The 57,671-nt window shown below is 69.2% G+C and carries 50 protein-coding genes and 3 tRNA genes (2 of these 53 only partly in view); 27 read left to right on the top strand and 26 right to left on the bottom strand.

Annotated elements, in window-relative coordinates:
- From recF to FB390_RS05860, 9 genes are all read left to right on the top strand, one after another.
- Positions 1–809: the 3' portion of a DNA replication/repair protein RecF gene (recF, locus tag FB390_RS05895; protein ID WP_141808040.1), read on the top strand. It extends 373 nt beyond the left edge of the window; the window shows 809 of its 1,182 coding nt (coding positions 374–1,182); its start codon lies off the left edge, out of view; its stop codon occupies positions 807–809.
- A 378-nt stretch (positions 810–1,187) separates the two neighbouring features.
- A complete protein-coding gene (locus FB390_RS05890; RefSeq protein ID WP_141808039.1) occupies positions 1,188–1,751 on the top strand; it encodes a DUF721 family protein in 564 nt (187 codons plus the stop codon).
- A 238-nt stretch (positions 1,752–1,989) separates the two neighbouring features.
- Positions 1,990–2,898, top strand: coding sequence for an alpha/beta fold hydrolase (locus FB390_RS05885; protein ID WP_141808038.1), 909 nt, complete (start codon positions 1,990–1,992; stop codon positions 2,896–2,898).
- A gap of 299 nt (positions 2,899–3,197) precedes the next feature.
- Positions 3,198–5,243, top strand: a complete 2,046-nt coding sequence (gene gyrB, locus FB390_RS05880) for a DNA topoisomerase (ATP-hydrolyzing) subunit B (RefSeq protein ID WP_141808037.1) — start codon at positions 3,198–3,200, stop codon at positions 5,241–5,243.
- A gap of 55 nt (positions 5,244–5,298) precedes the next feature.
- A complete protein-coding gene (gene gyrA / locus FB390_RS05875; RefSeq protein ID WP_141808036.1) occupies positions 5,299–7,812 on the top strand; it encodes a DNA gyrase subunit A in 2,514 nt (837 codons plus the stop codon).
- A 41-nt stretch (positions 7,813–7,853) separates the two neighbouring features.
- Positions 7,854–8,951: a DUF3566 domain-containing protein gene (locus tag FB390_RS05870; RefSeq protein ID WP_141808035.1), complete on the top strand. Its 1,098-nt coding sequence runs from the start codon at positions 7,854–7,856 to the stop codon at positions 8,949–8,951.
- A gap of 314 nt (positions 8,952–9,265) precedes the next feature.
- Positions 9,266–9,339, top strand: a tRNA-Ile gene (locus FB390_RS05865).
- A gap of 29 nt (positions 9,340–9,368) precedes the next feature.
- Positions 9,369–9,476, top strand: a complete 108-nt coding sequence (locus FB390_RS33885; RefSeq protein WP_218018413.1) for a DLW-39 family protein — start codon at positions 9,369–9,371, stop codon at positions 9,474–9,476.
- Positions 9,477–9,500: 24 nt separating this feature from the next.
- Positions 9,501–9,573 (top strand) — tRNA-Ala (locus tag FB390_RS05860).
- 52 nt (positions 9,574–9,625) lie between these two features.
- Here the strand turns inward: FB390_RS05860 and FB390_RS05855 are convergent.
- The 3 genes from FB390_RS05855 to FB390_RS05845 all read right to left on the bottom strand — a co-directional run bounded on the left by FB390_RS05855 (position 9,626) and on the right by FB390_RS05845 (position 12,908).
- The gene (locus tag FB390_RS05855) at positions 9,626–10,813 is read right to left on the bottom strand and encodes a hypothetical protein (RefSeq protein WP_141808034.1); all 1,188 of its coding nucleotides are present in this window, start codon (positions 10,811–10,813) and stop codon (positions 9,626–9,628) included.
- Between the two features lie 45 nt (positions 10,814–10,858).
- On the bottom strand, positions 10,859–12,172 hold the full coding sequence (locus tag FB390_RS05850) for a cryptochrome/photolyase family protein (RefSeq protein ID WP_141808033.1): 1,314 nt from the start codon (positions 12,170–12,172) through the stop codon (positions 10,859–10,861).
- A 136-nt stretch (positions 12,173–12,308) separates the two neighbouring features.
- On the bottom strand, positions 12,309–12,908 hold the full coding sequence (locus FB390_RS05845; RefSeq protein WP_141808032.1) for a lipocalin family protein: 600 nt from the start codon (positions 12,906–12,908) through the stop codon (positions 12,309–12,311).
- Between the two features lie 136 nt (positions 12,909–13,044).
- Here FB390_RS05845 and FB390_RS05840 point away from each other — a divergent pair, with 136 nt between their 5' ends.
- Entirely contained in the window at positions 13,045–13,881 is an 837-nt protein-coding gene (locus FB390_RS05840; protein ID WP_141808031.1) for a MerR family transcriptional regulator, read from the top strand.
- Positions 13,882–13,987: 106 nt separating this feature from the next.
- Here the strand turns inward: FB390_RS05840 and FB390_RS05835 are convergent, their stop codons facing one another.
- From FB390_RS05835 to FB390_RS05825, 3 genes are all read right to left on the bottom strand, one after another.
- The gene (locus FB390_RS05835; RefSeq protein ID WP_141808030.1) at positions 13,988–15,340 is read right to left on the bottom strand and encodes a TIGR01777 family oxidoreductase; all 1,353 of its coding nucleotides are present in this window, start codon (positions 15,338–15,340) and stop codon (positions 13,988–13,990) included.
- A gap of 37 nt (positions 15,341–15,377) precedes the next feature.
- Positions 15,378–16,112, bottom strand: coding sequence for a YoaK family protein (locus tag FB390_RS05830; protein WP_141808029.1), 735 nt, complete (start codon positions 16,110–16,112; stop codon positions 15,378–15,380).
- 106 nt (positions 16,113–16,218) lie between these two features.
- Positions 16,219–16,647, bottom strand: a complete 429-nt coding sequence (locus FB390_RS05825) for a winged helix-turn-helix transcriptional regulator (protein WP_141808028.1) — start codon at positions 16,645–16,647, stop codon at positions 16,219–16,221.
- 79 nt (positions 16,648–16,726) lie between these two features.
- On the opposite strand from FB390_RS05825, the gene FB390_RS05820 reads away from it, so the two are divergent.
- The 4 genes from FB390_RS05820 to FB390_RS05805 all read left to right on the top strand — a co-directional run bounded on the left by FB390_RS05820 (position 16,727) and on the right by FB390_RS05805 (position 21,045).
- Positions 16,727–17,224, top strand: coding sequence for a pyridoxamine 5'-phosphate oxidase family protein (locus FB390_RS05820; protein ID WP_141808027.1), 498 nt, complete (start codon positions 16,727–16,729; stop codon positions 17,222–17,224).
- 147 nt (positions 17,225–17,371) lie between these two features.
- Positions 17,372–18,298 carry an acyl-CoA dehydrogenase family protein gene (locus FB390_RS05815; RefSeq protein ID WP_141808026.1) on the top strand — a complete coding sequence of 309 codons (927 nt, stop codon included), beginning with the start codon at positions 17,372–17,374 and terminating at the stop codon, positions 18,296–18,298.
- Positions 18,299–19,138: 840 nt separating this feature from the next.
- The gene (locus FB390_RS05810) at positions 19,139–20,191 is read left to right on the top strand and encodes an ATP-binding cassette domain-containing protein (protein WP_246123875.1); all 1,053 of its coding nucleotides are present in this window, start codon (positions 19,139–19,141) and stop codon (positions 20,189–20,191) included.
- A 35-nt stretch (positions 20,192–20,226) separates the two neighbouring features.
- Positions 20,227–21,045, top strand: a complete 819-nt coding sequence (locus tag FB390_RS05805; protein ID WP_141811571.1) for an ABC transporter permease — start codon at positions 20,227–20,229, stop codon at positions 21,043–21,045.
- 81 nt (positions 21,046–21,126) lie between these two features.
- Here FB390_RS05805 and FB390_RS05800 read toward each other — a convergent pair whose 3' ends face one another.
- Positions 21,127–21,339: a hypothetical protein gene (locus FB390_RS05800; protein ID WP_141808025.1), complete on the bottom strand. Its 213-nt coding sequence runs from the start codon at positions 21,337–21,339 to the stop codon at positions 21,127–21,129.
- Positions 21,340–21,459: 120 nt separating this feature from the next.
- On the opposite strand from FB390_RS05800, the gene FB390_RS05795 reads away from it, so the two are divergent.
- Together FB390_RS05795 and FB390_RS05790 are read left to right on the top strand one after the other, a co-directional pair.
- Positions 21,460–21,987, top strand: coding sequence for a peptidylprolyl isomerase (locus FB390_RS05795; RefSeq protein WP_141808024.1), 528 nt, complete (start codon positions 21,460–21,462; stop codon positions 21,985–21,987).
- A gap of 4 nt (positions 21,988–21,991) precedes the next feature.
- Complete coding sequence (locus FB390_RS05790) at positions 21,992–22,861, top strand: rhomboid family intramembrane serine protease (protein WP_141808023.1); 870 nt, start codon at positions 21,992–21,994, stop codon at positions 22,859–22,861.
- Positions 22,862–22,940: 79 nt separating this feature from the next.
- On the opposite strand, the gene FB390_RS05785 is transcribed toward FB390_RS05790, so the two are convergent.
- Together FB390_RS05785 and crgA are read right to left on the bottom strand one after the other, a co-directional pair.
- Positions 22,941–23,384, bottom strand: a complete 444-nt coding sequence (locus FB390_RS05785; protein ID WP_246123874.1) for a PH domain-containing protein — start codon at positions 23,382–23,384, stop codon at positions 22,941–22,943.
- A 112-nt stretch (positions 23,385–23,496) separates the two neighbouring features.
- Positions 23,497–23,760: a cell division protein CrgA gene (crgA, locus tag FB390_RS05780; protein WP_141808021.1), complete on the bottom strand. Its 264-nt coding sequence runs from the start codon at positions 23,758–23,760 to the stop codon at positions 23,497–23,499.
- A 197-nt stretch (positions 23,761–23,957) separates the two neighbouring features.
- Between crgA and FB390_RS05775 the strand changes: the two genes are divergently transcribed.
- From FB390_RS05775 to FB390_RS05765, 3 genes are read left to right on the top strand one after another with little or no spacing between them, the layout of a single operon-like run.
- The gene (locus FB390_RS05775) at positions 23,958–24,602 is read left to right on the top strand and encodes an aminodeoxychorismate/anthranilate synthase component II (protein WP_141808020.1); all 645 of its coding nucleotides are present in this window, start codon (positions 23,958–23,960) and stop codon (positions 24,600–24,602) included.
- The gene (locus FB390_RS05770) at positions 24,599–25,285 is read left to right on the top strand and encodes a RibD family protein (protein ID WP_141808019.1); all 687 of its coding nucleotides are present in this window, start codon (positions 24,599–24,601) and stop codon (positions 25,283–25,285) included. The genes FB390_RS05775 and FB390_RS05770 overlap by 4 nt, the downstream gene beginning before the upstream one ends.
- Positions 25,286–25,318: 33 nt before the next feature.
- Complete coding sequence (locus FB390_RS05765) at positions 25,319–25,783, top strand: deaminase (RefSeq protein WP_141808018.1); 465 nt, start codon at positions 25,319–25,321, stop codon at positions 25,781–25,783.
- A 138-nt stretch (positions 25,784–25,921) separates the two neighbouring features.
- Here the strand turns inward: FB390_RS05765 and FB390_RS05760 are convergent, their stop codons facing one another.
- The 8 genes from FB390_RS05760 to FB390_RS05725 form a co-directional block, all read right to left on the bottom strand.
- On the bottom strand, positions 25,922–26,341 hold the full coding sequence (locus tag FB390_RS05760) for a CBS domain-containing protein (RefSeq protein WP_141808017.1): 420 nt from the start codon (positions 26,339–26,341) through the stop codon (positions 25,922–25,924).
- 113 nt (positions 26,342–26,454) lie between these two features.
- Positions 26,455–28,362: a Stk1 family PASTA domain-containing Ser/Thr kinase gene (gene pknB / locus FB390_RS05755; RefSeq protein ID WP_141808016.1), complete on the bottom strand. Its 1,908-nt coding sequence runs from the start codon at positions 28,360–28,362 to the stop codon at positions 26,455–26,457.
- Positions 28,359–29,867 carry a protein kinase domain-containing protein gene (locus tag FB390_RS05750; RefSeq protein ID WP_141808015.1) on the bottom strand — a complete coding sequence of 503 codons (1,509 nt, stop codon included), beginning with the start codon at positions 29,865–29,867 and terminating at the stop codon, positions 28,359–28,361. Before FB390_RS05750 ends, pknB begins: the two co-directional genes overlap by 4 nt.
- A gap of 37 nt (positions 29,868–29,904) precedes the next feature.
- Positions 29,905–31,371, bottom strand: a complete 1,467-nt coding sequence (locus FB390_RS05745) for a peptidoglycan D,D-transpeptidase FtsI family protein (protein WP_141808014.1) — start codon at positions 31,369–31,371, stop codon at positions 29,905–29,907.
- Positions 31,368–32,840 (bottom strand): FtsW/RodA/SpoVE family cell cycle protein, encoded by a 1,473-nt coding sequence (locus FB390_RS05740; protein WP_141808013.1) that lies wholly within the window; start codon positions 32,838–32,840, stop codon positions 31,368–31,370. Before FB390_RS05740 ends, FB390_RS05745 begins: the two co-directional genes overlap by 4 nt.
- Entirely contained in the window at positions 32,840–34,342 is a 1,503-nt protein-coding gene (locus FB390_RS05735) for a PP2C family protein-serine/threonine phosphatase (RefSeq protein WP_141808012.1), read from the bottom strand. Before FB390_RS05735 ends, FB390_RS05740 begins: the two co-directional genes overlap by 1 nt.
- Positions 34,339–34,806, bottom strand: a complete 468-nt coding sequence (locus FB390_RS05730) for an FHA domain-containing protein FhaB/FipA (RefSeq protein ID WP_067786390.1) — start codon at positions 34,804–34,806, stop codon at positions 34,339–34,341. The genes FB390_RS05735 and FB390_RS05730 overlap by 4 nt, the downstream gene beginning before the upstream one ends.
- 204 nt (positions 34,807–35,010) lie before the next feature.
- Positions 35,011–36,423, bottom strand: a complete 1,413-nt coding sequence (locus FB390_RS05725; protein WP_141808011.1) for an FHA domain-containing protein — start codon at positions 36,421–36,423, stop codon at positions 35,011–35,013.
- Between the two features lie 236 nt (positions 36,424–36,659).
- On the opposite strand from FB390_RS05725, the gene FB390_RS05720 reads away from it, so the two are divergent.
- The 3 genes from FB390_RS05720 to FB390_RS05710 all read left to right on the top strand — a co-directional run bounded on the left by FB390_RS05720 (position 36,660) and on the right by FB390_RS05710 (position 39,486).
- Positions 36,660–36,742: transfer RNA gene (locus FB390_RS05720), tRNA-Leu, on the top strand.
- A 499-nt stretch (positions 36,743–37,241) separates the two neighbouring features.
- The gene (locus FB390_RS05715) at positions 37,242–38,009 is read left to right on the top strand and encodes an SDR family NAD(P)-dependent oxidoreductase (protein ID WP_141808010.1); all 768 of its coding nucleotides are present in this window, start codon (positions 37,242–37,244) and stop codon (positions 38,007–38,009) included.
- A gap of 46 nt (positions 38,010–38,055) precedes the next feature.
- Complete coding sequence (locus FB390_RS05710; protein ID WP_141808009.1) at positions 38,056–39,486, top strand: hypothetical protein; 1,431 nt, start codon at positions 38,056–38,058, stop codon at positions 39,484–39,486.
- A 291-nt stretch (positions 39,487–39,777) separates the two neighbouring features.
- Here the strand turns inward: FB390_RS05710 and FB390_RS05705 are convergent, their stop codons facing one another.
- Positions 39,778–40,473: a TetR/AcrR family transcriptional regulator gene (locus FB390_RS05705; RefSeq protein ID WP_246123873.1), complete on the bottom strand. Its 696-nt coding sequence runs from the start codon at positions 40,471–40,473 to the stop codon at positions 39,778–39,780.
- Between the two features lie 40 nt (positions 40,474–40,513).
- Here FB390_RS05705 and FB390_RS05700 point away from each other — a divergent pair, with 40 nt between their 5' ends.
- Positions 40,514–42,694 carry an MMPL family transporter gene (locus FB390_RS05700; protein ID WP_246123872.1) on the top strand — a complete coding sequence of 727 codons (2,181 nt, stop codon included), beginning with the start codon at positions 40,514–40,516 and terminating at the stop codon, positions 42,692–42,694.
- A 755-nt stretch (positions 42,695–43,449) separates the two neighbouring features.
- Here the strand turns inward: FB390_RS05700 and FB390_RS05695 are convergent.
- On the bottom strand, positions 43,450–44,478 hold the full coding sequence (locus tag FB390_RS05695) for a stage II sporulation protein M (protein ID WP_141808007.1): 1,029 nt from the start codon (positions 44,476–44,478) through the stop codon (positions 43,450–43,452).
- 44 nt (positions 44,479–44,522) lie between these two features.
- Here FB390_RS05695 and FB390_RS05690 point away from each other — a divergent pair, with 44 nt between their 5' ends.
- Positions 44,523–45,299 (top strand): RDD family protein, encoded by a 777-nt coding sequence (locus tag FB390_RS05690; protein ID WP_141808006.1) that lies wholly within the window; start codon positions 44,523–44,525, stop codon positions 45,297–45,299.
- 164 nt (positions 45,300–45,463) lie between these two features.
- Here the strand turns inward: FB390_RS05690 and FB390_RS05685 are convergent, their stop codons facing one another.
- The 5 genes from FB390_RS05685 to FB390_RS05665 all read right to left on the bottom strand — a co-directional run bounded on the left by FB390_RS05685 (position 45,464) and on the right by FB390_RS05665 (position 50,306).
- Positions 45,464–46,750 carry a DUF58 domain-containing protein gene (locus FB390_RS05685; protein WP_141808005.1) on the bottom strand — a complete coding sequence of 429 codons (1,287 nt, stop codon included), beginning with the start codon at positions 46,748–46,750 and terminating at the stop codon, positions 45,464–45,466.
- Between the two features lie 2 nt (positions 46,751–46,752).
- Positions 46,753–47,733 carry an AAA family ATPase gene (locus FB390_RS05680; protein ID WP_141808004.1) on the bottom strand — a complete coding sequence of 327 codons (981 nt, stop codon included), beginning with the start codon at positions 47,731–47,733 and terminating at the stop codon, positions 46,753–46,755.
- Positions 47,730–48,755, bottom strand: coding sequence for a DUF4129 domain-containing protein (locus FB390_RS05675; protein WP_141808003.1), 1,026 nt, complete (start codon positions 48,753–48,755; stop codon positions 47,730–47,732). The genes FB390_RS05680 and FB390_RS05675 overlap by 4 nt, the downstream gene beginning before the upstream one ends.
- Positions 48,752–49,567 (bottom strand): hypothetical protein, encoded by an 816-nt coding sequence (locus FB390_RS05670; protein WP_246123871.1) that lies wholly within the window; start codon positions 49,565–49,567, stop codon positions 48,752–48,754. The genes FB390_RS05675 and FB390_RS05670 overlap by 4 nt, the downstream gene beginning before the upstream one ends.
- Positions 49,568–49,760: 193 nt before the next feature.
- On the bottom strand, positions 49,761–50,306 hold the full coding sequence (locus FB390_RS05665; RefSeq protein WP_141808002.1) for a TetR/AcrR family transcriptional regulator: 546 nt from the start codon (positions 50,304–50,306) through the stop codon (positions 49,761–49,763).
- 90 nt (positions 50,307–50,396) lie between these two features.
- Here FB390_RS05665 and FB390_RS05660 point away from each other — a divergent pair, with 90 nt between their 5' ends.
- On the top strand, positions 50,397–51,944 hold the full coding sequence (locus FB390_RS05660; RefSeq protein WP_141808001.1) for an MFS transporter: 1,548 nt from the start codon (positions 50,397–50,399) through the stop codon (positions 51,942–51,944).
- Positions 51,945–52,127: 183 nt separating this feature from the next.
- On the opposite strand, the gene FB390_RS05655 is transcribed toward FB390_RS05660, so the two are convergent.
- Positions 52,128–53,681, bottom strand: a complete 1,554-nt coding sequence (locus FB390_RS05655) for an adenylate/guanylate cyclase domain-containing protein (protein ID WP_141808000.1) — start codon at positions 53,679–53,681, stop codon at positions 52,128–52,130.
- Between the two features lie 136 nt (positions 53,682–53,817).
- Positions 53,818–55,605 carry a DUF4407 domain-containing protein gene (locus FB390_RS05650; protein WP_141807999.1) on the bottom strand — a complete coding sequence of 596 codons (1,788 nt, stop codon included), beginning with the start codon at positions 55,603–55,605 and terminating at the stop codon, positions 53,818–53,820.
- Between the two features lie 246 nt (positions 55,606–55,851).
- Here FB390_RS05650 and FB390_RS05645 point away from each other — a divergent pair, with 246 nt between their 5' ends.
- Positions 55,852–56,175, top strand: coding sequence for a chorismate mutase family protein (locus FB390_RS05645; RefSeq protein ID WP_141807998.1), 324 nt, complete (start codon positions 55,852–55,854; stop codon positions 56,173–56,175).
- Between the two features lie 668 nt (positions 56,176–56,843).
- On the top strand, positions 56,844–57,671 hold the 5' end (the start) of the coding sequence (gltB, locus tag FB390_RS05640; protein WP_141807997.1) for a glutamate synthase large subunit. The gene runs 3,819 nt beyond the window's last position; only the first 828 of its 4,647 coding nucleotides appear in the window; the start codon lies at positions 56,844–56,846; its stop codon lies beyond the right edge, outside the window.

The following is a 57,671-nucleotide window of genomic DNA, read 5'->3' as shown; positions in this document are numbered from 1 at the left end:
TGCGCGGCGACCCGGGGGAGCGCCGCAGATTCCTCGACGAGTTGTGCACAGCCCGGCTCCCCAGGTTTGCGGGTGTGCGCTCGGACTACGACCGGGTGCTACGGCAGCGCTCCGCCCTGTTGAAAACCGCTGGGCGGCAAGCCAGATCGAAGGCCGACCTGGGAACCCTGGACGTGTGGGACGGGCATTTGGCGGCGCACGCCTCGGTGCTGCTCGCCGAGCGGCTGCGCTTGGTGCACGACCTGTATCCCCATCTGGCACAGTCCTATCTGTCGATCGCGCCCGAATCCCGGCCCGCCGCAATCGGTTACCGCAGTTCGTATCTTCCGCCCGACTTCCTCGACCCGGCCCGGGAACCGCAGGCCGACGACGCCGCCGCGCTCGAGGGGATCGTGCTGCGCGAGCTCGCCGCGGCGCGGTCCAAGGAGCTGGATCGCGGCGTCTGCCTGGTCGGCCCGCACCGCGACGACCTCGAGTTGATGCTCGGTGACGCGCCCGCGAAGGGATTCGCCAGCCACGGCGAGTCCTGGTCCTTCGCCCTCGCCCTCCGCCTCGGCGCGTTCGAGCTGCTGCGGACCACTGGAGCGGAGCCGGTGCTGTTGCTCGACGACGTCTTCGCCGAGCTGGACCGTCGCCGCCGCACCGCGCTGGCCGAGGTCGCGGCGGGCGCCGAACAGGTGTTGATCACCGCCGCCGTCCCCGAAGACGTGCCCGCCGAGCTGGCCGCGGTGCCGCTGCGGGTGGAGACCACAGGCGAGGCCACGCACCGCGCTTCCCGCATCGCCGAGCCCGCGCCCGGGTTCGCCTGAATCGCATGGACGAAGGTGTCCACAGGTAGTCCGCCACGTTGTGCACAGGTGGGGAATGCCGACGCGTAAGAGCCGCGAACCGTGTGACAGTTCGTCGGCGGGCTCCCGTACAGTTGCCCTGCACCGGGGCCGGGCCGGAACCGCCGATTCATCCCCAGCACCTGTGGAGAACCTTGCACCCGAGGCGTTTTCCCATGGTGCTGCGGTGATCGTTCGACAGTCACCGCCGTCGTTCCGGAAAACGCCACGAACAGGCGTTCGACGCCGGTCCGGCGATCATGCCGACCGGGCGTTTCAGCGCCGGACCCGGCCGCGCACCGGCTGGGGACAACAGAGCAAGATCTGGGGACAAACCCGAGGGTCGAACGGAGCGGGACGATGACCGACCAGCCCGAACCGGGCGCACAGCAGCCCGGCGGCGAGCCGCAGCTGCGCGGCATCGATCTGGCCCGGCGCGCACTGGAAGAGGCTCGCGCCGCGGCGAAGGCCAGCGGAAAGTCGGTCGGTCAGGGCCGTGCGTCGCCGGTACGGAAGCTGCGCACCGGCGCCCGCAGGCGGACAGGCTGGTCCGGCGCGCGACCGGACGATCGCGATCCCCAGCTGTTGTCCCAGCTCGCCACCCGCATCGCCAAGAGCAGGGGTTGGGACAACAAGGTCGCCGAAGGCACGGTGCTCGGTCGCTGGGCGGGCGTCGTCGGCGAGGACATCGCCTCGCACGCCACCCCGATCGCGCTCAAAGACGGCGTGCTGAGCATCGCCGCCGAGTCCACCGCCTGGGCGACCCAGCTGCGCATGTTGCAGAGCCAGATCCTGGCGAAGATCAACGCGGCGGTCGGTCATGGCGTGGTGACGCAGCTGAAGATTTCCGGCCCGGCCGCCCCGAGCTGGCGCAAGGGGGAGCGGCACATCAAGGGCCGCGGTCCGCGCGACACCTACGGCTGATCGGCGCCGCACCGGATCGGCGTCGGCGGCGAGCAGAGCCTGCTTTGTCTCGATGCCCGGCACCGGTCCTGCGTGCAAGCCTTCAGGCGCCCTGGCAATAGCTGATACCCAGTGTTACGTTTATCCACATATCCACAGGTATCTCCACAGTCCCCAGCCTTGGGACCTGCGGATTCCCTGTGGAGCGCCCGATGCCGCCCCTCCGGCCGGATCGAATATGCACAGGAGAAACGGATCGATGACGATCAGCACCGCGGGCCCGTTCCCCGCCACGGCCACCACCACCGTCCGCCGCGGCGACGTCGAGCTCGCGGTGTTCGAGTGCGGCGATCCCGCGGGCACGCCGATCCTGCTGGTGCACGGCTGGCCCGACACTCACATCCTGTGGAATCGCGTCGCCGCCCGCCTGGCCGATCGCTATCGCGTCATCGCCTTCGACAACCGAGGCGCGGGTGACAGCACGGTGCCCACCCAGGTCTCGGCCTATCGCATCGAGGAACTGGCCGCCGACGTGCGCGCGGTCGCCGATGCCGTGGCTCCGGATCAGCGCGTGCACGTGCTCGGGCACGACTGGGGCTCGGTGATCGGCTGGGAACTCGTCGGCGATCCCGACGCCGACACCAGGATCGCGTCGTTCAGTTCGGTCTCCGGCCCGAACCTCGACTTCCTCGGCGCGTACCTGCGCGGCCCGTTCTCGGCGGCCCGGCTGCGCGGGGCGCTCGCGCAGGGCATCGCCTCGGCGTACACCGTCGCCTTCCAGATTCCAGGCCTGCCCAATCCGGTGCTGCGCGCGCTGTCCAGTCGCTGGCCGCGCTTCCTCGCCTTCTTCGACGGCCTCGATCCCGCGCTGGTGCAGACCGCGCCGACGCTGCGCGCCGACATGATCAACAATCTCAAGCTCTACCGCGCGAATATCCGTGCGCACCTGCGCAATCCGCGCCCGCGCCCGATCGGTGTCCCGGTGCAGCTGATCGTCTCGACCGGCGATCGCGCGGTGCGTCCGGTGGTGCACGCCGAGGCCGAGCAGTGGGTCGGCAACCTGACTCGCACCGAGATCGCGGCTCGGCACTGGTCGCCGATCTCGCACCCCGAGGCGCTCGCCGATCGCACGGCCGAATTCATCGATCGGGTCGCGGTCACCGGGTGATCGTGGCGACCATCCGGCAGGGCGTGCTGAGCACATCTGAGAGTCCCTGAAACGGTCGCGAGGAAGACCGGACTCGTCGCCGGTCGATTTCTCGCAGCCATGAAGCCGTCAGGGGTGTCGTAGGTGCATTGTGGCGCGGGTCTACCAGTAGGATGGTGACGTAACTAGCGGCGAACCCTTCGGTGCGTTCCGCACAGCCCCCGCGTGGGCCCGTGAATCTCGACCTGTCAAGACCGGGCCGCGCTTGCGCTGTGGCGATCGCTGCGCCGGGGTCAGCAAGTAAGGAGAGCTACCGACCAGTGGCTGCCAAGGACTCCAACGATTCGACCAAGGCGACATCGGGCAAGCAGGACTACGGTGCCTCCTCTATCACCGTCCTCGAGGGACTCGAGGCGGTCCGCAAGCGCCCGGGCATGTACATCGGCTCGACCGGTGAGCGCGGCCTGCACCACCTGATCTGGGAAGTCGTCGACAACTCCGTCGACGAGGCGATGGCGGGCTACGCGACGCGCGTCGATGTCACGCTGCTGGCCGACGGCGGCGTCGAAGTGGTCGACGACGGCCGCGGCATCCCGACCGGCATGCACGCGCAGGGCATCCCCACCATCGAGGTGGTCATGACCCAGCTGCACGCGGGCGGCAAGTTCGACTCCGACGCGTACGCGGTGTCCGGTGGCCTGCACGGCGTCGGCATCTCGGTGGTGAACGCGCTGTCGAGCCGGCTCGAGGCCGAGGTCGACCACGACGGTTACCACTGGACCCAGGAGTACAAGGACTCCAAGCCCGGCAAACTGCTGCAGGGCGAGGCGACCAAGCGCACCGGAACCACCATCCGGTTCTGGCCCGATCCGGAGATCTTCGAGACCACGACCTTCAACTTCGAGACGGTCGCACGGCGTCTGCAGGAGATGGCGTTCCTGAACAGGGGCCTGACCATCACCCTCACCGACGAGCGGGTCTCCGGGAGCGAGGTCACCGACGAGGTCGTCAGCGACACCGCCGAGGCGCCCAAGCACCTCGACGAGAACGCTCCCGTCGCCGAGGAGCCGAAGGTCAAGGTCCGCACCTACCACTACCCGGGCGGGCTCGAGGACTTCGTCAAGCACATCAACCGGACCAAGCAGCCGATCCACAACTCGGTCGTCGGCTTCACCGGCAAGGGCACCGGGCACGAGCTCGAGGTCGCCATGCAGTGGAATTCCGGCTATTCGGAATCTGTCCACACCTTCGCCAACACCATCAACACCCACGAGGGCGGCACCCACGAAGAGGGCTTCCGCGCCGCGCTCACCACGGTGGTGAACAAGTACGCGAAGGACAAGAAGCTGCTCAAGGAGAAGGACGGCAACCTCACCGGTGACGACATCCGCGAGGGTCTCGCCGCCATCGTGAGTGTGAAGATCTCCGACCCGCAGTTCGAGGGCCAGACCAAGACAAAGCTTGGCAACACCGAGGTCAAGTCGTTCGTGCAGCGGACGTGCAACGAGCACCTGGCGCACTGGTTCGAGGCCAACCCGGCCGACGCGAAGACCATCGTGCAGAAGGCCGTCTCCTCGGCGCAGGCGCGCGTCGCGGCCCGTAAGGCGCGCGAGCTGGTGCGCCGGAAGTCCGCCACCGACCTGGGCGGTCTGCCAGGCAAGCTGGCCGACTGCCGTTCCAAGGACCCGAGCAAGTCCGAGATCTACATCGTGGAGGGTGACTCCGCCGGTGGCTCGGCCAAGTCCGGCCGTGACTCGATGTACCAGGCGATCCTCCCGCTGCGCGGCAAGATCATCAACGTCGAGAAGGCGCGCATCGACCGGGTCCTCAAGAACAACGAGGTCCAGTCGATCATCACCGCGTTCGGCACCGGCATCCACGACGAGTTCGACATCGCCAAGCTGCGGTACCACAAGATCGTGCTGATGGCCGATGCCGACGTGGACGGCCAGCACATCTCGACCCTGCTGCTGACGCTGCTGTTCCGCTTCATGCGCCCGCTGGTCGAGCACGGCCACGTCTACCTGGCGCAGCCGCCGCTGTACAAGCTCAAGTGGCAGCGCAGCGATCCGGAGTTCGCCTACTCCGACCGGGAGCGCGACGGCCTGCTCGAGGCCGGTCTCGCCGCGGGCAAGAAGATCAACAAGGACGATGGCGTCCAGCGCTACAAGGGTCTCGGCGAGATGAACGCCAAGGAGCTGTGGGAGACCACGATGGACCCCGCGGTGCGGGTGCTTCGTCAAGTGACGCTCGACGACGCGGCCGCGGCCGACGAGCTGTTCTCCGTTCTGATGGGCGAGGACGTCGAGGCGCGTCGCAGCTTCATCACCCGCAATGCCAAGGACGTTCGCTTCCTCGACGTGTAGCCGGCGTGAGAACCCGCTGCCATTCAGCCTTTTCACGCCCCGCTAAGGAGACCGCATGACTGAGACAACGCTGCCCCCGAACGGTGGTGCAGGCGACCGGATCGAGCCGGTCGACATCCAGAACGAAATGCAGAGCAGCTACATCGATTACGCGATGAGCGTGATCGTGGGCCGCGCGCTGCCCGACGTGCGCGACGGCCTGAAGCCGGTGCACCGGCGCGTGCTCTACGCGATGTACGACAACGGGTACCGCCCGGACCGCGGCTACGTGAAGTCCGCGCGCCCGGTCGCGGAGACCATGGGTAACTATCACCCGCACGGTGACGCGTCGATCTACGACACCCTGGTCCGCATGGCGCAGCCGTGGTCGCTGCGCTACCCGCTGGTCGACGGCCAGGGCAACTTCGGTTCCCGCGGCAACGACGGCGCGGCCGCCATGCGATACACCGAGTGCCGCCTGACGCCGCTCGCGATGGAGCTGCTGCGCGAGATCGACCACGAGACGGTCGATTTCACGCCGAACTACGACGGTCGTTCGCAGGAGCCGGTGGTTCTCCCCAGCCGGGTGCCGAACCTGTTGATGAACGGCTCCAACGGCATCGCGGTCGGTATGGCGACCAACATTCCGCCGCACAACCTGAACGAGCTCGCCGAGGCGATCTACTGGGCGCTGGAGAACTACGACGCCGACGAGGAGAGCACCCTCGCCGCGTGCATGGAACGGGTCAAGGGCCCGGACTTCCCGACGCACGGCCTGATCGTCGGCAACCAGGGCATCAACGACGCCTACACCACCGGCCGCGGCTCGATCCGCATGCGCGGTGTGGTGGAGATCGAAGAGGACAACCGCGGTCGCACCACGATCGTCATCACCGAGCTGCCGTATCAGGTCAACACCGACAACTTCATCAACTCGATCGCCGAGCAGGTGAAGGACGGCAAGATCGCGGGTATCTCGGATATCCACGACGAGTCCTCCGACCGTGCGGGCATGCGAATCGTGGTGACGGTCAAGCGCGATGCCGTCGCCAAGGTGGTGCTGAACAACCTCTACAAGCACACCCAGCTGCAGACCAGCTTCGGCGCCAACATGCTGTCCATCGTCGACGGCGTGCCGCGCACGCTGCGCTTGGACCAGATGATCCGGCTCTATGTCGATCATCAGTTGGAAGTCATCGTCCGGCGTACCCGCTACCTGCTGCGCAAGGCCGAGGAGCGGGCTCACATCCTGCGCGGCCTGGTCAAGGCGCTCGACGCGCTCGACGAGGTCATCGCGCTGATCCGGCGGTCGGCCAACACCGACACCGCGCGCACCGGCCTGATGCAGCTACTCGAGATCGACGAGGTCCAGGCCACCGCCATCCTCGACATGCAGCTGCGGCGCCTCTCCGCGCTGGAGCGGCAGAAGATCGTCGACGATCTGGCCAAGATCGAGAGCGAAATCGCCGACTACAAGGACATTCTCGAGAAGCCGGAGCGGCAGCGCGCCATCGTGCGCGACGAGCTGGCCGAGATCGTCGAGAAGTACGGCGACGAGCGGCGCACCCGCATCATCGCCGCCGACGGCGACGTGGCCGACGAGGATCTGATCGCCCGCGAGGACGTGGTCGTCACCATCACCGAGACCGGTTACGCCAAGCGCACCAAGACCGATCTCTACCGCTCGCAGAAGCGCGGCGGCAAGGGCGTGCAGGGCGCTGGTCTCAAGCAGGACGACATCGTCAAGCACTTCTTCGTCACCTCGACGCACGACTGGCTGCTGTTCTTCACGAACAAGGGCCGGGTCTACCGCGCCAAGGCGTACGAGCTGCCCGAGGCCAACCGGACCGCGCGCGGTCAGCACGTGGCCAACCTGCTGGCCTTCCAGCCGGACGAGAAGATCGCCCAGATCATTCAGATCAAATCCTACGAAGACGCCCCGTATCTGGTGCTGGCCACCAAGAATGGTCTGGTGAAGAAGTCGAGGCTCTCGGACTTCGATTCCAACCGCAGCGGCGGCATCGTCGCGGTGAACCTGCGCGACGAGGACGAACTCGTCGGCGCCGTGCTCTGCTCCGCCGACGACGATCTGCTGCTCGTCTCGGCGCAGGGCCAGTCGATCCGCTTCTCGGCCACCGACGAGGCGCTGCGTCCGATGGGTCGCGCCACCTCCGGCGTGCAGGGCATGCGGTTCAACGCCGAGGACGAACTGTTGTCGCTCAACGTCGTTCGGCCCGAGACGTATCTGCTGGTCGCGACCTCGGGCGGGTACGCGAAGCGCACCGCGATCGAGGAGTACACCGCGCAGGGACGCGGCGGTAAAGGTGTATTGACTATCCAGTTCGACGCTCGGCGTGGCACTCTGGTCGGTGCGCTCATCGTCGACGACGAGGATGAGCTCTACGCGATCACCTCCGGCGGTGGAGTCATCCGGACGGCGGCAAAGCAGGTTCGTAAGGCTGGGCGACAGACCAAGGGCGTGCGATTGATGAACCTCGCCGAGGGCGATACGTTGCTTGCTATCGCGCGCAACGCCGACGAACCCGATCAGGTCGACGGTGGCGACGACACCGGTTCCTCTGAGCAGTAACCCTTCCAAGCGGCGGCAACGAACGGATCTAAGGATTCCCATTGACCACTCCGAATCAGCCGAATGACGGACACCAGACGAACGGTGTGACCGAACGGATCGCACCGTCTCCGATTCCGCCGCGGCCGATCCCCCGGCCCGGCCCGGGCGAAACCGGACAGCCGGGCGGGGGCCAGCAGGGTGGCCAGCCGCAGCAGAACGCCGGTCAGCAGGGCGATTTCGGGCCCGGGCAGGGTGCGCCCAAGCAGGGTGCGCCCAAGGGCGCGCCGGAGTCCGGCGGCAAGCAGGAAGGGTTCGATCAGGAGACCGTTCGGATGGGCTCGCCCGGTGAATCCGGCGGTCCCGACGGCGCCAAGCCCGCGCCGGGCGGTGGTCAGTCGCAGTACAAGGACGGTTGGTCGCAGCTGCCGCAGCGCGAGCCGCAGTCGAACCTGTACCGCCCCGGTCAGGCGCCGGTGGCGGGCAGGCCGCCCGCGGACGGTGGCGGCGGGCTCGGCGCCGGCGGCGGCGCGGCGGTCGGCCTGAACGGCGGCGTCACCAACGCGCGCACCACGGCCGACCTCGCGGCCAAGGCGGCGCGCAAGGAAGCGGCGATGGTGAAGTCGGTCGGCATCGACGGACCCACCCGCAGCATCGCGCGGCCGGAACTGATCAAGGACATGCCCGACCTCTCCGAGATCCGGCACCCGCTACCGCACCCCGAGCCCGTCGGCGTGAGCCCGCAGGCGCACGTCTCGCCCGCGGCTCCGGTCGCGGTCGCGGCGGCCGTCGCCTCCGGTGAGCCGCTGCGCGCCACCGTGCAGATCCGCCGCATCGACCCCTGGTCGACGCTGAAGATCTCGCTGGTGATCAGCGTGGCGCTGTTCTTCGTGTGGATGCTCGCCGTCGGCCTGCTCTACATCGTGCTCGAGGGCATGGGTGTGTGGGAGCGGCTGAACAACACCTTCACCGACATGGTGTCCCAGGACAGCGGCTCGGTGGGCCTGATCGACGCGGGCACGGTCTTCGGCTACGCGGGCGTCATCGGCCTGATCAACGTGGTGCTGTTCACCGCGCTCGGCACGGTCGGCACGTTCATCTACAACCAGTGCTGCGACCTGGTCGGCGGTATCCAGGTCACCCTGGCGGACCCGGACTAGTCCATAGGCGGGTGGCGTCCGTCGTCGGCTCCGCGCAGTGCGCGAACTCAGGCGGGCGTTCCGCGAAAGTCCTCGGCAGCGGCCGGTACCTCCCATTCCAGGGCGGTATCGGCCGTCGCCGTTCCCGGGGAAAGAGTCACGCCAGGTCGACGCCGACCGTAGGCGGGAGTACACGCCGGAGCGGCGCCGGCCGAATGTCGTTCGAGGCGGAAGAGCCGCAGACCGCGAGCCCGCTACCAGCCGTTTTGGTCCTTCCAGGTGGTGTCGGGTAATCTTTGTCCTCGGCTCGCCCACTACGGTGCGAGAGCCAACACGGGCCTATAGCTCAGGCGGTTAGAGCGCTTCGCTGATAACGAAGAGGTCGGAGGTTCAAGTCCTCCTAGGCCCACTCCCGAACATGACAGTAGGGTGGGAACCATGAAGATTCTCCTCACGGTCGGCGTCGTGGTCGCGGTTCTCTTCGGAATCACCAAGCTGCGCAAGCGTGACGAAGCGGACCTGTGGCACGAAGTCACCACCCGCTGAAACTCATTCCACCCTCGGGGACTCGGGGCCTTAGCTCAATTGGCAGAGCACTGCCTTTGCAAGGCAGGGGTTAGGGGTTCGATTCCCCTAGGCTCCACTCGTAACCGGCGCGTGCTCGATCTGAGCACGCGCCGATTCTCGTTTCCGGGCTAGAGGTCGACGGCGGCGGCGCGCAGGCGGGTGAGGGTGGTGGCGTCCGGCCAGTTCTTGGCCAGGTAGCGGGGTGGCGACAGGCTGGGGACCGGGACGAGATCGGTGTGGGCCGCGAGGGTGGCGAAGGGGATCGCCAGGGTTTCGATGATCTCGTCGTTCTCGTCGGTCAGGCAGAGGTCGATGTAGTCGGCTTCGGGCAGCAGGGTCTCGATCTCCTCGGCCCATGGGGCGATGGTGAAGAAGCCGTCGTCACCGCTGGCGAAGTTCAGCTGGGAGGGGTAGGCGAAGTCGATGCCGTAGGGCGCGAAGCCGTCTTCGTCGTCCAGCGCCTCGATGAGCTCCTCTTGCTGGGCCTGGTACTCGGTGGTGGCCAGACCGCAGCGCGCCCGGTGAGCGGCGTGCAGCTGCGGATGCGGGCCCGCCAGATCGAACGGGACTACGACGCCCCGCTCGTCGGTGGTGTAGGCCTGCGGCGAGAGGCGGCGCACCGCGTTGATGTACTGGTCCTCCACGGCGTCGAAGAGCTGCTCGAGAAGTTCGGGCTCGTCCAGCGTGAGGATGAGGGCGTCGTCTTCGGGGATGAAGGCGACCGCACGCCTGCCCTCTTCGGCGAGCGAGGCGAGCCAGCCGGGGAGCAAGGGCCAGGAGGTCGCGTAGAAGTCGCCGGTGTCGACGATGCGCGTGTACCCGTCATCCGACAGGGAAATCGAAGGCGGTTTCGCGGCGAGGTTTTCGCGCGCTGCTTCGAACACCTCGAAAATCGTTACGCCCCAACCCGCCACGTGATCGGTAGTGACCAGGACGCGCTTGTCGGGCATATCGATCGCGATCAGCTCATCGACGAAGGGGAAGGCCGGGCGCGAGAGCGGGCGCATGCCCTGCCCGCCGTAGGTGGACGGGCGCAGCACCGGAAACAGTGTGGGCCGCGCGCTTTCCCAGTCCGCGGGAAGTTCCTCGTCGGCGCGCAACGCCGAAAGGAACCGCGTGATGCGCTCCGACCGGTCCTCGGCCGTCAGCCCGTCGGTATCGCGAAAGATGTTGTGCAGATTGATGACCAGGCCGTCGGGCAGTTCGAAGCAGAACTCCTCGGGTCGGTACTTCGCGCCATCGATGCCGAGGTCGTCGAGGCGGCGGCGCACCAGCGCGGCGAACTCGCTCGGCGTTGGCGTACGTGAATTGTCCACTCGGCCAACGTAATCACCCGCACCGACAAGCGCAGCCCGGTGCTCTCACATGCCGGCGCAATCGATGATCGGAGCGGGGTAGTCGACGTCCGCGCGCCACGGCAGATGGATCCGTGCCCCCTCCAGGTGCGCGAGCTCGGGTATCCAACGCCGGACGTAATCGCCTTCCGGGTCGTAGCGCTTGGCTTGGCGCAGTGGGTTGAGCACGCGGTTCGGCCTGGTGTCGGTGCCTGTCCCCGCCACCCACTGCCAGTTCAGCTGGTTGTTGGCGAGGTCGGCGTCGACGAGCCAGTGCAGGAAGTGGGCCGCGCCGATGCGCCAATGCACCCGAAGGGATTTGGTGAGGAAACTGGCCGTGATCAGCCGGGCGCGGTTGGGCATCCAGCCCTCGGCGCGCAGCTGGCGCATGCCCGCGTCGACGATCGGATATCCGGTGCGCCCGTCTCGCCAGGCGTCGACCGCACGCGGATCGTCGCGCCATCGGATGTCCCGCGCGCGGTAGTCGTGCCAGGCCGCCGCAGGCCGGGCGGCGAGGTGCTGGTGGTGGAAGTCCCGCCAGGCCAATTGCCTGACGAAGGCCCGACCACCTTCGGCCGACATGTCCACCCGGTGCACCGCCTCGGCGGCGGACAGACAACCGAAGTGCAGGTAGGGCGAGAAGTGGGAGGTGGCGTCTGCGGCCAGATCGTCGCCGAGCCGCGCGTAGTCGGTCAGCGGACCGGACAGCCAGTCGCGCAACAGCTTCCGGCCTGTCGTCTCGCCGCCCACGGCCAAGCGAGGCGAGGGTTCGCCCGAGCACAGGTCGCCGGGCTTCGGCAGCGGGTCGCCCGATATTCGCGGCAGGGTGAGGGCGCGTGGTTTGCCGAGGGGCTTGCGCCGGTGCGCTTCCGTCCACCGCCGGAAGTAGGGGGTGAAGACCGCGAAGTGATCGCGACCGGTGGACGGCACGAGCAACTCCGGGTCCACCGCGGTGATTGTGGCGGCGTGCTCGTCGACGCGACAGTCTCGGTCCCGCAGCCGTTCTCGCAATCCTCGCGCGCGGGACCGGCTGTACCCGCTCACGTCCTCGGCGAGATGCACGCTGGCGGCGCGGGTTTCGGCGACCACGCGATCGACCTCGTCCACCACGTCACCGCGGCGCAGGACGAGTCGCCCGCCGATCGCACGGAGTTCGTCGTCGAGTTCGGCGAGGGCGGCGGCGAGGAAGCGGGCGCGGTTGGGCGGGCAGCGATCCGGCACCAGGTCGCGGTCGACGACGAACAGCGGCACCACCGTGTCGCCCGCCCGGTTCGCCGCCGCGAGCACCGGATTGTCGTGCACCCGCAGGTTGCGGGTGAACAGCGCTACCGAGGTGGTCATCGGACGGCCTCGTGCGGCTGCGACACGGAGCGATGCGACTGCCGCGGGCCCCACGAGGGTCGCGCCGCGCGGGCACGGGCGGCTCTTCCGTACCGGCGCGAACGCGACCCTCGCGGGGTCCGCACGCTGTCGAACATCACGTCGTGCACAGCGGCTCGATCGCTGACAGCCCGCCGGTCGTCGGCGAGGTGAGGTAGAAGCAAGGGTCTTGGCCCGCCGCGACGATCGCCGCCCGCACGTCCGACCAGGACTGTGGATCCAACGCGGGGTCGCGGGCCAGCACGAAGCCCGCGGTGCGGTCCGGGTTGGTCACGAGCGCCCACGAATAGTCCGGGCCGAGCGCGGTGACGATGTAGTTCGTCGGGCCGTCCAATTGATCCTGGGTGAGTACGCCGGGAAAGCTGACGTGCAGCTGCGCGCCGGTGGCTCGATCGTTCACTCGTGCGGTGCCGCGGACCTCGTTGACCGCGCCGGTCCAAGTGATGCAGCGATTGTGCACGGCGATGTCCCCGCGCGCGTCCAGCGCGTAGTCGGCAGTGGTGTCCCGTGCGCAGGCCACGTTGAAGAACTGCGGGATCGCCGCGAGCTGGCGCCATTGGCCGAGGTAGCGGTCCAGTTCCAAGCTGGGCACCGGGGCGGGCGGTGCGGCCGTGGCCGTTCCGGCGACAACGCCCGCCGCCGCGACGACAGCGGTCGCGAGACGCGCACACCATCGTGCTGTTCGGCGTGAGTCCATGGGGATCTCCTCGGGTCGGCGACTCTGCCATGGTATCAGTTAACGATGCATAAACGATGCGTATTTTTCTACGGGCGCGACCTGTATCCGGGCGTCCATGCGGAACTGGACGACCACGACCGGGCAGAATGAGACGATGCCCGCCGGTTCCGCCTCCGCTCCCGACGCAGCCGGATACACGGTGCGCGCGGTGGCCGAGCGTCTCGGCATCCCGACGGCGACCCTGCGCAGCTGGAATCGCCGCTACGAGATCGGGCCCGCGCAGGATCGGCCCGGCCGCCACCGCCTCTACACCGAGTCCGACATCGCACTGCTGGAACGGATGCTCGAACTGATCCGCGGTGGCGCGAGCCCGGCGGGCGCCGCCGCGGCCGCCCGCGGGCCCGCGCTGGCACGCGGCGATCGGACCACGCTGCTCGCCGCCGCGTTCGCGCTGGAGACCGGCACGGTCACCGCCCTCGTGGAATCGCACGTTCGCGCCTACGGTGTCGTCGACACCTGGGAAGGTCTGTGCCGCCCCGCTTTTGCCGAGATCGTCGCGCGGCAGGGCAGCGGTGAGGGGTGCATCGATGTCGAACACCTGCTCTCATGGTGCGTCGCGGCCGTCATGCAACGAACGAATCCGCCCGCGGGGCCCGCGGGCACCGTGCTGGCCTGCACCAGCGGTGAAACCCATTCGCTGCCGCTCGACGTGCTGCGGGCCGCGCTTGCCGAACACGGTGTCGGCGCGCGGATGCTCGGCCCCGACGTTCCGACCGCGGCGTTGGTGGACGCGCTTGCCAGGCAGGCTGATCCGGCGGCGGTGCTGCTCTGGTCGCAGCGCGAATCCACAGCGCTGACATCGGCCGTTCGCGCGTGCCTCGCGGCGGGGGCTCGAGTCTTCCTCGGCGGTCCCGGCTGGGACGACGTGATCCTTCCGGACGCCGCGGTGCGGGTCGACACTCTGACCGAGGCGGTCGATCGGCTGCGCTGAGACCTCCTGGCGCGCGGCTTCTCTCGACGGCTGTCTCGCAGGTACCGCAGTGCCGGACAGTCCGTCTGTGGCTGCCCGACGAGATGTCCCGGCGGGGGATGCGCGGTCAGTGCCTCGTTCGACCGAGCAGATGACGCAGCGCCTCGTCGAGGCCGGGAGTCCGGAACGCGTGCCCCGCCGCGACCAGCCGGGTCGGCAGCACGCGCTGATCGGCGGCGGCGAGTTCGCGTGCGCCCTGCTTGCCGAGCAGCAGTGCCGGGCCGAAGTCGGGCACCGGGAGGAGAGCGGGGCGGTGCAGAACCCGGGCCAGCACCTCGGTGTATTCGCTGTTGTGGACCGGGAACGGCGCGACGGCGTTGATCGCTCCCGCGAGAGATTCGTCCCACAGCGCGCGGTGGTAGATGTCGACCAGATCGTCGAGGGCGATCCAGGACAGCCATTGGCTGCCGTCGCCGATCCGTCCGCCGAGGCCCGCGGTGAACAGCGGGCGCAGCAGCCGCAGTGTGCCGCCGCGCGGGGACTGCACGATGCCGGTGCGGATACGGACCGTCCGCACACCGGCCTTCTCGGCGGGGCGGGTCGCCGCCTCCCAGTCCGCGACGACCTCGGCCAGAAAGCCGTCGCCCCGGTCTGCCTCCTCGGTGAGCGTCTCGTCGCCGCGGTCGTAGCCGTAGTAGCCGATGGCGGAGGCACTGACGAACGTCGAAAGACCGGATCGCGCGGCGAGTTCGGCGAGCTTGCGCGTCGGTTTCGTCCGGCTGTCGATGATCGCCCGCTTGTGGCTCTCGGTGAACCGTCCGGCGATCGACGCGCCCGCCAAGTGCACCACCGCGTCCACGCCGTCGAACAGCGCGGGGTCGGGATCGACGGGATTCCACCGTCGTTCGCCGGGCGTTCGGGCCGGATGCCGCACCAGGCGCAGCACGCGATGGCCGCCGGTGCTCAGGAAGGCGCACAGCGCGGTGCCGACCAGGCCGGACGCGCCGGTCACCGCGATGGTGGCCGTGCCGAAGCCGTGCTCGGCGGCGCGGTGGTGGGCCAGCAGGTCGTCGGCCAGCTGGCGGTATCGGTAGTCGAACATCGGGCGCAGCACGAATTCGGGAATCGGCGTCCGCACCCGATCGATCACCCGGGTGTGCCGGGCGTCGACCTCCTCGAATTCGTGCACGTGCCGCCAGCGCAGCAGCCGTGCGGCGGGCAGCGAGGCGATCCCCTTCGTGGCGACGGCGTCGACGAAACGTTGCGGCGGCAGGTAACCGGCGGGATCGTGCTGCGCCACCCAGCGCAATCCGCCAGGCAAGCCGAGCACGGCGCGTCCATCGGCCAGCGACTCGGCCTCGGCGAGTGGGGAGACCGGATGCCACGGTGGCGCGAGCCTGGTGAACGCGCCGGGACGCGCGTACCAGGCGAAGACCTCGGATCGGGGCGCGGCGACAACGCTCGAGCACTCGATTGCCATGTCTCGACTGTAGTCGCGCGGGGCTGGGATGAAACGTTTATGCGTCGTTCGACCGGCCGGGTCGCTCGATCGGCAGTGGACCGTGCCTGTCCAGGTGCAGATACGTGTAGCCGGTGACGAGCGTGCACACCACCGTCGCCGTGATGAGCATCGCCCAGCCCGCGACGAGCAAGCTCAGCAGACCACCGAGCAGCGCGCCGAGCCCGAAGGACAGGTACAGCAGAAAGTAGCCGAGCCAGTCGGCGTAATCGCCGCCGCTGACATGGCGTTCGATGCCCTGGCCCAGCTTGACCAGCGTCCCGGTGACGTAGCTGAGCGGCACCGAGACCTCGCCGTCCTTGACGAACGAAGTGTTCAGAGCGCCGACGCCGAACGCGACGAACAGGATGGGAACGAAATCGATCCGGCTGGTGTCGGTGACCGAGTAGAGCGCCAGATCGATGATCGAGGCCAGCGCGAGGCAGACGGTCGTGAGCAGGGTGGGTCCGTGCGGATGACCCGACCAGTAGTGCCTGCGACACCAAGAGGCCACGACCACGCCGGACAGGAACGCGGTCAGCAGCAGTGCGGCGGCGACGGCCAGGTCGGGCTCGTCATGGAACGCGCCGAGTACGGCACGCTCGGTGTTGCCGGTCATGAAGGTGACGAAGTAGCCGGCGGTGTGCATGAAGGCCGCCGCGCCGATCATGCCGGCCAGCGCCGCGAGCACCCAGGAGAGCCGGGCCTCGGCGTCGAAGAGTTCCCTTCTGCGTACCTCGTCCGGCTGTTTCACAGGTCAGACTCCTCAGCGGCGGATGCGACTGCCTCAGTGATACCCGCGCGCCCTGAGAATCAGCTGACCCGAGGCTAGGTGTGTCCGGCGGTTCGCCGCCCTCGGATCACACTGCCGCCGCCGCAGTGGTCGCGTCGTACGCGGTGCGCGCCTCGGCGATCTCGCGCTGATGATCCTCGGTCCAGGTGACCAGCGCCTGGATGGTCTCGTGCAGGCTGCCGCCCAGCGGTGTGAGTTCGTAGTCGACTCGCGGCGGAACGACGGGATGCACCGTGCGCCGCACCAGGCCGTCGCGTTCGAGGTGGCGCAACGTACGGGTGAGCATGCGCTGGCTGACGCCGTCGATCTCCCGGCGCAGTTCGGTGAACCGCATGGTGCGTCCCGCGAGCAGCGCGATGGTCAGCAGCGACCACTTGTCGGCGATGCGGTCGAGGATCTGGCGCACATCGCAGTCCTCGCGGGTGTCCCACTGGCGTGCCGTGTAGTCCTCGGTATCCCCGCAGTAACCGAGTGACTCAGAAGTGCCGTCTTCCATAGCTCTTCATGGTGTCCGATGATGCCCATGGTTACAAGAAGTAACCGACAGTCGCATCGGGAACCGAGAGGGTTTCGGCATGACGCAGAAGGTCGAGCATTTCGACGAGATCGAGGCGGAGTTCAACGCCTACGTGGGGCGCATCGTGTACGCCACGATGGTGACCGTCGACAGCAAGAACCGGCCGCGCACCCGGGTGCTCATCCCGGTTTGGGAGCGGGTCGACGGGGTTCCGCTCGGCTGGCTGGCCACCTACAAGACGCCGGTCAAGGCGGCGCACATCGCGCGGAACCCGCACGTCAACTTCTCCTACTGGTCGCGCGGCAACAACTCCGTCGCGGTGGACGCGACGGCCGAGTGGGTGGACGATCTGGCGACCCGCCAACGGGTCTGGGACCTGTACGCGCAGACCAGCCCGCCGGGCGCGGGCTACCACCTCGGCCAGTTCTGGCGCGCGCCCGACGATCCGACGCTGCACATCATGCGGTTGGAGCCATGGCGCATCCAGGTGATTCGCGGCGCCGATCTGCGCAGCCGGATATGGCAGCCCGCGGCCGAGGTCGCCAAGACCGGTTGAGGGGCCTCCGCTCCGGCTGGGCGCGGGCTCGGTGCGAACTTCGTCTGGCAGCGCCTGTCGCGGACCTTCGCCCGTGGCCGCCCGCCACAGGGATCGGCTAGGCCCGAGTCGGCCGGGCACGAGCTCCGCGCGGGTTAGCGTGCAGGAGTGGAATCTGTGCTCGACTATCTCCTGACCGAACCGCCCGGCGCACCGGTCGACTCCGTGGCGGCCGCCTGGGCCGGGCACCGCGCGGTCGCGGCCCGTTTCGCGTCGTCGGTGGACGCCGCGATCGCGGGCGGTTTCGCGGCCGACCGGCTCGGCTTCGCCTTCCTCTCCGGCTACCAGGAGGCGCTGCGCACCCTGCTGCCCGAGTTGCCCGCCGAGGACGCCGTCGCGGTCTCGGCTACCGAGGCGGGCGGCGCGCACCCCTCGGCCATCCGCACCGCGTTGACCGAGCACGACGGCGCGGCGACGGTCAGCGGCACCAAGACCTTCACCACGCTGGGCAGCCTGGCGCGCAGGCTCCTTGTCGTCGCCAGCGCGGGTGTCGCCGACGACGGCCGCAACATCCTGCGGGCCGCCCTCGTCGAGACCTCCGCGCCGGGCGTCGCGGTGACGGATCTGCCCGCCGCCCCGTTCGCGCCCGAGATCCCGCACGCCACCGTCACTTTCACCGACGCGCCCGCGACCGTGCTGCCCGGCGACGGCTACACCGACTTCCTCAAGCCGTTTCGCACCATCGAGGACGTGCACGTGCTCGCCGCCGCGCTCGGCTGGCTGGTGCGCGTCGCGCGCGAGTCGTCCTGGCCGCGACCGGTGCTTCAGCAGCTGCTCGCGCTGGTGGCCGCGGTGCGCGGGCTGGATCTGGACCGGCCAGGATCGCCCGGCGTACACGTCGCGCTCGGCGGCGTCTTCGAGGAGTTCGGCCGGGTGGTCGACGAGCTCGCGCCGCTCTGGCGGACCGCCGATCCGGTCGCCAGGGACCGCTGGGAGCGGGATCGCCCGCTGTTCGGCACGGCGGGACGGGTGCGGGCGCAGCGGCTGGCAACCGCCTGGCGTGCGGTCGGCTTCGACACCGAGACGACCGACTGAAGGCGAGAACGGACCGCTCGAAAAAGGTCCGGAAATGGGGAGCGGGCCTCGGCGAAGGGGGGGAGTTAGCCGAGGCCCGCGTAAGGTCGGCCCGGGGGGGAGGGGCCGACGTGACTGATCCTACGCGAAGATTTGTGATTGTGTGCGCATGGGGGTCGCCACTTTCGAAGAAATTTGGCGTGGCGGCACGCGGTGCGATTGCTCGGTAACGGTATCCACGGCTCACCCGGGCAAGTCGTGCGGTATGTCCGTGACCTGGTGTTTGTCAAAGATGTTGCGGTACAGCCCATTCCATGACGATTCCGGCGCGGCGGCGCGAAAAGCGGTTCCGGCCGGAAACATTCCGAATGGTCGCAGTGTGGCGCGAATCCCTCTTTCGGTCCGCGAGCGGGCTTGATTCTGCCGGGTTTGTCGCGTGTCGCGGCCGCCTGGGCATGTCGGGCGACGACCGAAATCTGTCGGACCCCGGTGCGAGTATGTGCCGGTGGTCACTGGGGCTGGTACGGACGCCGCGGCGCGCGGCACGGTGCGGCGTGAGTACCGCGTGCCCGGGAAACGGGTAGTCGGCTACGCACGACCCGAGCGGGCCGTGCGCGGGACCATCGAACCGGTCGCATCCCGTTCCGGTACCCCCGAGCACCGCCTGGAGCGGGATGCGGCCTTTCGCTGTCCGGCTCCAGGTGAGATGCCCCCGAACAAAGGGGGTGCGCACAACCGGAGTGAGGACAATACTGACCCCCGTATCGGTCGGTCGTCCGATCCGTTGACAACGCCTCGACGCCGAGATGAGGGGCGTCGAACGCCATTCGACATCGAGAATTCACGAACGTCAGGAGAATCATGCCCGACGCAATAGTCGCCGAGGGTCTGGTCAAACGCTACGGCCAGCTGGTCGCCCTCGATGGACTCGACCTGACGGTGCCGGAGGGCACCGTCACCGCGCTACTCGGCCCCAACGGCGCGGGCAAGACCACCACGGTCCGGGTGCTCACCACCCTGCTCGTTCCCGACGCGGGCCGGGCGACTGTCGCGGGCATCGATGTGCTGCGGAATCCGCAGGCTTTGCGCTCCCGGATCGGTGCGTCGGGCCAGTACGCCGCCGTCGACGAATACCTCACCGGCTTCGAGAACCTCGAGATGGTGGGCAGGCTCTATCACATGGGCGTGCAGCGCAGTAAGGAGCGCGCACGCGAGCTGCTGGAACGCTTCCGGCTCAGCGACGCGGCCGACCGGCCGGTCCGCGGCTACTCCGGCGGCATGCGCCGCAGGCTCGACCTGGCGGGCGCGCTGGTGGCCAACCCGCCGGTGCTGTTCCTGGACGAGCCGACCACCGGCCTGGACCCCCGGGCCAGGCTGGATCTCTGGGACGTCATCGAGGAACTGGTCGCGGGCGGCACCACACTGCTGCTCACCACCCAGTACATGGAAGAGGCCGACCGGCTCGCCGATTCGATCGCCGTGATCGACCATGGCACGGTCATCGCCCGCGGCACAGCCGACGAGCTGAAGACCCTGGTCGGCGGCGATCGCGTCCAGTTCACCGTCGATCACGTCGACAAACTCGCCGTCGCGCAGCAGGCGTTGAAGGGCCTCGCGGACGGGGAGATCCACCTCGAACCCGGCCTGCGCCGGATCACGGTGCCGGTCAGCAACGGATCCCAGGCTCTCGTCGACGCGATCGGCCTGCTCGCGGCGAGCGATGTGCAGGTTCACGACGTCGGTCTGCGTCGCCCATCGCTGGACGACGTGTTCCTGACGCTCACCGGGCACGAGGCCGAGGAGCTCGTCGGCGGCGAGGCCGCGGACAAGCGCGCGGGAAGCGCCGCGACGAACGGTTCCGGCGGCGTGAAGGCCGCCGAACGACTCGAAGCAACGGAAGGAAACTCCCGATGACCGCGACGACGACAGTTGTGGAGGCGCCGCCCCGCATGGGTCTCGGCGAACGGCTCTCCATCGTGGTCAGCGATAGCGTCACCATCGCCAAGCGCAACATCATCAAGATCAGGCGCGTGCCCGACGTGCTGATCTTCTCGACGCTGTCGCCGATCATGTTCGTGCTGCTCTTCGCGTACGTCTTCGGCAGCGCGATCCAGGTGCCCGGCATGGAAGGCGGCTACCGCGAATTCCTGATCGCGGGCATCTTCGCGCAGACCGTGGTGTTCGGTTCCTCGTTCACCGGCGCGGGTCTCGCCGAGGACATGCAGAAGGGCATCATCGACCGCTTCCGCTCGCTGCCGATGGCGCCCTCGGCGGTGCTGGTCGGCCGGACCGTCAGCGACGTGGTGATCAACGTGGTCAGCCTGGCCGTCATGTCGCTGACCGGCCTGCTCGTCGGCTGGCGGATCCGTGGCTCCTTCTTCGACGCGGTGCTCGCCTACATCCTGCTGCTGCTCTTCGCCTACGCGGTGTCCTGGATCATGGCCGTCGTCGGTTTGCTGGTGCGGGCGCCCGAGGTGTTCAACAACGCCAGCTTCATGGTCATGTTCCCGCTGACCTTCCTGGCCAACACCTTCGTGCCGATGAACAATCTGCCCGCCGTGCTGAAGCTGTTCGCCGAGTGGAATCCGGTCTCGGCGCTGACCCAGGCGACCCGCGAGCTGTTCGGCAACACCAGCCCACTGGTGCCGGTCTCGGACGCCTGGTCGATGCAGCATCCGGTGGCGACCACGCTGATCTGGGTGGTCGTGATCCTGGTGGTGTTCGTGCCGCTGGCCCTGCGCCAGTACAAGCGCACCGTCAGCCGCTGAACGAAGCCCGGTAGGCGCTACCGGGCGGAGTCCGTCCACAGCTCCGCGCACGGCAGGAGCGGCGGCGGAGATATGTCCTGCTCAGCGGCCGTTGTCCGCGCCGGCTCCCGCGACGGGGGTCGGCGCGGAGCCGTTTCGGGAGTAGCCGATGCGCGGCGGCTCCGGCGCGGGCTGCGGCGGCTGCGGTCGTTTGCTGCGGACCAGCCAGGCCACGCCACCCGCCAGCGCGGCGAGACCCCCGGCGATCAGCCGGTTACGAGAACGTGCGGATACGCGTAGACGCCCCAAGCTCATTCGACCACTTTGGCACAGCCGGGTGAATAGCGCAGTAAGTGCCGACCGGTCTCGACGCGCCGCGGAGCCCAGCCGGGCGGTGCGCGGGATCGGCGCCGCGCGATCACTAACATGGCGGGCGTGACCTCACCGATTCAGACCGCCGGTGTGACGCTCTACACGAACCACGGCGATATCAAGCTCGCGCTCTTCGGCTATCACGCGCCGAAGACGGTGCGGAACTTCCTCGGGCTGATCGACGGCTCGGCGGCGTACACCACCGAGAACGCGAGCGGGGGCACCTCCGGTCCGTTCTACGACGGCACCGCCTTCCACCGGGTGATCGACGGCTTCATGATCCAGGGCGGCGATCCCGGCGACACCGGTCGCGGCGGTCCCGGCTACGACATCGCCGCCGAATTCCATCCCGAGCTGCGCTTCGACCGCGGCTACCTGCTGGCGATGGCGAACGTCGGCGCCCGCACCAGCGGCTCGCAGTTCTTCATCACGGTGAGCCCGCAGCCGCACCTCAATCGCAAGTACACGATTTTCGGCGAGGTCGTCGACCCGGATTCGCGCAAGGTCGTCGACGCCATCGCGGCGACGCCGACCGACCGCAACGACCGCCCCAAAGAGCCCGTCCGCATCTCCACCATCACGATCGATTGAACAGATGAATCCTCAGCCGCCCGCACCGACGTGCGCCCGCCATCCGAATCGTCCGACCGGCCTGGCGTGCACACGCTGCGGGCGGCCCGCATGCCCGGACTGCCTACGGCCCGCCGCGGTCGGGCAGCACTGCGTCGACTGCGTGCGCGCGGCGGGCACCCAGGTCCGTCCGGTCCGCACGGTCGCGGGCGCGCCGGTCGCCTCCTCGACCACTCCGCTGGTGACATACGGGCTGATCGGGTTGAACGTGCTGTTCTACGCGATCACCGCGGTTCAGGCGAGCAGCCTCGCCGACAACTACCGGTCCAGCCTCTTCCTGCGTTGGGCGTTGATTCCGCAGCTGGTGGCCGACGGTGAGTGGTTCCGGGTGATCGGCTCCGGCTTCCTGCACTGGGGGCCGCTGCACCTGGCGCTGAACATGTTCGCGCTCTACATCGTCGGCATCCAGCTCGAGCCGTTCCTCGGACGGACCCGGATGCTCGCCATCTATATGGTCGCGTTGGTCGGCGGTTCGGCGGGCGGGATGCTGCTCGAGCCGGTGAACACCGTCGGGGCCGGTGCGTCCGGCGCGGTCTACGGGATGTTCGGCGCGGTCGCGGTGCTGTTGATCCGGCTCCGGATGAACGCCACCCAGATTCTGGTGATCATCGCCATCAACGTGCTGCTCAGCCTCTCGCTGCCCGGGGTATCGCTGTGGGTGCACCTCGGTGGACTCGTCGCGGGCACGCTGGCCACGATGGGAGTGCTGTTCCTGCCGCAGTGGGTGCGCGCGAAATCGCCTGAGTCGGCACGCACCATCGGCTGGGCGGCCATCGGCGCGGTCGGCGCGGTCTCGGTCGCGCTCATCGGCGTCGCGGCGGCGATGCTGTCCTGAGCCGGTTTTCGGCTCGCTTCACGTGAAACATTCGCTGCCACAGACGGAAATGCGGAGGTACTGGCCGGAGCGGATGCGCCTAATCCCTGGGCAGGTACGCGAGCCGGTGCGCGACGAGCGCTTCGAAGACATCCTGCGGCGCGGTGCCGAGATCCCAACGGCCGAAGATCAACAGCCGTTCCTGCCCCTCGTGCTCGACGTCGATCTCGAGCATCGGCGACTTGCGCCCCAGGCGGCGGTAGCTCACCACCCGCGCTTTGACGATCTGCTCGGGCCGGTACTCGGCCGGTCCGAGCAGACCGCGCACCACCAGGCGCGGATCGGCGCCGGTCTGGATGGACAGGCGCGGTCGCTGGCGAAAACCGAGGCCGGCCAAGGCGAGCAGGCCCGCCGCGGCCAAGCCGATGAGCAGCCGGCTCGCGGCATCCGCGGCGAAGAACGCGGCGCCGGCGAGGATCACACCACCGACGGCCACCGCGACGAGCGCGGGGGTGGGCGTGGTCCACGAGAGGCGCGGTTCCACAGAGGGGAATTCAGGGTTCAAGCGGCACTCTCCCCAATCGGTCCTCGAGTTGTCCACAGGGTCATCCACAGGTGTGCATGAATGACACGTCTGTAATCCCGAAGGAAGTGGATCAGCGCCACCGCATGGTCATGATCAGGCCGACGACCATGAGCCCGAAGCCGATCAGGAAGTTCCAGGCGTTGAGGTCGTTCATCCAGCTGATCTGCTCGGCCGCCAGGTAGTAGACCAGCAGCCAGAGCAGGCCGGCCAGCATGAAGCCGAGCATGATCGCGACGTACCAGACCGGCGACGGGCCCGCCTTCACCTTCACCGGGATCCGGCTGGCGGGGTTGATCGTGTAGTCGGTCTTCTTACGGACCTTCGACTTGGGCATGACGTCCTCGTATTCGGCGTGCAGGTCGGTACCGGCGGCTGATTCAGTTGACTGTCTGCCGAGCGACTCCGTCCGGCCGTTCCGGCGACAGCGCGGACGGCCCGGGCGAGGCTCGGCGGCCCTCCGGTGTTCCTCCTAGGCTATCCCAACAGGTAATGGATGCGACGGCCTCCCGCGTCGCCACGTAATCTCGAACCATGCGTGTACTGGTCGTCGACAATTACGACAGCTTCGTCTTCAACCTGGTTCAGTATCTCGGCCAGCTGGGAGCCGAGGCCGTCGTCTGGCGCAACGACGATCCGCAACTGGCCGATGTGGACGCCGCGATCGCCGACTACGACGGCATTCTGATCAGTCCCGGCCCCGGCACCCCCGATCGGGCCGGTGCGAGCATCGACCTCGTGCACGCCTGCGCCCGCAGCAGCACGCCGTTGCTCGGCGTCTGCCTCGGTCACCAGGCGATCGGCGAGGCCTTCGGCGCGACCGTCACCCGGGCGCCCGAACTGCTGCACGGCAAGACCAGCTCGGTGTACCACCTCGGTGCGGGCGTGCTGGCCGGTTTGCCCGACCCGTTCACCGCGACCAGGTACCACTCGCTCACCGTGCTCGAGGACACCGTGCCCGAGGACATCGAGGTGCTCGGCCGCACCGAATCCGGGATCGTGATGGCCATGCGCCACCGCACCCTGCCGATCCACGGCGTGCAGTTCCATCCGGAATCGGTGCTCACCCAGGGCGGGCACCGGATGCTGGCGAACTGGCTCGAGGTCTGCGGTGAGCGGCCCGCCGAGGGTCTGGTGGAGATGCTCGAGGCGGAGGTCGCGGCACTGGTGTTGCAGTGACCAGGCCGTACGTACTGCTCTCGGTGGCGGTCAGCCTCGACGGCTACATCGATGACGCCGGTCCCGAGCGACTGCTGCTCTCGGACGCGGCGGATTTCGACCGAGTCGACCGGGTGCGCGCCGAGTCCGACGCGATCCTGGTCGGCGCCGAGACGCTGCGCCGCGACAACCCCCGGCTGCTGGTCGACAGCGCCGAGCGCCGGGCGGCGCGGGTGGCGGCGGGCAAGCCGGAGTTCCCGCTCAAGGTGACCGTCACCGCGCGCGGCGACCTGGACCGAGAGCTGAACTTCTGGCACCACGGCGGGGCGAAGATCGTCTACACGACCGACTCCGGCGCGGCGCGGCTCGCCGATCGGCTGGTCGGCATCGCCGACGTGGTCGCCCTCGGCGCGGAACTCGACTTCGGGGCGCTGCTGGACGATCTCGGCCGCCGCGGTGTCGGACGTCTGATGGTCGAGGGCGGCACCGGGATGCACACAGCGTTCCTGTCCGCCGATCTGGCCGATGAACTGCACCTGGCCGTCGCGCCGATCGTCGTCGGCGATTCCGGCGCGCCGCGGTTCCTCGCCGACGCCCGATTCCCCGGCGGACCGGCCCGTCGCAGGACGCTCGCCGCGGTCGAGCGAGTCGGCGACATGGCCGTGCTGCGCTACCTCCTCCGTCCCGAGGCCGTGGACTCGTGAGCCGGAGCCCGACGCGATCGTGGAGGTGGTTCGATGCCCGCTGACCAGGCAACGGCCGACGAGCGTTTCATGCGCAGGGCCATCGAACTCGCGCGCCAGTGCCCACCGAGCGACACCGCGTTCTCGGTCGGCGCGATCGTCGTGGCCGACGGCGCGGAGATCGCGACGGGATATTCGCGGGAGACCGACGAGAAGGTGCACGCCGAGGAATCCGCGCTGAACAAGCTGGCCGCCGACGATCCGCGGCTGGCGAGGGCGACGATCTACAGCACCCTCGAGCCGTGCTCGCAGCGCGCGACGGCGACCCGGCCACCCTGTACCGATCGCATCCTGCGCGCCGGGATCGGGCGCGTCGTCATCGCCTGGCGCGAGCCGACGACCTTCGTGGTGAACTGCGTCGGGGTGGAGAAGCTACGGCAGCACGGCGTCGAGGTGGTCGAACTGCCGAATCTGGCCGACGAGGCCATGTCGATGAATCGGCACCTGGATCTCTCGTAGCACGCCGCCACCGTGCCGTCGTCGAGGGCGGCCGGATTCTTCGAGCGATGGTCGGAACGGCTTTCCGTCCCGCCGCCCGGGAGTCTGCGGCTCCGGACGACGGGCGTACCTCCGCTTCGGCGGCAGGCGGCTACCGGGTCACGGCCGGCCGTAGACCGCCGTCACGAATTCGCTGAGCTGGTTGTCGTCGAGGTGCCTGGCGAGATCGGCCTCGCTGATCATGCCGATCAGCCGCTTGTTCTCGATCACCGGCATGCGCTTGATGCGATGGCTCTCCATCTCCTCGAGCACTTCCTCGACATCGGCGTCGGCCGAGACCCACCGCGGGGTCGCCTCGCACAGTTCCTCCGCACGGGTGTTGGCCGGTGCACGGCCCTGGGCCACGCACTTCACCACGATGTCGCGGTCGGTGATGATGCCGCACATCCGTTCGTTCTCGTCCGCGATGACGAGGGATCCGACGCCGAGCTCGGCCATCATGCGCGCCGCCTTGCCGACCGTCTCGTCCTTGGATATCCACTGAGCGCCGGGCTTCATGATGTCCCTGGCAGTGGTCATGGGGCTGCCTCCTGTTCCATGCTGATTGCTGGGTTCGGATGGAGCAGCATCATTCTCGCGCCGATCACACCGACCGGTCGCCTCTTTCCGATAACGATCGGACCTGGGCCGGATCAGGGTGGGCCGAGCACTCCGGTGGTGATGGTGATCGTGCTGGTCTTGGAGATCGACGAACCGGCCGACGGCTGCTGGCTGATGATCCGCCCGACGCTGCCCGCGTCGAAGGTGCCGGTGGTGTTCTGGTTGATCTGGCTGGTGCTGCCGGTCCACCCGGCCTGGCGCAGCTTCTCCACCGCCTGCGACGGCGTCAGACCGACCACGGACGGCATGCTGATCTGATCGCCGCTGGACACCTGGACCGTCACCGTCGAGCCCTTGTCGGCGTTGGTGCCGCCCGCCGGGCTGGTCGCGATGACCTCACCCTTCGGCTTGGAGGACTGCACCTCCTCGATGACGATCTTGAAACCGGCACTGTCCACCAGGTTCGGCTGGGCCACGCTGATGTCCTGCCCGACCAGGCTCGGCACCCGGACCTTCTCCGGACCCTTGCCGAGCCAGACCACGATCGCCTGGTCCACGTCGACCCGCGCGCCCGCCGAAGGCTCGGTGCCGATCACCTTGTCCAGATCCTGGGCGCTGGACTCCTTGCGCACCACATTCGGATCCATTCGCAGGCCGACCGAGTTGAGCTCCTGCTCGGCCTGCTGCACGGTCAGTCCGTCCAGCCGCGGCACCTGCACCTGATCGGGCCCGCTGGAGACCTGCACGGTGACCGTGCTGCCCTCATCGATGCGGGAACCGCCGAGCGGCTGGGTCGCGATGACATTGCCGTCGGCCACCTTGCTGTCCGGCTTCTGCTGGATGGCCACCGTGAAGCCGAGCTTCTGCAGCGCGTCCTGCGCCTGCGCGAGCGACTTGTTCGACAGGTCGGGCACAGCGACCTGATCCGGCTTGCTTCCCGGACCGATCAGCACCCAGAACAGCGCGAACACCACGGCGAGCGCGGCGGCCGCGCCGAGCGCGAGGTAGGCGGTGCGGCGCGAGCCACCCGGTTCGGCGGGTTCCTGCTCGGCGGTGTCGTCGTTGCGTTCGACGGTGCGGAAGCTGCGCGGCGCCGGCTCGTTGGCGCCGAAGACGGTGGTGCGATCCTCGTCGGTCATCACCATGGGCGCGCTCGGCTTCTGGCCGCCGAGGACTCGGATCAGGTCCGCGCGCATCTCCGCGGCGGTCTGGTACCGGTTGGCCGGGTTCTTGCTCATCGCCTTGAGCACCACGGAATCCAGCTCGCGCGGCACGCCCGAGTGCACGTGTGAGGGAAGCCTCGGGTCCTCGCGCACGTGCTGATAGGCGACGGCGATCGGGGAGTCACCCGTGAAAGGCGGTTCGCCCGTGAGGATCTCGAAGAGCACGCAGCCCACCGAGTACACGTCCGAGCGAGCGTCGACGGTCTCGCCGCGCGCCTGCTCGGGCGAAAGATATTGCGCGGTACCGATAACGGCCGCGGTCTGGGTCATCGGGTTGGAGCTGTCGGCCAGCGCGCGGGCGATGCCGAAGTCCATCACCTTCACCGCGCCTGCCCGGTTGATCATGATGTTCGCGGGCTTCATGTCGCGATGCACGATCCCGGCCTTGTGGCTGAAATCCAGTGCGGCGCAGACGTCCGCGATGATCTCCATCGCGCGCCGCGGCGGCAGCGGACCCTTGCCGCGCACGATGTCGCGCAGCGTCTCGCCGTCCACGTACTCCATGACGATGTAGGGCAGCGGGCCGCCGTCCACCTCGGCCTCGCCAGTGTCGTAGACCGCGACGATGGCCGGATGGTTCAGCGCGGCCGCGTTCTGCGCCTCACGCTTGAAGCGCAGGTAGAACGTGGGGTCGCGGGCCAGATCGGCGCGCAACACCTTGATCGCCACATCCCGGCTCAGCCGCAGATCGCGCGCCTTGTGAACCTCCGACATACCGCCGAAGCCGATGATCTCGCCCAGCTCGTAGCGGGAAGAGAGATTCTTCGGGGTCGTCATCGTTGTCCTTGTGAAGGAGTAGCGGGCGCGCTGCGAGTGTTACCGGGGCCCGAAGCACCGGGATTCTCCGGAAATGGTAAGTCGAAAGTCGGGAACAGGGTGCGGGTGGTGCTCGGACTCGTAGTCTTGCTCGTCTTCGTCGTGGTCGGCGCGGTGGTGCTCGGCGGCGCCGTCGTCGTGGGTTCCGGAGTCGTCGTCGGCGGCTCGGTGGTGGTCGGCGACGGCTCGTCGGACGTGACCGGCGGCGGGGGCGGCACGTACCTGGTGGTCGTCTGCGGCGCCGTCGTGGTGACCTGCGCGGGCGGCGGGGCCACCGACGAGCTGACCGGCTCGCGCGTGGGGTCCGGGTTGGTGTCGCCGCCGAACAACAGCCAGATCGCCGCGCCGCCGAGCAGCACCGCGCCGGCGCCGAGACCGGCCAGCGCCTTCTGCGTCGTGGTCCACGGTCGCTTGCCGGGCGGCTGATCGGGCGATCCGCCCGTGTTCATCATGGTCGCGGGACCGCTCGCCGCCGCGCCGCCGATGGCAGCGGCCGCGGGCGTGCTGTACCGCACGGTCGGCCCGTCGGCCTGACCCGCGGGCAGGATGACGGTCGGTCCGGGCGGCAGCACCCGGGTCGCGCCCGCGGTGAGCGGCCCGGCGGCGGAACCCGCGCTCAGCGGCGGCGGAGGACGGTGACCCGCGCGCACAGCGGCCACCGCGTCGGCGAACTCGCCGCCGGTGGCGTAGCGCAGGTTCGGGTCCTTGGCCATCGTGATCTCGATGAGCTCGCGGACGTTGGGCGGTAGATCCTCCGGCATCGGCGGCGGGTTCTCGCGCACATGCTTCATCGCGACCGTGATCGCGCCGTCGCCGCTGAACGGCCGCGTCCCGGCCAGCGCCTCGTAACCCACCACGCCGAGCGAGTACACGTCACTGGCGGCGGTCGCGTCCTCGCCGACGGCCTGCTCCGGCGCGATGTACTGCGCGGTGCCCATCACCATGCCGGTCTTGGTCACGGGGCTGGCGTCGACGGCCTTGGCGATGCCGAAGTCGGTGATCTTCACCTGACCGGTCGGCGTCACCAGGATGTTGCCCGGCTTCACGTCCCGGTGCACCACGCCCGCGGCATGGGCGACATCGAGCGCGCGGCCGGTCTGCTCGAGCATGTCGAGGCCCTGTAGCACCGACAGCCTGCCCATGCGGTTGAGCACGGTGTTGAGCGGCTCGCCCTGCACCAGCTCCATGACCAGGTAGGCGGTCTCGCCCGCGCTCGGGTCGTAGGTCTCGCCGTAGTCGTAGATGCCCGCGATCCCGGAGTGGTTCAGCTGCGCGGTGGTCTTGGCCTCCGTGCGGAACCGGTGCCGGAAGGTCGGGTCGGCGGAGAACTCCGCCTTGAGCACCTTCACCGCGACCCGGCGGTCCAGGCGGGTGTCCAGCGCCTCCCAGACCTGACCCATGCCGCCGGTGGCGATCAGACGTTGCAGGCGGTAGCGATCGGCGATCATCGCACCGTTGTTCAGCATCGGGGCCCCCGAACTTCAACTCGCTCGTTCATATCGTTCAGCCCCCCTGCAGACCGGCGTCGAGCACGGCCCTGGCAATGGGTGCGGCCACCGAACCGCCGGTGGCTGCCAGCGCCCGATCCCCGCCGTTCTCCACGATCACCGCGATGGCGATCTTGGGGTTCTGCGCGGGCGCGAAGGCGATGTACCAGGCATGCGGCGGCGTATTGCGTGGGTTGCTGCCGTGCTCGGCGGTTCCGGTCTTGGACGCGATCGTGTATCGGGACTGGCGTGATCCGACGGTGTTCTCCTCGGAGGCGACCATCAAGGTGGTCAGCTGAGACGCTACCTGGGCGCTCACCGCCTGTCCGACCGAGACCGGCTTCGTCTTGGACAACACGCTCAGATCCGGCCCCTGCGTCTGGTCTACCAGGTACGGCTCCATCCGAACCCCGCCGTTGGCGATGGTCGCGGCGATCACCGCGTTGTCCAGGGGGGTGAGCGCCACGTCGCGCTGACCGATGCTGCTCTGGCCGAGCGCGGCGTTGTCGCCGATGGTGCCGACGGTGCTCTCCGCGACCGGGATCGGGATGCCGCGGTGCGGGCCGATGCCGAACGCGGCGGCCTCGTCCTTCAGGTTCGCGGCGCCCACCTTGATGCCGAGCTCGACGAACGCGGTGTTGCAGGACAGCCGGAACGCCTCGGTCAACGACGCCGTCGGACCTGAACCGCAGTTCGAGCCGTTGTAGTTCTCCAGCGTGGTGCTCGTCCCGGGCAGGGTGATGTTGGGCGCGGCGGTGAACTGGTCGTCCGGCGTCGCGACGCCGTTGGCGAGCGCGGCCGCGGTGACCACCACCTTGAACGTCGAGCCGGGCGGATAGGTCTGCGAGACCGCCCGGTTCAGCATCGGCTGGTCCGGATCCCGGGTCAGCGTCTCCCAGGCCCGCGTCGTCGCGGCGCCGTCGTGCCCCGCCAGCAGGTTCGGGTCGTAGCTCGGGGTGGACACCATGGTCAGGATCTTGCCGGTGCTCGGCTCGATGGCCACCACCGAGCCGGTGTACCCCTTGGCGGTGAGCTGCTCGTAGGCGACCTGCTGCATCACCGGGTTCAGGGTGGTCAGCACGTTGCCGCCGCGCGGATCGCGGCCGGAGACCAGGTCGACGAGACGGCGACCGAACAGCTGGCTGTCGGAGCCGTTGAGCACCTGGTCCTCGGAGCGCTCGAGTCCGGCGCTGCCGTACTGGATCGAGTAGAAGCCGGTCGCCGGCGCGTACGCCTGCGGGTCGGTCGGGTAGGTGCGCAGGTACTTGTAGCGATCGTCGGTCTCGATCGAGCTGGCCAGCACCGTGCCGCCCGCCGAGATCTGGCCGCGCTGGCGCGAGTACTCGTCGAGCAGCACGCGCGAGTTGCGCGGATCGCTTCGATAGTCGTCGGCCTTGATGACCTGCACGTAGGTGGCGTTGGCCAGCAGCGCGACGACCATGACCATCACCGCGACCGCGACCCGCCGTAGTGGAGTGTTCATTCCTGCGGCCTCGATTCCGAGCGGCGCAGCAGCTCGGTCGGTGCGTCCGCGATCGGCGCCGGGTCCTTCTTGCGCGCGGGCGCCGGTGCGCGAGCCGCGTCGGAGACCTTGATCAGCAGCGCGAGCAACGCGTAGTTGGCCAAGAGCGAGGAACCGCCGTACGACATGAACGGCGTGGTGAGACCGGTCAGCGGGATCAGCTTGGTGACGCCGCCGACCACGACGAACAGCTGGACGGCGATGGTGAACGAGAGCCCGGCCGCCAGCAGCTTGCCGAAGCTGTCGCGCACGGCGAGCGCGGTGCGCAGACCGCGCACCACGAAGACCAAGAACAGGATCAGCACCGCGGTGAGCCCGATCAGGCCCAGCTCCTCACCGATGGTGGTGACGATGAAGTCGGTGTTGGCGAACGGCACCTGGTTCGGCCGCCCGCTGCCGAGGCCGGTGCCCGCGAGCCCGCCGGTGGCAAGGCCGAACAGCGACTGCGAGATCTGGTAACCGGTGTTGTGGTAATCCGCGAACGGGTCGAGCCAGGTGTTGGTGCGCACCCGCACGTGGCTGAACGCCTGGTAGGCGAACACGAATCCGACGACGAGCAGGCTGCCGCCGATGATCAGCCAGCCCACCCGCTCGGTCGCGATGTAGAGCATCACGAGCACCGTGCTGAAGATCAGCAGTGAGGTGCCGAGGTCCTTCTCGAAGACGAGCACCGCGATGCACACCACCCAGACCACCAGGATCGGGCCGAGGTCGCGGGCGCGCGGGAACTCCATGCCGAGCATGTGCCGTCCGGCGGTGGTGAACAGGTCGCGCTTGGCGACGAGCACCGAGGCGAAGAAGATGATCAGCAGGATCTTGGCGAACTCGCCGGGCTGCACGCTGAAGCCGGGCAGCCTGATCCAGATCTTCGAACCGTTGGTCTCCGAGTACGCGCTCGGCAGCAGCGCCGGAATCATCAGCGCGACCAGCCCGACCAAGCCGAGCGTGTAGCTGTAGCGAGCCAGCGTGCGGTAATCGCGCAGGACGATCAGCAGCGTGACGAAGACCACCATGCCGAGCGCGGTCCACAGGATCTGCTGGTTGGCGTCGGGGGAGGGGATCGGGTCGGAATTGAACTTCGCGTTCTGCGCCGCGCCGAGATCGAGGCGGTGGATCAGCACCAGGCCCAGACCGTTGAGCAGCGCGACGATCGGCAGCAGCAGCGGATCGGCGAACGGCGCGAACCGGCGCACGGCCAGGTGCGCGATGCCGAACAGAGCGAGGAAGGCGAGGCCGTACTTGGCGATGTCCCAGGTGACGGACTGTTCCTGGCTGGCCTCGACGAGGAACAGCGAGACGGTCGTGATCAGCGCGGCGAACGCGAGCAGAAGCAGTTCGGCGTTGCGTCTGGTGGACGGAGGCGGTGCTGGAGCGAACCCGCCCGGGGGACTCGGGAAGGCCCCCGCGGACGGTGGTGCCGGTGCGGACATCAGTCCGTCACCCGGCAGTTCTCCCCCGAGATCTGGGGGTTCGGCGCCGGGGTCGTCGTCGGCGCCTGCTCCACCTTCGTTGGCGGGTTGGCGTCGGTGCCCCTGGTGTCACCCGGGTCGGTGGTCGGTGCGGGGTTCGGCGTGGTGGTCGGCGCGACCGGAACCGGCGCGGGCTCGCCGGGCGGCACGACACCGGGCTGCGGCACGCCGGGCTGCGGCGGCGGGGTCGTTTCCCGTGCCGGGCACGGCGGCAGCAGCTCCTGCTGGGCGAGCAGCCGCATCTGCTCCTCGGCCTTGCCGAGGGAACCGGGCGGCAGGCCCGCGTTGACCTTGTCGCGACCGGTCTGCTCGAGATCGCTGACCCGCAGCTGGCGGCAGCCGGAGGGCAGATCCGATCCGGACTTGACGATGGTCAGGTCTCCACCGCGGTCGACGCAGCCGACCGTGTCCACGTCGTGGATCGAATACCCGAGCACCGAACCCGGCAGCCCGCGCATGATCACGACCTGGCCGTTGTCCGCGCCCACGTAGTAGTTGTTGCGGATCATCTTGTAGCCGACCAGCAGACCGACGGCGACGGCGACCACCAGCGCGACCGCGAGCAGGATCCAACGCAGCCGATGCGATTTGCTCGGCGGCGGCGGTTCCGGTGCGGCGGCCCGGCGTGGCGGTGCGGCGCGCGGCGGACGCATGGCCGCGGCGCGACCGGCGGCGGTGTTCGGCGGCGGGGTGTCCTCGTCCTGACCGGAGGCCGCGCCCGCCACGATCGGGTGGCTCTGGCCGTAGTCCAGATCGATGACGTCGGCCACCACCACGGTGACGTTGTCGGGACCGCCGCTGCGCAGCGCGAGTTCGATCAGGCGGTCGGCGCACTCGTCCGTGCTGCCCTCGCGCATGGTGTTGGCGATGGTCTCGTCGCTCACCACGTCGGAGAGACCGTCCGAGCAGAGCAGATAGCGGTCGCCGGCGCGGGCCTCGCGCATGATCAGCGTCGGCTCGATCTCGTTGCCGGTGAGGGCGCGCATGATCAGCGAACGCTGCGGGTGGGTGTGCGCCTGCTCGGGCGTGATCCGGCCCTCGTCCACCAGCGACTGGACGAAGGTGTCGTCGCGGGTGATCTGCGCGAGCTCGCCGCCGCGCAACAGGTAGGCGCGCGAGTCGCCGATGTGCACCAGCCCGAGCTTCTTGCCCGCGAACAGGATCGCGGTGAGCGTGGTGCCCATGCCGTCGAGCTCGGGCTCCTCCTCGACCTGATCGGCGATGGCGGCGTTGCCCGACCGCGTCGCCGCGTCGAGCTTGCCGAGCAGATCGTCGCCGGGCTCGTCGTCGTCGAGATGCGCCAGCGCGGCGATCATCAACTGCGACGCGACCTCACCCGCCGCGTGCCCGCCCATGCCGTCGGCCAGCGCGAGCAGGCGGGCGCCCGCGTAGACGGAATCTTCGTTGTTGCCTCGGACCAGACCGCGGTCGCTGCGCGCTGCGTAGCGGAGAACGAGTGTCACGATCGGAGCTCGATCACTGTTTTGCCGACACGGACGGGAGTGCCGAGCGGAACCCGCACGGCGGTGGTGACCTTCGCGCGGTCCAGGTAGGTGCCGTTGGTCGAGCCGAGGTCTTCGACGTACCAGTCGTCACCACGCGGGGACAGCCGTGCGTGTCGGGTGGAGGCGTAATCATCGGTGAGCACCAGCGTCGAATCGTCCGCACGCCCGATCAGCACCGGTTGGGTGCCGAGTGAGATGCGGGTGCCGGCGAGTGAACCTTGAGTCACCACAAGATATTTGGCGCCCTTCTGGCCTCGGCTGAAGGAAGGCAGCACCGCGGAACCGCGTGCGGCCCTGGGCTGGATCCGTATGCCGGATGCCGCGTAGATGTCGCTGCGCAAGGTCCGCAGTACCGCCCACACGAACAGCCACAACAGCAGCAGGAACCCCGCACGGGTCAATTGCAGGATCAGTCCCTGCACGGCGTTCCACCTCCTGTTCGGCCGTAGGTATGTCGGTGCCGTAGGTGCGGTTCGACCCACCCCCACGGCCTGCCGGGCTTGCCGGCCCCGGTTTCGGGGCCGCGCGCGTTGGCAGCATCATAGGGCCGTCAGTCGATTCCGATCACGATACGACCGACTAAACCGTGAGAGCCATGTCGTGACCTGCACCGCGAGCTTACGGGATCAGACGATACGGATGAGGATCTCGGAATGCCCGGCGCGGATCACATCACCGTCCGCGAGCTGCCAATCCTGGACCGGAGAGCCGTTGACCAGCGTGCCGTTCGTCGATCCGAGATCGGAAAGCATGGCAGTCTGACCGTCCCAGCGGACCTCGATGTGGCGGCGCGAGACACCGGTGTCGGGCAGCCGGAAGTGCGCGTCCTGACCGCGGCCGATGATGTTGCTGCCCTCGCGCAGCTGGTACGTGCGGCCGCTGCCGTCGTCCAGCTGGAGGGTGGCCGAGTAGCCGGAGCCCGCGGCGGCGCCACCGCTGTACGACGGCGCGGCGTAGCCCGCCTGCTGGCCGCCGTAGCCGGACTGTTGCGAGTAGGCCTGGCCGTAGCCCGCCTGCTCCTCGGAACCGTAGCTCTGGTCGGCGTAACCCGGCTCGCCGTAACCGGGCTCCGCGTAGCCCTGCTGGCCGTAGCCCGGCTGACCGGCGTAGCTCTGCTGGCCGTACCCCTGGTCGGCGTAGCCCTGGTCACCGTAGCCCTGCTGCTGGCCGTAGCCCTGCTGACCGTAACCCTGTTCGCCGTAGCCGCCGCCCTGCTGGCCGTAGCCGGGCTCCTGGTAGCCCTGCGAGCCGTAGCCCTGGTCGCCGAAACCTTGCTGGCCGTAGCCGCCGCGCTCGCCGTAGCCCTGCTGGCCGTACCCCTGATCGGCGTACCCGCCCTGCTGGCCGTAACCCTGGCCGCCCTGCTGGTAGTCGTAGCCGTTCTGGTAGTCGCCGTACGCCTGCTGCGCATCCGGCGCCTGGTACTCGGAGGCGCCGTACGGCGCGGCGCCGCGCCCGTACTCGTCGCGGTACGCACCGTTCTGGGGACCACCGGCCCGCCCGCTTGGCGGAGGTGCGTACCCGCGATTGCGTGGATCGGACTCCGCGGGCTCACGGCTCGGGTCGTAGCCAGAGTTCTGCGTCATGGGGCCAGCTCCTGGTTGCGGGTTTGCAGGTCGTTGTGGCGTGGGTTCCGGGCTTCGAGCGGGTGCAGCTCGACGGCCGACGTCCGGATCGACGCGGCCGCTCGCCCTGAACTGTCCGGTGTGCAGCGTAGGTGATGCCTCGAACGCTACGTGTACTTCGCCATAGGTCTGCCACCCTTGATCACGGATGTAGTCCTGGAGATGCTTGGCGAACGCGCGGGTCGTGAGGTCGTGATCGGCGTCCAGTTGCTGGTGGTCGGAAGAGTTGATGGTGATCACATAGCTGTTCGGAGCCAGCAGGTGACCACCGCCCACGTCTTGGACGTGATCGGCGGCCTCTTGCTGCAGCGCCGCCTCCACCTCCTGGGGCACGACGCTGCCCCCGAAGACCCGGGCGAACACATCACCGACGGCGCCCTGCAGGCGACGCTCGAACCGCGAAACGATGCCCATCTCGGCCTCCCTTCGGTGAGCGTCTTCCTATGTCATTCCCAGCTTCATAACAACGACACACGCGCATGGCGTGTCGTCCGACGAACACGTTCATTGCATGATATCCACGATCCTCCACACCTGTAACTCTTGGAAATCCCAGGAGGTTCCCCTGATGCTCATCACGCATCACAAGCCCCACTGAGCAGCCGATTTCGTTTCTCGACCGGCCGCGTGATAGTGTTCCGGAGTCGCTCGGGCGAGTGGCGGAATGGCAGACGCGCTGGCTTCAGGTGCCAGTGTCCTTCGGGACGTGGGGGTTCAAGTCCCCCTTCGCCCACGCTTCACTCGATGAGAGGCCCATGCCCACTAAGGGCGTGGGCCTCTTCTCGTTCTCGCGTGTTTTGTGGGGGCGCAGCCCCCACGCCCCGCCCGGAGGGGCTTCGCCCCCCCGGACCCCCCGTTTGAGGTGTGCCGAGTGGGCGCTATTTGGTAGGTACCGAGTGGGGCGTTCGTATCGAGGGTCGCTACTTGGTAGGTACCGAGTGGGGCCTTGGGGCGGTGGGTGCGGGACATGGTGGGTGGCGGGAGTCGTACTCCGTTTTGTCGCGTCTTCGATTGGTGTTGTCGTCGGGTCTTCGAGTGTTGGACCAGGGGTTTTGCGGGCCGTGAGTCGTTGCGTGCTGGATGGGGTGGGCTGTGGCGCGGGGGTTCGTGGCCTTATCTATATGTGTGTGTTGCGCGACGGGGGGGATTTGGAACCGGTTGCAGAGAGGGTTACCGGAAATATGGTGGCGGGATGGGTTGATTCCTTGTAGGAACCTGTTCTAATTTTGGGCATGCGTAGATACGAGGGTCGTCGGGTTGTCGTCACCGGAGCTGGGTCGGGGATCGGGCAGGGGATCGCACTGCGGCTGCTCGACGAGGGGGCGCAACTGGTGGGGGTGGACATCGATCGGGCGGGGTTGGATGTCACCGCGGAGAAGGCGGGGGATGTGGGGGAGCGGTTTCGGGCCGTCGAGGTGAACATCGCCGATGTGGAGTCGGTGCGGGCGGGGACGGCGGCGGCGCTCGAGTTTCTCGGGGGGCTGGACGTGCTGGTGAACGCGGCGGGGATTCTGCGGCCTGCTCGGACGCACGAGATGCCGTTGGACGCGTGGAATCAGGTCATCACGGTCAATCTGACCGGAACCTTCCTGATGACGCAGGCCGCGCTGCCCGCGCTGGTGGAGTCGGGGCACGGGGTGGTGGTCAACCTGTCGTCGACCGCGGCCTACAGTGCGGCTCCTTATCTCGCGGCGTACGCCGCGTCGAAGGGCGGGGTCAGCGCGTTCACGCATTCGATCGCGCTCGAATACGCCAAGCAGGGGTTGCGCGCGGTGAACATCGTGCCGGCGGGCATCACCAGTGGCATCACCACCAAGTCGATCCTGGATCAGCCGGAGGGCGTGGACTACAGCCTGTTCGCGCGGCTGACGGGGTGGCTCAACGGCGGCGCGCTCGGCACGCCGGAGGACATCGCGGGCGTTGTCGCGATGGTCGCCTCCGACGACGGCCGCTATATGACCGGCACCGAGATTCGCATCGACGGCGGCGCGTTGATGTGAGCGGACCATCGCGATGCCGTACGCGCAGTCCGATTTCGTAACCTCCATGGGCAGTACCTCTCGCACGCGTTCCCTCGCGGTGCTCGCCGCTTGTGTTCTGGCGCTGGGATCGCCGGGACAGGCGCAGGCGGCGGAGCAGTGGGGGCCGCTCGCGCCGCCGAACCCGCATCTCGGGCCGCACGGCACGTCGACCATGCACGGTGACGCCGGTTCCTCGGACGCCACTCCGCTCGCTGGGCCCGGGCCCGGTCTGCGCGGGGTCGGCTCCTATCCGCTGGCGGCCGCGTGCCCGACCTTGTTGCAGGGCTCCGACGGGCTCGTCGTCGCGCTCTGCACCGCCATCGCCGGGCGAGCTCCGACGGTGCATCTGCTCGATCCGGGCGCCGGGCCGGTGGGGCACTCGCTCGCCTCCCTTGAACTGGCCAAGGGCAGCCTGCTCGGCGGCGTGTACGCCTACCTCGACAACGCCGATCGCCTGGTGGTGGTCGACGGTGATCGCGCGCTGCTACGCGTCGCGCACGCCAAGGACTCGCAGGGCAAGTGGCAGCTGCGCGTCGACACCCGCACCGATCTCTCCGGCGCGATACCGGCGGACGACAATGTGACCGGCCTGGTGCCGGACTGGTCGGGCAATGTCTGGTTCGCCACCGGCAAAGGTCTCGTCGGCCTGGTGACGCCCGCGGGCGCCACGCAGACGACGTCGCTGCCCACCGGTGAGCTGGTCGCCAACAGCATCTCGGCGGCTCCCAGCGGACGGATCGCCGTGGCGACCACGCACGCGCTCTACGAACTGCGCGCCGACGCGGCCGGGCGGCCGGAGGTCATCTGGCGCGCGACCTACGACCGCGGCTCCGCGCGCAAACCGGGACAGCTGAGCTGGGGCACCGGCTCCACGCCGACCTACTTCGGCCCGCGCACCGGCGCCGACTACTTGACCATCGTCGACAACGCCGACGGTCAGGTGCGGGTGCTCGTCTACGCCTCGGGCACCGGACAGCTGGTCTGTTCGCAGCCGGTGCTGACGAAGGGCGGTGCGGGCAGCGAGAATTCGCCGATCGGCATCGGCAGATCGGTGTTCGTGGCGAGCACCTACGGCTACCCGTATCCCGCGGTACCGGAGGACGCGGGCCCGGCGGTGCCGCCGAGCGCGCCGTTCGTCGGCGGGATGACCCGCGTGGACGTCGATGACGCGGGCGGTTGTCGGACGGTGTGGGAGAACACCGTGCGCAGCGCCGCGGTCCCGCACCTGTCCACCGCGGACGGCTTCGTCTACACGGTGACCCGGCGCGGGCTCGACGTCACGACACCGCTGGACGGCTACGCGTTCACCGTCATCGATCCCGGCACCGGCGCGGTGGTATCGAACTCTCCGCTGCCCGGCACGATCGTGGACGACCCGCTCCAGATGTCGCCGCTCGTCACCACCAGCGGCCGGGTGCTGCAAGGCACGGTTACCGGCGTTTTGCGAGTCGGCTGACACCCTCGCGCGAGCCTGTGGATATCCACGGCCTTCCTGTGGAAAACGTGTGCGGCGCAGGGTTGTGCGGCGGGCTGTGGACAACCTCGACCGCCGCACGTGAAAGTCCTTGCGCCCCAGCACGAAAGCATCGTCAGCACCCGTTGCACGCCCTATTCAGGCTGGTAGACGAAAGATTTTCGAAGCGCCGAGCCGATGAGCAGCCTGTGGATACCCGGGCGGGAACACGAAACCAAGCCCGCTCACAACGGCAGCCGCGCGTTTATCCACAGGCTGTGCGCACCGCGGTGCTCAGCCCGCCGCGTCCGGCATTGCCGCGTCCCGTTTACCGCCCCGGATCCGCTCGGCGTTCGGCCCCGTCGCGAGTCCGCGCTCGACGACCACGAGGGTGCGCGCGATCGCCAGATCCCTCGCCTCCGGATCCTGCTCGGGCACAGCCCGCTCGATGAGCAGCGAAGCCATGCCGTGCACCGCCGACCACGCCGCGAACTCGGCGTACGGCCGGTCCTCGGGATCGGTGAAGCCGATCTCGACGAGCTCGTCCAGCAGCCGTGAGAGCAGGTCGAAGGCGGGGGAGTTCCAGTTCTCCGGGCCCTCTTGCTCGCTGTTGCAGAACGCGGTGCGGAACAGGCCGGGCTCGCGCAGCGCGAAGACGATATAGCCGCGCCCGACCGCGAACAGCCGGGTCACCGCGTCGGCGTCGGGCGGGAATGTCCGGATGGTCTCGGACATCGCGTCGAACAGGGTCTGCTGTGCCTGCTCCTGCGCGGCGCCGAGCAACTGCTCGTGATTGGTGAAGTGCCGATAGGCGGCGGTGGGCGTGACGCCGACCCGGCGCGCGGCGGCCCGCACGGTGACCGCCTCCGGTCCACCCGTCTCGGCGAGTTCGGCGGCCGCGCGCACCAGGGCATTGCGCAGGTCGCCGTGGTGATAGGGCCCGTCCCGATCGGATTTCGTCATCTTCTCGATGTTGACACCCGCACACATCGATGGCAAGTTAACGCCCATAAAGTTTACGCATGCCAACATGCTCGACTGGAGGCTCGACATGTTCGAACGACTCGGCCGCTTCGTGGCCCGACACGCCCGCTGGATACTCGTGGCGAGCGTGCTCGCCCTGATCGCGGGCGGCGCGCTCGGCGTCACCGCGTTCAGCAAGATGCAACCCGGCGGGCAGGAGGACCCGAACGCGGAATCCAGCACCGCCACCGCCCAACTCGCCGACGAGTTCGGCGCCGACACCGACTACGTCTTCCTGATCCGCCCCGAGCAGGGCGACGTCGACGCCGAGGTCACCGCGGGATTCGGCAGGGAACTCGCGCGCAGGCTGGCCGCCGACGACCGGCTCACCAACGTCGTCTCGTACTGGGACACCGGCTCTCCGTCGATGCGGTCGGCGGACGGCACGGCCGCGGTCGTCCTGGCGGGTGGCGCCGACCAGGACCCGACGAGGGAGACCGAGATCGCCGAGCGGATCGTCGCCGAATATCGCTCGGACGGGCCGGTCGCCGACGTCCAGGTCGGCGGCACGAACGCGATCTTCCACGCGATCACCGAACAGATCGGCAAGGATCTCGGCATCGCCGAAGGCATCGCGGTGCCGCTCATCCTCGCGCTGCTCGTGCTCGCCTTCGGCAATGTGGTCGCCGCGCTGCTCACGATGGTGGTCGGCGGCGTCGCGATCCTCGGTACCTTCACCGAGCTCTCGATCCTCGGCTCGGTGACGGACGTGTCGGTCTACGCGGTGAACCTGACGACCGCGCTCGGCCTCGGCCTCGCCGTCGACTACGGGTTGCTCATGGTCAGCCGTTTCCGGGAGCGGCGCGCGGCGGGCGCGGCGTCCGACGACGCGGTGGTTGGCGCGGTCGCCACGGCCGGGCGCACCATCGTGTTCAGCGCGGCGACCGTCGCGGCGGCGCTCTCCTCGCTGGTGATCTTCCCGCAGTACTTCCTGCGCTCGTTCGCCTACGCGGGCATCGGCGTGGTCGCCATCTCGGCGGCGGCCGCCGTGATCACGCTGCCCGCGCTGCTCGTCGCGCTCGGCGCCAAGGCCGACGCGTGGAAAGTGCCCGGCGTGCGCGGCATCCAGGGTGACGCGGCGCCGTTCTGGGCGGGCGTCGCCGGCTTCGCGATGCGGCGGCCGTTGCTCACCGGAGCCCCGGTGGTGGCGGCGCTGCTGCTCGCGGCGGCTCCGCTGCTGAACGTCCAGTTCGGCACGCCCGACGATCGTGTGTTGCCGACGACCACCGAGGTTCGCCAGGTCGGCGACGCGCTGCGCGAGGATTTCGGCGGCGGCGACACCAACGCCCTTTCGGTGGTCACCACCTCCGGCGTGGCGGCGGGCCCGCTCGCCGAGTACGCGGCGGCGCTCTCGCGAGTGCCGCACGTCACCCAAGTGGATTCCAGCGCGGGCACTTTCGTGCGGGGCGAACGCACCGTGAGTTCACCCGCGGACGTCCGGTTCGCCAAGCCGGACGCGCAACGACTCACCGTGCTCACCGATCTCGACCGCAACTCGGCCGAGGCGCGCGAACTGGTCGACCGGGTGCGCGACGTGCCGGCGCCCGCGACGGCGCTGGTCGGCGGTCAGGTGGCCGAACTGCGCGACAGTCTGGCCTCGATCGGGTCACGGCTGCCGGTGGCGGTGGCGTGGATCGTGCTCACCACCTTCGTGTTGCTCTTCCTGTTCACCGGCAGCATCGTGCAGCCGCTGCGGGCGCTGTTGTCGAACGTACTGAGCCTCGCGGCCACGCTCGGATTGATGGTCTTCGTCTTCCAGGACGGGCACCTGTCCGGTCTGCTCGGCTTCACGCCCGCGCCGCTGGACGTGTCGATGCTGCTGCTGTTGTTCTGCATCACCTTCGGGTTGTCCATGGACTACGAGGTTTTCGTGGTCAGCCGGATCAAGGAGATGCACGACAAGGGCGCGTCCACCCGGGACGCCGTCGTCGAAGGGCTCGCGCGCACGGGCCGGCTGGTCACCACGGCGGCCGCGCTGATCTCGATCAGCTTCCTCGCGTTCGTCACCAGCGACGTGCGGTTCATCCAGTTCTTCGGGCTCGGCGCCGGTTTGGCCATCCTGATAGACGCCACGCTGGTGCGCGGTGTGCTGGTCCCGGTGGCGATGCGGCTGCTCGGTCCGGCGGCTTGGTTCGCGCCGCGACCGCTGCGGCTGGTGCACGCGCGGCTCGGTCTCGCGGAAGCGTGATCCAGGCCACTTTATTCGATGCCGACTAGAGCGTCCGGCCGAGTTGCTGAGCTCGGCCGGACGCTGTCGTTTCAATACCGTAAACCAGCGCCGTCCTCGGCTTTTGCCCCGCTGAGCGAGATGGTGAGGCGAAGATCACACGGGCGCTTTCGGTTGCGGTTTCGGTGCTGGGGTATGGCCCGATGTTCGGGCTCGGGCGGGCAATTGCGCGTCTGGCAATCATTCGACTGGGCTTGATGCGTGTACACCGTATGCCGTCCCGGCGGGGTGAGAATCTTGTTTATTCGGCCATAAACAGACTTGGAGTCGCTTTTTGCTTCAAGAACATGTGGCAACCTGAAAAAGAGTTGACAAAACGCCTGGTAGCTGCCCCAGGTGGACTACATACCGATGCGCGAGAGCCGCTTCGGCTAACCATTACGTAGCCAATTGTTCGGTTCGTGGACGGGTTTCAGTAGTGGTTTTCAACTTCGCTTCGGAGGATCGTGGAAGACTCGAAATCCGACCGTCCGAGCGTCAGCCACGAGTTAGCTGTCGGTGTGAAAAACCGTGTGGTCAGAGGGGTTTGCTGGCGCGCTGCTTTATACGCGCGACACGGGCGCGGAGGGTTGCGCGGGCATAACGATTGTGTAGAGTTGACGGCAACGCTGGCCGCAGCTCGAGCACGACTCGCTGCGGCCAGCGGAACTCAAATGGGGGATATCGCAACCGATCCGTGACACGGCGTTGCTGCCGATTGTCCGAAGCCTTTCCAGTCAGCGTGTGCCCGGGGTTGTCTGCCACCGTTCCGCCGGAGTGATCGGCTCCGCTCGTTCGATCGGCGCGCTCGCCGCCGCGTCCTGTGCGAGCGCCGCGCGGCGGCCCGCGCCGAACACGTACGCGAAGAACAACGCCTCCGCCGCGAAGCCGATCCCGATCCGCACCGGCGCCGGAAGCGGGCTCGGCGTCACGAAACCCTCCAGCAGACCCGAAACGAACAGCACGCCGACCAGGCCCAGCGCGATCGTCGCGGTGGCCCTGCCTTGCCGCGCGACCGCTTCTATCCGGCTCAGCCGACCGGGATCGACCAGCGTCCAGCCCAGCTTCAGTCCCGCGCCGCCCGCGACGAAAACCGCGGTCAGCTCCAGGGTTCCGTGCGGGAGGATGAAGCCGAAGAACGAATCGAGCCGATCGGCCTCGGCCATCAAACCGGCGGTGATGCCGACGTTCAACGCGTTCATGAAGAGCAGATACACCGCGGGCAGGATCAGCACGCCGGTGAACAGCGCGATCGCCGCCACCCACGCGTTGTTGGTCCACACCTGCGCGGCGAACGCGTCGTTCGGGTGTTCGGTGTAGTACGTCTCGAACGCGCCGCCCGGCGCGGTGATCGCGGAATTGTCGCCGCTGATGCCGAGCAGCTCGCGGGCGCGGCCCGAGCCCTCGATCCAGATCGCCAGCCCGGCCGTGACCGCCACGAACAGCGCGGCCACCGAAGCCCACCACGGCCACGCGCGGTAGACGGCGGCCGGGAAGCGGTGGGTGAAGAAATGGGCGATCTCGCCCCACGTGTCCGCCTTGGTGCCGAGCACCCGTCCGCGCGCCCTGGCGAGGAGGGCGCTGAGCCCGGCGATCAGTTCCGGGTCGGGGCTGTGCGATTGCAACCGGGCCAGCTGCTGGGAGGTTCGCCGGTACAGCGCCACCAGTTCGTCGGACTCGGCGCCCGTCAGTTTGCGCCTGCGGGACAGCTGGTCGAGCCGGTCCCAGGACCGCCGGTGCGCGTAACTGTATGCGTCTACGTCCATATCGGTTGCCTCCCACTACCGCCGGTCGCAAGAATGCTATCGAGATGGCTGAGTTCACCACCGGCGAAGCGGTCGCCCTCGAGCTTCCGATCGCGCGGATACCGACGCGCGCCACCGCGTTCCTCATCGACCTGGTGGCGCAACTGACGCTCGGCGTGCTGCTGATGGCGCTGGCGGGTCTCGTCCTCGTGCGCGCGGACGCCGACTCGGCGTGGGTGGACGCGATCATGCTGGCGACGGTCGTCGTGGTGCTCGTCGGCTACCCGGTGGCGTGGGAGACGCTCAGCCGCGGCCGGTCGCTCGGCAAGCTGGCGCTCGGGCTTCGGGTGGTGCGCACCGACGGCGGACCCGTCGATTTCCGGCACGCCATGACGCGCGGACTGGCGGGCGCCATCGTCGACTTCTGGATGCTCGGCGGTTTCGGCGCGATCGCGGTGATCACCTCGATGTGTTCGCCGAACGCCCGCCGCGTCGGTGACGTGCTCGCGGGCACCGTCGTCGTGCACGCCCAGCGCGGCCTGCCCGCGCCCGCATTGGCTTTCGCGCCGCCTTGGCTGGCGGGTTGGGCCGCCCGCCTCGACCTCTCCGGCATCCCGGAAGATCTGGCCCTCGCCATCCGCCAGTACCTGACCCGGCTGCGCACCCTGACCCCTGCCGCCGAGGCGAGTCTCGGCCACGCGCTCGTCGCCGCACTCTGCGCACAGCTGCGCGTGCCCCCGCCCCAGGGTTATCCGCCGGTGCAGATCCTCGGCGCCATCGTGGCTGAACGTCAACGTCGCGCCCTCACCCCGCCCACACCCGGCTTGGTCCGCGTCGCGTAGGTGTTTTCGCGCGCGACTTGCCCGCGCTGAGTCTCGTCGGCGTCGCGTACCCGCGCCACGCACGCCCACGCCGCTCGTCCGCATCACGGGGCCGCATTCGCCCCAGCAGGCCGAGTTGACGACTCGCAGGACTTCCCCGCGGAGGCGTGTGCGAAGTCCAAAACTCACAGGGAGCCGGACTGTTTGAGTTCGAGGTATTCGTCGGCCAGGGCTTCGGGGAGGCGGTCCGGGGGTGCGGAGACCACCGCGATGCCCTTGCGGCGCAAGGATTCCTGGACGAGGGCACGTTCGGCGAGGACGGTTTCCGCGGCGGCCGCGGCGTAGACGTCGTCGCGGGTGGTGGCGGCCGCGGCGATGTCGGGGTCGATCACCGAGACGATGAGGACGCGGTGGCGGTGCGCGAGCGCGGGCAGTACCGGGAGCAGGTTCTCCTCGACGGCGGCGCCGTCCAGGCTGGTGAACCAGACCACCAGGCTGCGGCGGCGGGCGCGTTCGATGGTGGCGCGCACCAAGCCCGCGCTGTCGGTGTCGACCAGCGCCGGTGTGACGCCCGCCAGCGCGTGCATGAGCTGGAGTTGCAGGCGGTTGCCGCGCACGCCGCGCACCTCGGTGCGCACGGTGCGGTCGTAGGCGAGCAGGTCGACGCCGTCGCCCGCCGCCGCGGCCAATCCGCCGAGCAGCAGCGCGGCCTCGATGGCGGCGTCCAGGCGGGTGCCCTCGCCGACCCGGCCCGCACTGACCCGGCCGGTGTCGAGCAGCATCAGCACGTGCCGGTTGCGCTCGGGGCGCCACGTGCGCACCAGCACGTCGGTGGCGCGTGCGGTGGCGCGCCAGTCGATGACGCGCACGTCGTCGCCGGCGACGTACTCGCGGAACGAATCGAATTCGCTGCCTTGGCCGCGCGTGTTGGCGACGTTGCGTCCTTCGAGGTGTTGCAGCCGCTTCACTTTCGAGCGCATCAGCCGCTCGCTGCGGAACGCGGGCAACGCGCGCACCCGGGCGGGCACGGTGCGCCTGGTCTGCCTGCCCGCCAAGCCGAGCGGGCCGAGCAGCCGCAGCGTCACCGGACCCGCGACCCGATCGCCGCGATACACCGGACGCAGCGAGGTCCGCAGCCGGACCTTGGTGTTGGGCGCGAGTTCCAGGGTGTGCCTTCGGTTCTCGGTGCGCGCGCTGCGCGGCCAGTCGTCCCAGAGCACACCTCGCACGGTCCGCGCGCCGGTGTTCACGACGGTGAGCTCCACCTCGGCGGTGCGGCCTTGGCGCACGACGGTCAATTCCGGCCTGGTCGAAGTCAGGTCGCGCGCCGCGCCGGCCGCGGCCAGGTCGACGAGTACCGCGACCGTGAGCACCGCGCACGCCAGTGCGACCCCGTACCAGGACGGCAGCACGACCGCCACGAACAACCCGAGCAGCGCGGCGGCGGCGACCAGACGACCGGTGACGACCACGGCTAGACCGGAACCGGGACCGAGCCGAGCAGCGCGGACATGACGCCCTCGGTGGTGACGCCGTCCAGCTCCGCCTCCGGCCGCAGGTGCAGCCGGTGTCGCAACACCGCTACGGCCACGAATTTCACGTCGTCGGGCGTGACGAATCCGCGCCCGTTCAGCCACGCGAACGCCCGGGAGGCCGCCATCAGCGCGGTCGCGCCGCGCGTCGAGGCGCCGTGCTGCACGGCGGGCGCGGTGCGGGTGGCCCGGCACAGGTCGACGGTGTAGGCCAGCACCTCGGGGCTGATCGTCACATCGGCGATCGCGGCCCGTGCCGCGGTGATGTGCGCGGGCCCGGCCACCGGCCGCAATCCGGCGGCCGCGAGATCGCGCGGATCGAAACCGGCCGCGTGCCGTTGCAGGACGCGGAATTCGTCGTCCCGGCTGGGCAATTGGATGTCGACCTTGAAAAGGAACCGGTCCAGCTGCGCCTCCGGCAGCGGGTAGGTGCCCTCCTGCTCGATCGGGTTCTGGGTGGCGACCACGACGAACGGATCGGGCAGCGGCTGCGGTTTGCCGTCGACCGAGACCTGGCGCTCCTCCATCGATTCCAGCAGCGCCGACTGGGTCTTCGGCGGCGTCCGGTTGATCTCGTCGGCGAGCAGCAGATTGGTGAACACCGGACCGTGCCGGAAGGTGAACTCGGCCGAGTGCGGATCGTAGATCTGCGATCCCGTGACATCGCCCGGCATCAGATCGGGGGTGAACTGCACCCGCGCGTAGTCCAGATCGAGCGCGGTCGCCAGCGCGCGGACGAGCAGCGTCTTCGCCACGCCCGGCACGCCTTCGAGCAGCACGTGACCGCGGCACAGCAGCGCGAGCACGAGGTACATCACCGCGTTGTCGTTCCCGACGACCGCCTTGCCGATCTCGGCACGCAGCGCGCCGAACGCCGCACCGGCCTGCTCGGCGGTGACGCCCTTCGTGATGTCCGTGGTCATCCGACCTCCGTTTCGATCCATTCCAGTTGTGCGGCGACGATGTGCAGCGCGCCCGCGTCCGGCACCGGTCCGAAGAACGCGTTCCCGACCAACTGCCGGTCCGCGCCGCTGCGGGCCGCGATCGCGGCGACGAGCGTTTCGGGCGGCGCGTCGGCGCCGACCCCGAGCAGCGGCCGCAGTCTGCGCAGCGTGGCCGCGCGCAGTTTGGCGGCGACGTACTCGTGGTCGCGGGACTTGCGGTACAGCGCGGCCTGGCCCGCGAGCAGTTCGTTGGCGGCGACCTCCACCGGGCGCGGTTCACCGACCAGCGCGCCGCGCCGCCGAGCCCGCCACCACACCAGCAGCGCGAGGGCGATCAGGAACTGCAAGCCGCCGAAGGCCAGTGGCGCGGGCAACCGGGAGAAGATGGAGTCCTCGCCCGCGCCGATGTCCGGGCGGTCGATGTCGTTGTCGGAGGGCGGCGGTTCCGGCGGCGGGATGTCGGGCGGCGGTTTCGGCGCGGTGGGCGCGCCGCAGGATTGCATGGCGCCGTAGACCAGCAGCGCGAGCACGGCCACCACGGCGAGCGTCGCCCAGAACTTGGGATTCCGGAGCAGGTCCGGCAGCGGCGGAAGTTTCCTTCGGGTGCGCGGCGCGGCCTCCGCGACCTCCCGCTCGACGGGTTCGGCGGCGGGCGGCGGGGCCGCGGCGGAGAAGCGGTCGGCGTATTCGAGCCTGCGGTACTCGTCCTCGGTGGCCGCGCGGCCACCGTAGACGACCTCGTCGAAACTGCGTGCGGCGGGCTGGAGTTCGGTGGTCACCTCGAGCGGGAGCACGGCCGAGACGTCGTCGACGGTCTCGTCGGCCGTCCGGGAGCGCCTTACCTCCAGCACGCCGTGCTGTTCCATGCCACGTATGACGGCGCGGAAGCGTTCGCGCAGCGCGCGGTCGTAGTCGCGGCGCCCGGCGGCTTCCTCGGCGGCGGCGCGATGGTCGGCGGCGGGGCCGAGATGCGGGGGTGGTGGGGTCTCGGAGTGCGTCACCGCGCGTCCTCGCGCCCGTACGCGGTTCCGGACGGTATCCGGATGTCCAGTCCCTCGCGGCGGCAACGCAGATCGATGTAGGAGACCACGCGCGTACTCGCCTCCACGATCTCGCCGAACGCGACCAGCAGCAGCGCCGCGGCGGTGAGCAGCACGATCACCGGCCAGCGGTGGGTGCCGGAGAAGTCCGAGACGAACCACGGGATCGCCAGCAGCGGAACGGCGAGCAGCGTGAACAGGCAGCGCTGGCTCAACCACAGGCCCGTCAGCGGCCATTCCGAGCCCGCGACAAGCAGTTTCGTGCGGCGCACCGCGTCGCCGTGCGAGCCGTGCTCGGCGAAAAGCACCGGCGCGACGAGGAACCGCTTGGCGCGCAGGTAGCCGAGCCAGATCACCGCGAAAGGAAAGGTGATGATCAGAATGCCGCCGCCGACCAACACCGCGACGCCGATCAGCGAGAACAGCACCTGTGCGATCGAGAGCGCGGGCGCGACGCCGCGCACGCGGACCAGCGCGGCCCGCCACCCGATCCGCTCACCCGCGATGCTCGCCAAGCCGACGGGTACGGTGACGCCGCGCAGCAGCAGCCGCAGGAACCAGGCGCAGACGACGGTCGACAGGATCGCCGCCCACGCGGTGCCTGCGTCGGACCCGTCGGTGGCGTTCGAGACGCTGCCCGTGATCACCACGACGACGACCTCGGCCGCGACGAGTCCGGCCGCCGCCGTACCGGCCAGCGTGGCGATGTTGGCCTGAATGAGGGCGAACGGCAGGTCGAGCAGTTCGCGGAAGGTCAGCGGCCGGATCGGCACCGTCGTTCCAGGGGACCCTGGTACCGGATCGCTCCCCGCCCCGACGGCACCGGCCGGGTCAGCGGCTGGTAACACGCGGCCGAGTCTAATGCGCGCGACCGAGTGGGGCCCGCTATCCGGTGCGCGGGCAGGACCGGAGAAGGCAGCGCCGCACGATGGGGCACTGCGGAGCCGGGCCGTTGTCCGGTGCGCGTCAGCGTCGCAGCAGTCGATCCAGCACGCGCCGGTACCGCTCCGGGTCGATCGGCGGAAACCCGAGCAGCGCGCGCAGATACACCCCGTCGCCGACAAGTCGGACGATGTCGGCGTGCACCGGGTCGTCGATCTCGGCGTCCAGCCCGTCCGACCACGAGGTCATCAGGTCCGTGAGCGCCCGCTGCACCTCGTCGACCTCGGGGCCGGGGCTGGCGTCGATGGTGCGCATGGTGGCGAGCATCGAGCGGTAGAGCTCGAGTTCCACCGCGTCGGCGGCGCGGTCCGGGTTCGGCGTCTGGAGATACCACTCCGCGACGGAGGTGCCCTTGGCGCGCGCGTCGGCGACCTGCTGGGTGGCGCGATCGCCGAGGCGGCGGACCAGCCCGGCGAGCAACGCGTCCTTGCTCTTGAAGTGATAGAGCAGCCCGCCCTTGGAGACGCCCGCGGCGGCGGCCACGTTCTCCAGCGTCACCTGGGACATGCCTTTGTCCAGCAGCAACGTCTCGAGTGCGTCCAGGATGCGGTCCCGGGTGTTTGCCGTCACGGGTCACGACTATACCGGCTGGACGGTAATGTCTTGTACTATACCGTCTGGACGGTAAACATCCTTCGACGACGAAAGTCGAGAAAGCACATGAACGCCCGAACCACGACCGCGGCCACCACTGCCGCGTCGCCCACAAGAACCGCCCCGCCGCGCGCCACCGCGCGCGAGTGGGCGGGCCTCGCCGTGCTCTCGCTCGCCCTGCTACTGCTGGCGGTCGACGCCACGGTTCTGGACCTGGCGGTCCCCGCCATCAGCGCCGATCTCGCGCCGACCACGCCGCAGCTGCTGTGGATCATCGACGCGTACTCCTTCGTGCTCGCCGGTCTGCTCGTCGTGATGGGCAACCTCGGCGACCGCGTCGGGCGGCGCAGGCTGCTGCTCATCGGCGCGGCCGGCTTCGGCCTCGCGTCCGTGGTCGCCGCGTGGGCGGTCTCGCCCGCCATGCTCATCGCGGCGCGGGTGCTGCAGGGTGTCGCGGGCGCGACCCTGATGCCCGCAACCCTCGGCCTCATCCGGGCGATGTTCCTCGATCCGCGCCAGCGCACCGTCGCGATCGCGGTGTGGAGCGCGATGGCGGGCGGCGGCGCCGCGGCGGGTCCGCTGATCGGCGGCTGGCTGCTCGAGCACTACTGGTGGGGTTCGGTGTTCCTGGTGAACCTGCCGGTCATGCTGGTGCTCCTCGCCCTCGGCCCGGTGCTCGTCCCGGAATCGCGCGACCCGAACCCCGGCCGGTTCGACCTGCCGAGCGCGGCGTTGTCCATGCTGGCCCTGGTGCCGATCGTGTACGCGGTGAAGGAAGCTGCGGCGCACGGTCCGAGCACCACGCTCGCCCTCGTCGGCGCGGTCGGCGTGCTCGCCGGTGCGCTGTTCGTGCGCAGGCAGCGCAGGCTTGCGCACCCGATGCTGGACCTGAAGCTGTTCGCGCTGCCCAGCTTTCGCACCGCGGTGGTGACGAACCTGCTCGCGGTGTTCGCACTGGCCGGTGTGCTGTTCTTCGGTTCGCAGTATCTGCAGCTGGTGCTCGACAAGTCCCCGCTGCAGGCCGGGCTGCTGTTGCTGCCGGGTCTGGCGGCCAGCGTGGTCGCCTCGCTGGCGGCGGCCTGGCTGGTGCGGCGCTGGCGAGCCGGTGCGGTGCTGGCGGGCGCGCTGGTGACGGCGGCGTTCGGCGCGGTGCTGTTCCTCTGGCTCAGCCCCGACGTCGCGACGAGCACGATGCCGTTCGTTCTCGGCTTCCTCGGCATCGGCGCGGGTGTCGGTGTCGCGCTGACGGTTTCGTCGGACCTGGTGGTCAGCTCCGCGCCGGTGGAGCGGGCCGGCGCGGCCGCGGCGGTCTCCGAGACCGCCTACGAGACGGGCATCGCCCTCGGTGTCGCGCTGCTGGGCAGCGTGGTCATGGCGATCTTCCGCAGCGGCCTCGACCTGTCCCAGGCGCCTGGCGAATCGGCGGGTGTGGCGAGCGAATCCCTCGGCGCCGCCACTGAATTCGCTCGCCAGCTGCCGGATGCCGCGGCCGAGACGTTCCTGGTCTCGGTGCACGAGGCCTTCGTCTCCGGCATCCACCTGGCCGCGATGGGCACCGCCGCGGTGCTGCTGATCGCCGCCTGGGTGGCGTTCCGGCTGCGCGCGACGCAGTAGTGAACCGGCGAGGACTCGCACTCCGATCGGGGTGCGAGTCCTTCGCGCTCGCGTGCACCCGCGCGGCCAGGCCACCAAAGGTGACCCCCAACCGCGCCCGGGTGAAGTCGGTCTGGGACTGAAGGTGCCCCCCACGGCGCCCGGGCCACTGGAGGTGACATTTGGTCGGCCTGGCGAGTGGGCTCAGCGGGGGCGCGCGAGGGTGGTCGGCGCGACGCGGCCACGCAAGGTGACCGACTCGCCGAGCGCCCAGTGCTCGGCCTCGGCGGAATCCGCTGCCGCGACGGTCGACGCGGAGGCGAGCAGCAGGCCCGAATCCTGTTTGGCGAGTTCGCAGAGCCGCGCCGCCTCGTTGACCGCGTCGCCGATGACGGTGAACTCGTAGCGCTGATGGGCGCCGACGTTGCCCGCGACCACGCGTCCCGCCGCAACGCCGAGACCGGCGGTCAGCTCGGGGATCTCGCCGAGGCGGGCGCGGATGGCGCGGGCGCAGGCCAGTGCGGCGCCTGCCGCGTCGGGCAGCGGGCTCGGCGTTCCGAAGACCGCGAGCGCCGCGTCGCCCTCGAACTTGTTGAGCAGCCCGCCGCAGCGCTCGACCTCGTCCACCACGATGCCGAAGAAGCGGTTCAGCAGCGCGACGGTCTCGGTGGGCGGGCGGGTCGCGGTCATCGTCGTCGAGCCGATGATGTCGATGAACAGCGCCGCCGCGTCGGTCTCCACCCCGCCGAGTGCGGGCTCGGCCGCCAGCGCGGCGTCCGCGACGTCCTGGCCGACGTGCCTGCCGAACAGGTCGCGGATCTGTTCGCGCTCCCGCAGCCCTTGCACCATGTGGTTGAAACCGCTTTGCAGCTCGCCCAATTCGGTGCCGTCGTAGACCGCCAGCCAGACGTCCAGATCGCCCTTCTCCACCTGACGCATCGCCCGCCGCACACCCTCGATCGGCGCCACCGTGGCGGCCAGCGTCTGGGTCATCAGCAGCAGGCCGAATACCAGCGTGGCCCCGCCGAGGGCGAGCACGCAGACGGCGAGCCGCTCGACGCTCACATCGGAGCGGGCCAGCGCGAGCACCGCGATCACCATCAGGCCGCCCACCGGCACACCGGAACCGAGGATCCAGGCCAGCAGCGAACGGCCGAAGACGCCGATGCCGCGGCGGCGATGGGCGGGCGCGGCCTCCAGCACCCGGGTGGTCACCGGCCGAAGCGCGAACTCGATGATCAGATAGCTGTTGGCGCACACCACGATCGCGCTGAAACCGACGGCGAACGCGATCTTCGCGATCAGCTCCGGATCGGCCAGGCCGTACAGCGTCGTCAGCACGACGAGCCCGCCGAACCACAGCGCGGCCTGCTGTACCACCAGCTTGCGCGGCACCGCCGCCGCGGTGGACTGCTCCGCCTCGGTGGGGACGTGGTCGGGATCGATCGCCCAGCGCAGCGCGCCGAGTCCGCGCGTGGTGCCCCACCAGACGCCGAACACCGTCGCCAGCCCGGCGTACACGGGCGCGGCGAGCACGTCGAGCAGCAGCAGGTCGCGGGTGAATACGGAGGGGCCCGGCAGCACGAACCCGCCGAGCGCGAGCGAGACGACCATGCCGGTGAAGTTGGCGAGCAGCAGCGGCACCGTGAGCAGCAGTTGGATACGGATGCGTCGCACACCAGAGGACTCCTGGGGCGACCCGAGCAGTCGCGAGCCCCATGGCGCGGGCGTCTTGGCCGTCACATCACGCACCGACATGCGTGCAGAGTAGATCGCCGCGCGCGAACCCACTCGCGGACGTCACCACGGCTGGATGTCGCCCAACGGCGGCTCGCGACGACGGGGCCGCCGCACGAACGGGGCGCCGCCGCGCAGGCGATCACCGCGTATTCGGTCAGCGACCGGGCGGCAGTTCGCGCTGTCCGGATTGGCCCGGCAGCTCCCGCTGCTCACGGGCGCCCAGCTCGTCACGGTGCTCGACGGGCGGCAGACCGTATCCCTGCGGCCCGTATCCGTGCGGCAGCGCGGAGTAGTACCTCGGGTCGTGCGGCGACGGGTACCGGGCGTCCACCACGGTCGACGCGACGCGATGCGCGTGCCATGCCTCGGGCGAGCCGGGCGGCAGCTGATAGCCGACCGGCGGGGCGACCGCCTGCTGGGCCGCACCGTGCGAGTCCTGCGAGTCCACCGTCACCTTCCTGGTGCGGCGCAGCGTGAAGGTGATCTCCTCCACCTCTTCGAAGGCCTGCCGCGCCGTGCGCAGCGGGTGGGTCGCGGTGTCGATCGCGTTGGCGACGAACGAGGGCACCAGCGGGCGGATCCAGCGCGCCGCGGTGTCGGTGAACGGCACCGTGCCGATGATCGGCAACTCCAGACCGCCGCCTTTGGGCTCCGCGGGGGCCGGAGCCGGGGTCAGTGCGCCCGCGTTCGCGGTGGGCGCCAACGCGCCCGCGCCGACGGTCGCGGGCAGGTTCGGTGTCACGATCCCGTCCTGAGACACGGAGCTGTCCTTTCGGTCGGCAGCCGGTGCGGCTGGCAATGCGTGTGGCGTCGGCTTGTCCAAGCCGCGCGGTTCGGTGATGCCGATCTCCAGCCCGCCGATGGCCGCGATGACGCGGGTGCGCTGGCGCTCCCTGTCGATGGCGGTGTCGGCCTCCGCGGCGAGGCGAGCGGCGGTGAGCTGCTGCTCGGCGCGCAGATTCTCGGCCTCCGCGCGCACCTCGGCGCGCTTGATCGCGATGGCCGCCTCGGCCTCGCGCTCGGCGCGATCCACCACGGCCCGCGCGGCGGCGTGCCGGTCGAACGATGTCTCGCCGCGCCACCAGCGCAGCAGCAGTGGAAGCAGGGCGAGCAGCACGAAGGCGAGCAGCGTCGCGAAGCGCAGCAACAGCGCGCCGCCCGACGCCGCGGTGTGGTCGTTCATCGCGACCCAGCGCGCGCCGAGGCCGCGATCGCCGTCCGCGAAGGCGGCGGATCGGGCTGTGGCCGTTGCCGTTTCGGCCTCGGCCACGCGCTGATCCAGCTGCGCGGCGCGGTCACGGGCCCCGGTGTGCCGGTCGCGGGCGTCCTGGAGCATCTCGTTGGCGGTCTGCGATTCGGGGCCGCGGCCGGGGACGCCGGTGATCCGGGTCTGCGGGCACTCCGGCGTCGGGTTGAACTCGCACCGCGCGATCACCAGCATGCGGTCGATATCGGCCTGCGCGGCGGCGATGGTCTGGTCCAGCGCGGTCCGGTCGGCGCGCGCACGGTCCAGTTCGGCGCGCGCGGCGGCCACCGCGGGGGCGGATTCCACGGCCGCGTGCGACTTTTCGTCGAGCACCCGGTCCACCGAGCCGTCGAACAGCGCCGTGCCCGCGAGTTCGGCGAGCAGCACGCCGACGACGACGGCCACCGTGACGCGTCCGGTCAGCCCGAGCCGGTCGGGCATCCGTCCCGGGCGCGCGGTGGCGAGCGCGCGGCCGACGGTGCCCGCGATGAGCGCGACGATCAGCGCGAGCGGCACGATGGCGAGCAGCGGCCAGCCGTCGGTCGCCGCCAGCGCCAACGTCGTCACGATCCCCGCTACCAGGGCGAACAGGGCGACGGCCGCGCCGGTGACGGCGTAGCTCGCGCGTTCGTGGCGTTCGGTGAGTTCACCGGTCTGACCTCCGCCGAGCCAGGTGAACAAGCCGGTGACGGTCATGGGGATCTCACATCCTCTACGTCCCAGTCATTTGGCAGCTTGGCGAAACTGTCACAGATTCGTTGTCCCAGCGTGACAGGCAAGAGCCCGACACACCGAGTACGGCCGGGCCGATGTGTCGAGGCTCACAGCGAAGCGGCTTCCGGCGTGCCGTTTTCGGTGCCGAGCTGTCCCGTGTAGCCGGCACGAGGGCGATGGCTTCGCCTTGATCCGGGTGTTTTCGGTCGGATCGAGGCCGGCAAGACGGTGCAGTACGGCCTGGTCGCGCGCTGGCGGTTCGATCCCTCCGTCGCCCCGGTCACGCCGCCGGACCCGACCGGCGTGCGCCCGGCCATCGATCGGCTGAACGCGGCGATCGTCGATCGGCTGGCCGAGCACCGGGCCGAACTCGCCGCGCCGGATTGCATGGAACGGTTGGCGCACGGCGTTTTTCGCGCGCTTCGAGAACGCCGATCCGCTGTGCCGACTGGCGTGATTCGCGCCGCATCAGCGCTGTGTCGAGGTGCGCTGGTGCGCCGTGTCGAGGTGCGCGGGTGCGCTGTGTCGAAAACCACTGATCTTGTTTGCTGAAAATGTGCTGAAAGCCACAAGGGGCAAAAGAACCCGGACGGTCGGATAGCGTCCGAGGCTTGTCACAACCCTGTCGGAAATATCTCATCCAGGTCGCTGACGAGTTAGCCGCGGCACAAGGGGTTTGCCGTCCCGCGACCCGGGGAAATCATCTTCGATGCAGGTGAGCGCCTGTTCCCGGGGCTGAAGAGCCGCGTCGGACGCTCTCTCGGTGGCCCATCGCCGCCGCCCGGCACCGAGTGCCGGGGGATCGATCCAGGTCCATCCGCTGCTTTACACTGGACGACGCGCACACGTGGAGGACCGAAATGAAGAAGCCCAGCTAGACCAGGTTATTAGTGCTACCTAAGTTGGTTGGGCCCCGGACCTGACTTATCGTTTGCTCTTACGCCGAACACGAAAAGTTCGGCACCATCGCCCGCTCGGGCTCACCAAGTAGGTGCCCAGAGTAGCGGGCGAACACCCGCGCGGAGGTAAGGAACACGTAAGCGTTCCGTTACCGACTAGCACCCACTACGTATCCATCGCGGGTGGACAACTGGAGACGTGACTGCACGCCGGAAGACCATCAGCGCGGCTGGATTCCGGAACGTACGGGCGCAGTCTTGACGGAGGCGTTCGACGAAAGGCCGTTTTTCTTCGAAGGCCACTTTCTTGAAGGCAGAGGCATGACGCAACTTCCTGGCCACAGGTCACCTGGACCCATCGGTCTCTACGACCCGGCGAACGAACACGACGCCTGCGGTGTCGCGTTCGTCGTCGACATGCACGGCCGCCGCAGCCGCGACATCGTCGACAAGGCTATTACGGCCCTCTTGAATCTGGAGCACCGTGGTGCCGCAGGCGCCGAGCCGAACTCCGGCGACGGCGCGGGCGTCCTGATCCAGATCCCGGACCGTTTCTTCCGCGCGATCGTGGACTTCGAGCTGCCTGCCGAAGGTGCCTACGCGTCCGGCATCGCCTTCCTCCCGCAGGCCCGCCGCGAAGCCGCGCGCGCCGCCTACGGCGTGGAAAAGATCGTCAAGGAAGAGGGCCTCGAGGTTCTCGGCTGGCGCGAGGTGCCGATCGACGAGTCGTCGCTCGGCGCGCTGTCGCGCGACGCCATGCCGACCTTCCGCCAGATCTTCATCGCCTCGCCGAAGGGCGCCGCCGAGCAGCTGTCCGGCATGGACCTGGAGCGGCGCGCCTACGTCATCCGCAAGCGCGTCGAGCACGAGCTCGGCTCGCAGGGCGCTGGCGAGGGCGCCGTCGGCAAGGAGTCGGTGTACTTCCCGAGCCTGTCCGGCCAGACCTTCGTCTACAAGGGCATGTTCACCACGCCCCAGCTGCGCGCCTTCTACCTGGACCTGCAGGACGACCGGGTGGAGTCCGCCCTCGGCATCGTGCACTCCCGGTTCTCCACCAACACCTTCCCCTCGTGGCCGCTCGCGCACCCGTTCCGCCGGGTGGCGCACAACGGTGAGATCAACACCGTCACCGGTAACGAGAACTGGATG

It is taken from the genome of Nocardia bhagyanarayanae (genome assembly GCF_006716565.1).
Classification (GTDB): Bacteria; Actinomycetota; Actinomycetes; order Mycobacteriales; family Mycobacteriaceae; genus Nocardia; species Nocardia bhagyanarayanae.
This window is presented reverse-complemented; position numbering and strand designations above follow the sequence as displayed.

Coding starts and splice junctions, on each gene's coding strand:
- FB390_RS05890 (WP_141808039.1), top strand. CDS start 1,188: ATGACCGACCAGCCCGAACCGGGCGCACAGCAGCCCGGCGGCGAGCCG.
- FB390_RS05885 (WP_141808038.1), top strand. CDS start 1,990: ATGACGATCAGCACCGCGGGCCCGTTCCCCGCCACGGCCACCACCACC.
- gyrA (WP_141808036.1), top strand. CDS start 5,299: ATGACTGAGACAACGCTGCCCCCGAACGGTGGTGCAGGCGACCGGATC.
- FB390_RS33885 (WP_218018413.1), top strand. CDS start 9,369: ATGAAGATTCTCCTCACGGTCGGCGTCGTGGTCGCGGTTCTCTTCGGA.
- FB390_RS05850 (WP_141808033.1), bottom strand. CDS start 12,172: ATGACCACCTCGGTAGCGCTGTTCACCCGCAACCTGCGGGTGCACGAC.
- FB390_RS05845 (WP_141808032.1), bottom strand. CDS start 12,908: ATGGACTCACGCCGAACAGCACGATGGTGTGCGCGTCTCGCGACCGCT.
- FB390_RS05840 (WP_141808031.1), top strand. CDS start 13,045: ATGCCCGCCGGTTCCGCCTCCGCTCCCGACGCAGCCGGATACACGGTG.
- FB390_RS05835 (WP_141808030.1), bottom strand. CDS start 15,340: ATGGCAATCGAGTGCTCGAGCGTTGTCGCCGCGCCCCGATCCGAGGTC.
- FB390_RS05825 (WP_141808028.1), bottom strand. CDS start 16,647: ATGGAAGACGGCACTTCTGAGTCACTCGGTTACTGCGGGGATACCGAG.
- FB390_RS05820 (WP_141808027.1), top strand. CDS start 16,727: ATGACGCAGAAGGTCGAGCATTTCGACGAGATCGAGGCGGAGTTCAAC.
- FB390_RS05810 (WP_246123875.1), top strand. CDS start 19,139: ATGCCCGACGCAATAGTCGCCGAGGGTCTGGTCAAACGCTACGGCCAG.
- FB390_RS05805 (WP_141811571.1), top strand. CDS start 20,227: ATGGGTCTCGGCGAACGGCTCTCCATCGTGGTCAGCGATAGCGTCACC.
- FB390_RS05800 (WP_141808025.1), bottom strand. CDS start 21,339: ATGAGCTTGGGGCGTCTACGCGTATCCGCACGTTCTCGTAACCGGCTG.
- FB390_RS05790 (WP_141808023.1), top strand. CDS start 21,992: ATGAATCCTCAGCCGCCCGCACCGACGTGCGCCCGCCATCCGAATCGT.
- crgA (WP_141808021.1), bottom strand. CDS start 23,760: ATGCCCAAGTCGAAGGTCCGTAAGAAGACCGACTACACGATCAACCCC.
- FB390_RS05775 (WP_141808020.1), top strand. CDS start 23,958: ATGCGTGTACTGGTCGTCGACAATTACGACAGCTTCGTCTTCAACCTG.
- FB390_RS05765 (WP_141808018.1), top strand. CDS start 25,319: ATGCCCGCTGACCAGGCAACGGCCGACGAGCGTTTCATGCGCAGGGCC.
- FB390_RS05760 (WP_141808017.1), bottom strand. CDS start 26,341: ATGACCACTGCCAGGGACATCATGAAGCCCGGCGCTCAGTGGATATCC.
- pknB (WP_141808016.1), bottom strand. CDS start 28,362: ATGACGACCCCGAAGAATCTCTCTTCCCGCTACGAGCTGGGCGAGATC.
- FB390_RS05750 (WP_141808015.1), bottom strand. CDS start 29,867: ATGCTGAACAACGGTGCGATGATCGCCGATCGCTACCGCCTGCAACGT.
- FB390_RS05745 (WP_141808014.1), bottom strand. CDS start 31,371: ATGAACACTCCACTACGGCGGGTCGCGGTCGCGGTGATGGTCATGGTC.
- FB390_RS05740 (WP_141808013.1), bottom strand. CDS start 32,840: ATGTCCGCACCGGCACCACCGTCCGCGGGGGCCTTCCCGAGTCCCCCG.
- FB390_RS05725 (WP_141808011.1), bottom strand. CDS start 36,423: ATGGGCATCGTTTCGCGGTTCGAGCGTCGCCTGCAGGGCGCCGTCGGT.
- FB390_RS05715 (WP_141808010.1), top strand. CDS start 37,242: ATGCGTAGATACGAGGGTCGTCGGGTTGTCGTCACCGGAGCTGGGTCG.
- FB390_RS05710 (WP_141808009.1), top strand. CDS start 38,056: ATGGGCAGTACCTCTCGCACGCGTTCCCTCGCGGTGCTCGCCGCTTGT.
- FB390_RS05705 (WP_246123873.1), bottom strand. CDS start 40,473: ATGTGTGCGGGTGTCAACATCGAGAAGATGACGAAATCCGATCGGGAC.
- FB390_RS05700 (WP_246123872.1), top strand. CDS start 40,514: ATGCTCGACTGGAGGCTCGACATGTTCGAACGACTCGGCCGCTTCGTG.
- FB390_RS05695 (WP_141808007.1), bottom strand. CDS start 44,478: ATGGACGTAGACGCATACAGTTACGCGCACCGGCGGTCCTGGGACCGG.
- FB390_RS05690 (WP_141808006.1), top strand. CDS start 44,523: ATGGCTGAGTTCACCACCGGCGAAGCGGTCGCCCTCGAGCTTCCGATC.
- FB390_RS05680 (WP_141808004.1), bottom strand. CDS start 47,733: ATGACCACGGACATCACGAAGGGCGTCACCGCCGAGCAGGCCGGTGCG.
- FB390_RS05660 (WP_141808001.1), top strand. CDS start 50,397: ATGAACGCCCGAACCACGACCGCGGCCACCACTGCCGCGTCGCCCACA.
- FB390_RS05655 (WP_141808000.1), bottom strand. CDS start 53,681: ATGTCGGTGCGTGATGTGACGGCCAAGACGCCCGCGCCATGGGGCTCG.
- FB390_RS05650 (WP_141807999.1), bottom strand. CDS start 55,605: ATGACCGTCACCGGCTTGTTCACCTGGCTCGGCGGAGGTCAGACCGGT.